Origin of the sequence: Sulfuritalea sp., from assembly GCF_031426875.1 — a bacterium.
GTDB lineage: Bacteria > Pseudomonadota > Gammaproteobacteria > Burkholderiales > Rhodocyclaceae > Sulfuritalea.
Genome location: NZ_JASJPC010000014.1, coordinates 1 through 47,794, shown reverse-complemented (window position 1 = coordinate 47,794; position 47,794 = coordinate 1). Strand labels below are relative to the sequence as shown.

Genomic DNA, 47,794 nt, shown 5'->3' with positions numbered 1-47,794 from the left:
GAGCGAGCTTGCTCGCGATAAGCCGTTGTCGCGAGCAAGCTCGCTCCTGCATCCAGCGGTTTCAACATGTCTGCGGACTAAGGCAGCAACACCGTCGAACCGGTGGTCTTGCGCGCCACCAGGTCGATCTGCGCCTGTGCCGCGTCCTTCAGCGCATAGCTCTGGTTGACTTCGATCTTGACCTTGCCGGCGGTGACGACGTCGAACAGTTCGCCGGAGATGGCCAGGAGGTCGCTGCGCTGCGCGATGTAGGTGAACAGCGTGGGCCGGGTAAAGAACAGCGAGCCGCGCTTGGCCAGCTCGCCGCTGTCGAGCAGCGGCGCCGGGCCCGAAGCCGCGCCGAACAGCACCATCATGCCCAGCGGCCGCAGGCAGTCGAGCGAGCCCATGAAGGTGTCCTTGGCGATCGAGTCATAGACGACCCTGACGCCCTTGCCCGAGGTGATGTCCTTGACCCGCTCGACGAAGTTTTCGCGCGTGTAGATGATGGTGTGGTCGCAGCCGTGGGCTTTTGCCAGCGCCGCCTTCTCGTCCGAACCGACCGTGCCGATCACCGTGGCGCCCAGCGCCTTGGCCCACTGGCAGACGATGAGGCCGACGCCGCCGGCCGCGGCGTGGATCAGGATGGTGTCGCCGGGCTCCACCCTGCAGGTGCGGCGCAGCAGGTATTGCGCGGTCATGCCCTGCAGCATCATTGCCGCGCCGGTCTTGAAGTCGATCGCGTCGGGCAGCTTGACCAGGCGGTCGGCCGGCATGTTGCGCACTTCCGCATAGGCTCCGATCGGACCACCGGCATAGGCGACGCGGTCGCCCGCTTTTAACTCGGTCACCGCGCTGCCGACGGCTTCGACCACGCCCGCGCCTTCGAGGCCGATACCGGAAGGCAGCGGCAGCGGGTAGGCGCCGGTGCGATGATAGATGTCGATGTAATTGAGGCCGACGGCGTGATGCCGCACGCGCGCCTCGTTCGGCGCCGGGTCGCCAACGGCAACTTCTTCCCAGCGCAGGACTTCGGGACCGCCGGGGGCGTGAAAGCGGATGGCATGGCTCATGGGTGTCTCCCTTGTTTGGCGAACTCGAATCGCAAGGCACGCAAGCTACCCTGCCCGCGCCGAAAATTCAACCATGGCGGCGAAGTTGCCACGGGGTTGCCACGGGGTTGCCACGGGGTTGCCACGGTGGTGCCAAGCATGGTGCCAAGGCCGGCCGCTTGCCGGCGCGTGCTTGCCAAAGCCTGCGGCCGACGACAAACTGCCGCCTTTGCCCGTGCCGCGAAAGGCTGTCCACCCGTGATTTCCCGCATCCTCGCCAATACGCCCGCATGGGTCTGGGGCCTGCTGCTGGCCCTGCTGCTGCTCGGTGTCAGCCAGGCCAGGGCGCGTCGCCCGACGCCGCCGCGACTGCTGATCCTGCCGCTGCTCATGTGCCTGCTGTCGCTCGCCGGCACCTGGTCTTCATTCGGCCCGGCGCCCGCCGTGACCCTGGCCTGGGCCGTCGCCGCAGCGGTCGTCGGCGGTCTTGCGAGCCGGTTGCCGGCGCCGCGCGGCAGCGGCTTCGATTCCGCCACCGACCGCTTCCTGCTGCCCGGAAGCTGGCTGCCGATGGCGCTGATCCTCGCCATCTTCGTCCTCCGCTATGCCCTCGGAGTGATGCTGGCGATCGACCCCGACCTGGCGCGCGAGCGGCCTTTCGCGCTGGCGGTGGCGAGCCTCTACGGCGCGCTGGCCGGCGCCTTCATGGCCCGCGCCGGGCGCGTGTGGCGCCTGCGCGGCAGGTCCGGCCAAGCTGCTGCGGCGATGCCGGCATGGGCGCCGCTCTCCGGCCTGATCGGCGTCGCCCTCGGCACCCTGGCCGCCGTCAGCCGCGCGGTGACCAGGATCGACTACCAGGGCCTGCCGGCGCTCAGCCGCCACACCGCGCGCGACGGCACGGCGCTGGCCTACCGCGCTTATCCGGCGCGCGATGCGCGGCGCGTCGCGGTGCTGATCCACGGCTCCTCGGGCGACAGCCACGCCATGCATGCGGTCGGCCTCGCGCTGGCGCGCGCCGGCATCGCCGCCTATGCGCTGGACATGCGCGGCCACGGCGCCTCGGGACGCCGCGGCGATATCGACTACGTCGGCCAGCTCGACGATGACCTGGCCGATTTCGTCGCCGGCCGGCGTGCCGCCCATCCCGGCGCGCAGTTGAGCCTGGTCGGCCACTCCTCGGGCGGCGGCTTTGCTTTGCGCATCGCCGGCGGACCGCTGGGCGCGCTGTTCGACCGCTACCTGCTGCTGGCGCCGATGCTGCACCAGCAGGCGCCGACCACGCGACCGCAGGCCGGCGACTGGGTCAGGGTTTTCGTGCCGCGCATGATCGGCCTGAGCCTGCTCGACGCGCTCGGCCTGCCGTGGTTCCAGCAACTGCCGGTGCTTGCCTTCGCCCTGCCGGCGGAGGCCGCGGCGAGGACCACGCCGACCTATTCCTACCGCCTGCAGCGCAACTTCCGCCCGCGCGAGGACTATCTGGCCGACGTGCGGGCGATCAGCCGGCCGACGCGGGTGCTGGTCGGCGGCGCCGACGAGCTTTTCATCGCCGAACGCTACGCGCCGCTGCTCGAAGCGCAGCAGCCGTTGCTGCGCGTGACGCTGCTGCCCGGCGTTTCCCACATCGGCCTGGTGGTCGATCCGCCCGCGCTGGCGGCGCTGGTCGCCGCGCTCTGATCAGGGCGCGCCAGGCCAAGAGTTGGCGTTGGCGCTACGGCGTTCAGCCGGCGGCCTTGTCGCTCAGGTGATTGGCATCGACCACCGCCAGCGCGGTCATGTTCACCAGGCGGCGCACGGTCGCGGTGGCGGTCAGGATATGCACGGGCTGCGCCGCGCCGAGCAGTACCGGGCCGACCGTGATGCCGTCGCCCGAGGTGGCCTTGATCAGGTTGAAGGAAATGTTGGCGGCATCGACATTGGGCATGATCAGCAGATTGGCCTCGCCCTTGAGACGGCAATCCGGGTACAGCTTCTCGCGGATGGCCTGCGACAGGGCCGCGTCGCCGTGCATTTCGCCATCGACTTCGAGGCCCGGCGCGCGCGCCTCGATGATGGCCCGCGCCGCGGCCATCTTCAGGGCCGAGGCCGAGCGCAGGCTGCCGAAGTTGGAATGCGAGAGCAGCGCCACCTTGGGTTCGAGGCCGAAGCGGCGCACTTCCCGGGCGGCCATCAGCGCGATCTCGGCGATCTGTTCGGCCGACGGGTCTTCATTGACGTAGGTGTCGCAGAGGAACAGCGTGTGGCGCGCCAGCAGCAGCATGTTCATCGCGGCGAAGCAGTGCGCGTCGGCGGCGAGGCCGATCACGTCATTGACATGCTTGAGGTGTTGCGCGTGACGGCCGACCACGCCGCACAGCATGGCATCGACATAGCCGCGCTTGAGCAGCATGGCGCCGATCAGCGTCGGGTCGGAGCGCAGCGCCTGCTTGGCGATGCCGGGGGTCACGCCCTGGCGGCCCATGATCTCGTGATAGCCCTGCCACAGGTCCTTGTAGCGCGGATCGGAATCCGGATTCACCACCTCGAAGTCGCGCCCCGCCACCACGCGCAGTCCGGCCTGCTCGATGCGCTTGTCGATGACTTCGGGACGGCCGATCAGTACCGGCCGCGCCAGGCCTTCGTCGAGCACCGCCTGCACCGCGCGCAGCACGCGCTCGTCCTCGCCCTCGCAGTAGATGACGCGGCGCGGCGCCTTCTTCGCGGCGGCAAACACCGGCTTCATGACGAAGCCGGAGTGATAGACGAAGCTGTTGAGCTTGTCGCGGTAGGCATCGAAATCGGCGATCGGCCGCGTCGCCACGCCCGACTCCGCCGCGGCCTTCGCCACGGCCGGGGCGATCTTGACGATCAGGCGCGGATCGAAGGGGCGCGGGATCAGGTACTCGCGGCCGAAGGCCAGGCTCTCGCCGCCATAGGCCTGGGCCACCACGTCGGAGGCCTCGGCCTGGGCCAGCTCGGCGATGGCGCGCACCGCGGCGAGCTTCATCAGCTCGGTGATGGTCGTCGCACCCGCATCCAGCGCGCCGCGGAAAATGAAGGGAAAGCACAGCACGTTGTTAACCTGGTTCGGGTAGTCCGAACGGCCCGTGGCGATGATCGCGTCATCGCGCACCGACTTGACTTCCTCCGGCGTGATTTCCGGCGTCGGATTGGCCAGCGCCAGGATCAGCGGATTGGCGGCCATCTTCGCCACCATCGCCGGCTTGACCACGCCGCCGGCCGAAAGGCCGAGGAACACGTCGGCGCCTGCCATGATGTCGGACAGCGTGCGCGCATCGGTCTGCTTGGCGTAGCGATCCTTGATCGGGTCCATCAGCTTGGTGCGGCCTTGGTACACCACGCCTTCGATGTCGGTGACCCAGATGTTCTCGACCTTGACGCCGAGATTCACCAGCAGGTCGAGGCAGGCCAGCGCCGCGGCGCCGGCGCCCGAGGTGACCAGCTTGACCTCCTCGATCTTCTTGCCGACCAGGGTCAGGCCATTGAGGATGAAGGCGCCGACCACGATCGCCGTGCCGTGCTGGTCGTCGTGGAACACCGGTATCTTCATGCGCTCGCGCAGTTTCGACTCGATGTAGAAGCACTCCGGCGCCTTGATGTCTTCGAGGTTGATGCCGCCGAAGGTCGGCTCCATGGCCGCGATCATGTCGATCAGCTTGTCGGCGTCGGGTTCCTGCAATTCGATGTCGAACACGTCGATGCCGGCGAACTTCTTGAACAGCACACCCTTGCCTTCCATCACCGGCTTGGCCGCCAGCGGGCCGATGTTGCCCAGGCCCAGCACCGCCGTGCCGTTGGTCACGACGCCAACCAGGTTGGCGCGCGAGGTGAGCCGGCTGGCCATGTTGGGATCATCGACGATGGCATTGCAGGCCGCGGCCACGCCCGGCGAATAGGCCAGGGCCAGGTCGCGCTGATTGGTGAGGCCCTTGGTCGGCACCACCGCGATCTTTCCCGGGGTGGGCCATTCGTGATACTCGAGGGCGGCGGCGGAGAGATTCTCTTGTTCGTTGGACATCGCGGCTAACCGGCTGACAGGGGAACGCGCGATTTTAGACCTCTCGGGCTGACGGCACCATTACGGAAATCCACGAGCCGGCACGAGCCGCCGGCTCCGTCTGGCGCATGGCATACCGCACTGCAGCATGCGCTGTGGCAAAATCGCCCGATCCAAATCCGGGAGTCGATCATGAAGCGCGTCGTATTCAACCAGAAGGGCGGTGTCGGCAAAAGCACCATCACCTGCAATCTCGCCGCCATTTCCGCCGCCCGCGGCGCCCGCACCCTGGTGATCGACCTCGACCCGCAGGCCAATTCGACGCAATACCTGCTCGGCGCCGCCGCCAATGAGCTGAAACTCACGGCCAACGAGTTCTTCGACCAGATGCTGAGCTTCAAGCTGCGGCCGCTGCCGACCGAGGACTTCATCGCCGCGACGCCCTTCGAGAACCTCTCCATCCTGCCCTCCGGCCCCGCGCTGGAAGAACTGCAGGCCAAGCTCGAATCGCGCTACAAGATCTACAAGCTGCGCGAGGCGCTCGACGCGCTGGAAGGCTACGACGAGATCTGGATCGACACGCCGCCGGCGCTGCACTTCTACACCCGCTCGGCGCTGATCGCCGCCGACGCCTGCCTGATCCCCTTCGACTGCGACGAATTCGCCCGCCGCGCGCTCTACAGCCTGCTCGACAACGTCAATGAAATCCGCGCCGACCACAATGCCGGCCTCGAAGTCGAAGGCATCGTCATCAACCAGTTCCAGGCCCGCGCCAGCCTGCCGCAGCAGATCATCGACGAGCTGCGCAAGGAAGGCCTGCCGGTGCTGGCCTCCTTCCTCTCGTCCTCGGTCAAGATCAAGGAATCGCACCAGCAGGCCAAGCCGATGATCCACCTCGACCGCAGCCACAAGCTGGCGCTGGAATTCGGCGCGCTGTTCGACGAACTCGAAGCGGCGAAGAAGGCGCGGGCCAAGGCGGCCTCCAAGAAACGGGCTTAAAGCGCCGTAGCGCCAGCGCCAACTCTTTAGGCTTGCCTTCGAAGAGAGATGCCGGGACTCGCCCCGGCAGGCGAGGTACTTTCTTGCTGCGCGGCAAGAAAGTACCCAAAGAAACGCGCCCCGCCTCCCCGGCCCTGCGGGCGGAGGGCTCGCCAGAGTCTCGCCCGTTCGCGCGGCGCAAGGCCAATCAATTGGCCTTGCGAAACCCCGCGCTCACCCCTCGCTGCGAAAGGCCCGCCGGGCCGGTCGCTAATCGCCTGGATACCTTCCGGCGCTCCGCGCCGGAAATAACTAGCCGGCCAAAATGCGGCCGTCGTCGGACAACGCGACCGGAATTTCCCGGCGAACCTTCCTCACTTGGCGGGTCAGAAGGGAAGGCAAACCGTTTTGCCGCTTTGGCTATCGACGCGGCGGAACTGATAGTCGGTTCAGTCTTTCAACTTCCGCCTTGGCTTCCCTCAATCCTTCTTTGTATAACCTTTTGCCCGCAGGATCGCCATCGTCTTTACCAAAAAACCAGTAACCCATTTTGAGCGGGCTGCTCGTGCTGTTTGAGAGTTGCTCGCCCTTCATCACGATAAACAAGGACCACTCTTTCACGCCGTCCTTGTCCTCCGCTTTTTCGTAGATTTCCCAGCTCATTACCATCACCTCCTGCGCAGTTGCGGACAAGGCCAAACCTTGATAAGCCCTCCGGCTATGCTGGAAGCCTATCCCCGCGATGGAGTCAATGTAACTCAAACCAAACTCAAAGTGTGTGGATTCAATTGGCCTGCTCGGAAAAACTTCGGGCATGCACAACCCAACTCAAAAGTGTGGAGCGCAGCAGCTTTTCGCAACGAACATGCGGCGCATCCGAGTGGAGAAAAAACTGACCCAGGAGAACGTGGCCGAAGCTGCCGACCTGCATCCCAACTACATCAGTTCGGTCGAGCGAGGCCAGCGCAACATTTCGATCTGCAACATCGCACGGATTGCCGACGCACTGGGGGTCAGCATGGGAGACTTGGTTGCTCGCCCTGAAGATAAAGCGTAAGCGGCGCTGGAGCCAAACGGGGCAGCATCGAATTGCATTTCGTCGCGACCTACCACGCGCGGCGGTTTTTCTTCCCCTCTGACCCGCCGAGCGAGGAAGGTTCGCCGGGGAATTCCGGTCGCGTTGTCCGACGACGGCCGCTTTTGGCCGGCTAGTTTAGCGACCGGCCCGGCGGGCCTTTCGCAGCGAGGGCAGCCCGCAGGGCCGGGGAGGCGGGGCGCGTTTCTTTGGGTACTTTCTTGCCGCGCAGCAAGAAAGTGCCTCGCCCGCCGGGGCGAGTCCCGGCAAACCTTAACGTCACTTCTGGATTCCGGCTTTCGCCGGAATGACGAGACATCAGGAGTTGGCGCTGGCGAGACGGCGCCAAAGGTGTTCTGGCGGCTTACGTAAAATGCCGCTGACGGTAACCAACAAGGAGGCAGCGATGGTGGTTCGCATTGTCAGGCTCGGCACCGCCCGCAACCAGGACGAAGGCATCCGCATCGGCACCGTGCGCCGCCCGCCGCGGGGCGTACCGAAAACCGGGTTTGCCTCGGGCAACTGGTATGACGTCTGGTATCCCAACCTGGCGCCGAGCGTCGACACCATGAAGCTCGGCCAGGAAGCCACTACGCCGGCCCAGTGGGCCGCCTTCATCAGGAAGTACCGCAGCGAAATGTCCGCGCCCGACGCCAGCCGCAGCATCGATCTGCTTGCCGCGCTGTCGCAGCAGAGCAACTTTTCGGTCGGCTGCTACTGCGCGGATGAAGCGCACTGTCATCGCTCGGTGCTGCGGGAACTCCTGGCCGAGAAAGGCGCCAGGTTCGAATAGACGACGGGGCCGCGCTGCGCCGTGGGCTTCAGCGATACTTTTCCGCGCACTCCATGACCGCCCTGTCGGTCCGCTGCCTGAGGCAGACGCGGGCGTCGAGATGCGCGCGCGACGGCCTCCGCGTGGCGGAAACAGGGGCCGGTGCGACCTCGGGCCGGTCGGGCGCGGCGGCAGGCAGCGGGCCCAGCTTGCGCGTGATCACCACCTGCGGCGGCGCGGCTGGCTCGGCCGGCTTGGCGGCAGCCGGCGCCGGTTTGACCGGGTTGGCGATGGGCGGCGGCTTCTGGTTCGACCAGCCCCAACTGGCGACCTTCCACGCCTCGCCTTCCTTCCTGAAGCTTGCCGTCAGGTAGGCCTCGGCGCGGGTCTGGTACTCGCTGATGCCGGCGCCGCGCAGCGTCGCGCTCTTGCCGTCGGGGGCGATGGATTTTTCGGTGACGGTGTAGGTCCTGGGCGCTGCCTGCGCCATGGCACGCATCAGCGCGTTGCGTTCCGCCAGCGGCTTGGCGGCAAGTTCGGCCCTGGTCGCCGCCGTGCTGTAGCCCGCCACTTCCTCGGCATTGCCGGCCAGCAAGGCGCGGTGGAGCCTGGCATAGACAGCCTCGGGGTCTTCCTGCGCGATTGCTCCCGCGCAGCTCAGGACAAACAACGCGCAAGCGTACAGTGCATGACGCAATCGCATATCGATCTCCTCCGAAAATTCCAGCCCGACGCCGCCGGCGACCTTCCGCGCTTCAGTCTTCGCGCAGCACCCGCGCCCAGGTTATGGTCACCTGCGGCAGGACGGCCGCGGTGGTGTCGCCGACCAGTTCCTGCACCGCCGGCTTGCCGTAGGCGCCAGTCACCAGCAGGTAGATGGTGACGACCTTGTCGACCGGATGCACCAGCCAGTACTCGCGCACGCCGACGCGCTCGTACAGTTCCCGCTTGACCACCTGGTCATGGCCGGCGCTGCCGGGCGACAAGACTTCGACGATCCAGTCCGGCGCACCGCGACAGCCGCGCTCGTCGAGCTTGGCCTTGTCGCAGATCACGCTGATGTCGGGCTGCACCACGGTGTCGATCTTGTCGTCCGCCTCGCCGGCGCGCGGCAGACGCACGTCGAAGGGCGCGATATAGGGCCGGCAGGGCGATCCTTCCAGCGCATCGGCGATCTGGCGGAACATCTCCCCCGCAACCTCCTGATGCCGCCGCGCCGGCGCCGGACCCATGGCATAGGCGATGCCATCGATCAGTTCATAACGGACGTCGTCCGGCCAAGCCGCGTATTCGGCATAGGTGTGGCACTCGAGATCGCGTTGTGGCAGTCCCATTGCGCTTCTCCGGCGAAGTCAGGGCTACATCTTAGCCCAAGACCCGAGGCCGTAATCGGCCGTCAGGCTAACGGCACAGGGCAATCGCATGAAGCGCCGCCTCCCTCCCCGTCAAGGGGAGGGCTGGGGAGGGGATGGGGCAAACCGCCGATAACAAGCCTACGAAACGCTCACTTTCGCCCCCATCCCCCTCCCGGCCTCCCCCTTGAAGGGGGAGGAGATGCCGTTTCCAGCGTTCATGCGATTGCCCTGGCCAGCGGCATCGACAGCAACTGAATCGAAAATCTTCCCTTGGCATCTCGCCGATCCTGCTCGGCGCGCCATGCATTGCGCCCGTATTCGTAGCCGGGATAGAGCCGGCCGAGCGTCGTCTCGCCCTTGAGCAGGCGGCGGCCGATCGCGGCCAGCGCCTGGAGTTCAGCGATGTTGCGCACTTCGACAGGAATACACAGGTCGAGCCCGGTACACCAGTCGAGGGAACGCCGCGCCAGCGAGGGGCGAACGACCAGGTCCAGGCCCTCGTCCGCAATCCGATCCTCCGCGGCCCGCAGTTTGTCGTAGTAGGCCCGGTGTTCGGCATCCGGCTCGGAGGATTTGTAGGCGACGATCCGACTGCGGGACTTTCCGACCTTCTTGCGCACCGGATTGCTGCGTATCGTGGCCAACCAGTCGCCGGGCGGCGGGGATTCGCCGGCCGCCTCCCAGGCGGAATTCTCAATGGCATTGCGGTATTTGAAACGTGGATGCGTCCACCAGATCATCACCCGCCGCCGATTGACGATGATCTGGCAGTCGTCCCACCACGACAGATCGTCAGCGGCGCACTCGTCATAGCGATGAAAGGCTAGCACGCCCTTGTCGAATGCGTTGCCGCGCTTGTTGGCGTGGTAGGTTCGCATTGCGCGCAAGCGACGCTCGAACGCCGGATTTTTCATTGCACTATCTCCACGATAGGTTCGCCGATGCTGCAGGTCCGTTGTACTGAACGAGCATCCGGATCGAATTGGTGCGACTGCATGCATGCGTTGGCAGGCGGGCAATTATCGCAGCAAGCCCGTGACTCGCCGCAGCGCCCAGCCATTGAATCCCGCATATACCGCGTAAGCCAGCATCCAGGCCAGGCCGATCGCCGGCAGCGAGAGCGGGCCGGGCAGCAGCCACAGGAGCGCGGCGAACAACGGCAGGGACAGCAGTTCGCCGACGCTCACCGCCCATCCGGCGCCGCACGCGAAGAGGCCGAAGAGAAAAATCCAGGACAGCATGCGCAAGGCGTCGCCAGCGAAAAAGGCCAAGGCGTCGACCCGGTCGACCGGCAGGCCCTCGCGGTAGAGCAGTGCCAATACCTGCGGCAACAGCAGCCACAACAGGCCCAGCGCCAGCGTTGCCGGCGCCAGCACCTGGCGCGATGCAACACGCAGCTCCGCCGCAAATCCGGCCGCATCGCGCGCCGCCGCCAGGCGCGGCAGAAAATGCGCGTTGAGCAGCCCCGCGGCGATGGCCGTGATCCATTCGCTGCTGCGCCACAGGGCCTGCACCGCGCCGGCGATTTCCCACGAGGCGGAAGCTGCGATCTCCATGCGCGCGACGGCCGTCGCCGCCGGGCTCAGGATGCCGATGGCAATTCCGGCCGCGATGAAGGGGCGCAGGCCATGACGCTGCGCCAGCGCCTCGCGCCACGAACCCTCGCCCGTCAGCAGCAGCGCCGTCGCGACGCCGCCGACCAGGATCTGGGCGGCGAGCAGGGACGCAAGTTCAGCTCCGCTCGCCGCCAGCGCCAATGCCAGCAGCGGCGCGGACAGCATCGCCGCGACGCAGGCCATCGCGCGGCCGGGTTGGCCGCGGCCGAGCAGCCATGCGGTGAGCAGGCCGGGAGCGACGGCGAGCCAGCCGACGCCCAGCGCCGGCAGCACCAGCCCGGCCTGCGGCGCGGGCAACAGGGCGAGCCGACCGGACAGCGCCAGCGCGACGCAGACCAGCAGGCAGGCGCCGGAGAGCATCAGGCCCAGACGCAGGGCCTCGCCGAAGAGTTGGCGCTGGCGACACGGCGCCACGCCCGCAACGCGGCCGGTGAGCCCGATGCCGATGCCGGCCAGCGTGACGCCAGCGACGATGTCGGCGAGGCTGCTCAGCTGCGCCCAGTGCGCGACCAGTTCGGCGCCGCCGCGCAGCGCCAGCAACTTGTCGATCAGCGCGCGGCCGGCGAGCCCGGTGAGGACGAAACCCAGCGCCGGCAGCAGCCGCGACGGGCGGCGGATTTCAGCGAGCGCCGGGGCGGGCAGGGTCATCGACACGGCTCACGCCGGGAGCCCGCGCCGGCCGTTCAGGCCAGGCGGTCCAGTGCCTGCCTCAGCGTCGCGACGGTGCGCTCGACATTGCCCAGTTTGTCGAGGCCGAACAGGCCGATGCGGAAGCTGCGGAAATCGGCCGGCTCGTCGCATTGCAGGGGGACGCCGGCCGCGGCCTGCAGCCCCAGGTCTACGAACTTTTTCGCCGACTGGATCTCGGGGTCGCTCGTGTAGCTGACCACCACGCCGGGCGCCTCGAAGCCCTTCCCGGCGACGCTGGCAAAGCCGCGCTCGACCAGCAGCGCGCGCACCTGCCGGCCGAGTTCCAATTGCTGGCTGCGGGCGAGTTCGAGGCCATGGGCTTCGGTTTCGCGCATCGCGTCGCGCACGCGGCGCAGGGCGTCGGTGGGCATCGTTGCGTGATAGGCGTGGCCGCCCTTCTCGTAGGCTTCCATGATCTGCAGCCACTTCTTCAGATCGCAGGCGAAGCTGCTGCTGCTGGTGTCGGCGATGCGCGCCAGCGCCCGCTCACCCAACATCACCAGGCCGGCGCAGGACGGGCCGCTCCAGCCCTTCTGCGGCGCGCTGATCAGGACGTCGACGCCGATCGCGCGCATATCCACCCAGAGCGCGCCGGAGGCGATGCAGTCGAGCACGAAGAGGCCATCGACCTCGCGCACGGCGTCCGCCACGGCGCGCAGATAGTCGTCGGGCAGCAGGATGCCGGAGGCGGTCTCGACATGCGGTGCGAATACCACCTCGGGGCGTTGCGCGCGGATCGCGGCGACCACTTCATCGATCGGCGCCGGCACGAAAGGCGCCTGGCTGCCCGCGCCGTTGCGGCGCGCCTTGAGCACCGAGGTGCTCTCGGCAATCCGCCCCATGTCTAGGATCTGCGACCAGCGGAAACTGAACCAGCCGTTGCGCAGCACCAGGCAGCGCCGGCCGCCGGCGAACTGGCGCGCCACGGCCTCCATGGCGAAGGTGCCGCCGCCCGGCACGATGGCCACGGCGCTCGCGCCATAGACCTGCTTGAGGCTGGCCGAGATGTCGCGCATCACGCCCTGGAAGGCCTTGGACATGTGGTTGAGGGCGCGATCGGTATAGACCACCGAATATTCGAGCAGTCCGTCGGGATCGACGTTGTTGAGCAGGGCGGGCATGGTCACTCCATTTCGGTCAATCGGCTTGCGCCTGTGGCGGCAGAAGGCGTGGGCTTCGCCGCAAGTAGTCAGTCAACAAGGAAAAGTCGCATTCCCTGTAGGAGCGAGCTTGCTCGCGATGAACCGTTGTCGCGAGCAAGCTCGCTCCTACATCCATCGGTTTCAACATGTCTGCGTACTAGAAAGTGCCGGGATAGGCGCCGCCGTCGAGCAGCCAGTTCTGCCCGGTGATGAAGCCGGCCTGGGTCGAACACAGCCAGGCGCAGGCGGCGCCGAACTCCTCGGGATTGCCGATGCGGCCGGCCGGGATCGTCGCCACACGCTCGGCCAGCACCTGCTCGTAGGAAACATTGCGCGCCTTGGCCTGGCCGCCGATCACCGTGGCGATGCGGTCGGTGTCGAAGAAACCGGGCAGCAGGTTGTTGATGGTGACGTTGTGCGCCACGGTCTTCCTCGCCAGGCCCGCGACGAAGCCGGTGAGGCCGGAGCGCGCGCCGTTGGACAGGCCCAGCACGTCGATCGGCGCCTTGACCGCGCCCGAGGTGATGTTAACGATGCGGCCGAACTTGCGCGCGATCATGCCGTCGACGGTGGCCTTGATCAGCTCGATCGGCGTCAGCATGTTGGCATCGAGCGCCGCCAGCCAGTCGTCGCGCGACCAGTTGCGGAAGTCGCCGGGCGGCGGGCCGCCGGCGTTGTTGACCAAAATATCCGGCGACGGGCAGGCGGCCAGCGCCGCGGCGCGGCCGGCCGCGGTGACGATGTCGGCAGCCACGGTGATGACCGTCGCGCCGGTCGCCGCGCGGATTTCGGCGGCGGTCTTTTCCAGCGCCTCGGCGCCGCGCGCCACCAGCGTGACATTCACGCCTTCGCGCGCCAGCGCAAAGGCGCAGCCGCGGCCCAGCCCCTTGCTCGATGCGCAGACCAGTGCGCTGCGCCCAGTTATGCCCAGATCCATGTTCAGTCCTCCAGAAAGTCGCGGACCAGCCGGTTGAAGATTTCCGGCTGCTCGATGCAGCAAAGATGCGATGCCGACGGGATGATTTCCAGGCGCGCCCCGGGTATCGCCGCGGCGATGACTTCGCTCATCGCCGGCGGCGTGCCGGGATCGTCGGCGCCGGCGATGACCAGGGTCGGCGCCGCGATGGCGCCGAGCTGCGCCGTGATGTCGAGTGTCCGGATCGCTCCGGCGCAGCCGATGTAGCCGGCCGCCGGGGTGGCGGCGATGAGCTTGCCGATGCGCGCCATGGCCTCCGGCCGCGCGGCGCGGAAACCCGGCGTAAACCAGCGGCCGAGCGTGCCCTCGACCATGGCGGCGCAGCCCTGGGCGCGCACCGTGGCGATGCGCTCGTCCCACAGCGGGCCGGCCTCGGGCGGGATGCGGCTGGTGGAACTGGCGATCACCAATTTGTCCACGCGTTGCGGCGCGGCCAGCGCCAGGTGCTGGCCGATCATGCCGCCCATCGAAAGGCCGAGGAAATGCGTACTTTCCACGTCCAGCACGTCGAGCAGGCCGACCACGTCGGCGGCGAGCTGGTCGAAGCTGTAGGTTCCCTGCGGAGCGCTGCTGTTGCCGTGGCCGCGCGTGTCGTAGCGCAGCACCGTGAAACTCGGCGCCAGCGCCGCGGCGAGCTCGTCCCACAGCGTCAGGTCGCAGGTCAGCGAGTGGGAAAGCGTGACCCATGGCCCGCTGCCCTCGATCCTGTAGTGGATGCTGATGCCGTTTACGTCAACGTCGATCATGCTGCCTCCGCAGGGCCGCCCCAAGTAGGCAGCCAGTCAATACCCGGAAGCCGCGATAGCGGCCGAACCGTTGTCACCCCCTTTCCTGGAAAGGGGGCTGGGGGGATTGTCATGTTCATGCTGCCTCCAGTTTAGCCACCGACAGCGCCAGCCATTTCATGCCGGCGGCGCCGAAGTTTACCTGCACGCGCGCATCCGTCCCGCCGCCTTCGGCATTGATGATGACGCCGAGGCCGAACTTGGCGTGCATGACGCTCTGGCCGATGCGAAAGCCGCTGCCGCCCGACGACTCGCTGCGGCGCGGCGCGGCGTTGAAAGTTGGCGCTGACGAGACGGCGAAACCACCCTTGCCGGCACGCGGCGTGAGCCACTTGACGAGTTCCTCGGGCACTTCGTCGAGGAAGCGCGAGGGCAGGTTGTAGCGCGTCTGGCCGTGCAGCATGCGGGTCTGGGCGAAGCTCAGGTAAAGCCGCTGCCGCGCGCGGGTGACGGCGACATACATCAGGCGTCGCTCCTCCTCCAGACCTTTGTCCTCGTTCATCGAGTTCTCATGCGGGAACAGGCCGTCTTCCAGACCGCTGATGAAGACCACGTTGAATTCCAGCCCCTTGGCCGAATGCACGGTCATCAGTTGCAGCGCGTCGTCGCCCTCGCCGGCCTGGTGCTCGCCGGCTTCGAGCGAGGCGTGGGCGAGGAAGGACGAGAGGTCGTTGCCGAATTCCCCGGTGATTTCGCCGTCCTGGTTCGGCTCGCCTTCCTCGGCGACGAAGCTGGCCGCGGCATTGATCAGTTCGTCGAGGTTGTCGAGGCGCTCCTGGCCTTCCTTTTCGTTCTGGTAATGGGCGCGCAGGCCGGACAGCTCGACGACGTGGTCGACCAGTTCCGGCAGCGGCAGGTGGGCGGCCTCGCGCAGCTTGACGATCAGTTGCGCGAAAGCGGCCAGCTTGACGCCGCCCGCGCCGGCGAGCTGCGGGATCGCCGCATGCAGGCTGCTGCCGGCGGCCTTGGCCGCGTCCTGCAGGTTTTCCAGGCTGCGCGCGCCGATGCCGCGGGCGGGGAAATTCACCACGCGGGCGAAGGCCGTGTCGTCCTCGGTGTTGGCGATCAGGCGCAGGTAGGCCAGCGCATGCTTGATTTCGGCGCGCTCGAAGAAGCGCAGGCCGCCATACACGCGATAAGGCAGGCCGGCGTTGAACAGCGCATGTTCGAGCGCGCGCGACTGGGCGTTGCTGCGGTAGAGCAGCGCGATCTCGGCGCGCGCATGGCCGTCGCGCTGCAGGGCCTTGACTTCCTCTGCGATCCAGCGCGCCTCGTCGCCGTCCGAATAGGATTCGTAGATGCGCACCGGCTCGCCGCTGCCGGCCTCGGTCCACAAATTTTTGCCCAGACGCGAGGGATTGTTCTTGATGATGGCATTGGCCGCGTCGAGGATGTTGCCGTGCGAGCGGTAGTTCTGCTCCAGGCGGATCAGGTTCTGCACCTTGAACTCGCGCTCGAAGTCGGCCATGTTGCCGACGTCGGCGCCGCGGAAGGCGTAGATCGACTGGTCGTCGTCGCCGACGCAGAACAAATTGGCGCCACCACCCGCCAACAATTTTAGCCAGCGGTACTGGAGCTTGTTGGTATCCTGGAATTCGTCCACGAGAATATGGCGGAAGCGCTCCTGGTAATGCCGGCGCAGCGGCTCGTTGCGCTCCAGCAGCTCGTAGGAGCGCAGCAGCAGTTCGGCGAAATCGACCACGCCCTCTCGCTGGCATTGCGCTTCGTAGGCCTCGTAGAGCGCGACGCGCTTCTTCGCCCAGTCGTCCCAGGCCTCGACCGCGGCGGCCCGCAATCCCTGCTCCTTCTGCGCGTTGATGAAGTGGCACAGCTCGCGCGGCGGGAATTTCTCGTCGTCGATGTTCAGCGACTTGAGCAGGCGCTTGACCGAGGCCTGCTGGTCGGCCGAGTCGAGGATCTGGAACAGCTGCGGCAGGCCGGCGTCGCGGTAATGGGCGCGCAACAGCCGGTTGCACAGGCCGTGGAAAGTGCCTATCCACATGCCCCTGACGTTGATCGGCAGCATCGCCGCCAGGCGCGTCTGCATTTCCTTGGCGGCCTTGTTGGTGAAGGTCACGGCCAGCACACCGGGCGGCGAAACCTGGCCGGTCGAAATTAGCCAGGCGATGCGTGTCGTCAGCACCCGCGTCTTGCCCGAACCGGCGCCGGCGAGGATCAGGGCGTGCGCCGGCGGCAGCGTGACGGCCGCCAGTTGCGGCGCGTTGAGGTTGTCGAGCAAAGGGGTCATGGCGGCCATCGGCAGGTAAGACGTCGATTATATCGACGGGCCGCGCCCGGGACGGCCAACAGTAAGCGCTAACCATCGCCCGAACCAAGGAATTTCGACCTTGCACAAGTCGATATTGCAATGCATCAAAAAACCTTGATTTAGAGTGCTTCACCCATATCAAAGCGGTAGAATCCGTCATGCTGCAATGCAACACATTGTATGCAAAGCGGGCTAGCCCGGCTCATAAGGCCGGAACAGCCGGACCGCAAAGGAGAATCGCATGAGTAGCAAACCCAAGACACCCAAGTTACTGCCCTGGCTGGCAAAAAAGGCCGGCATCAGCGATGCGCGATCCATTGCGCTGTGGCGCGAAGCCGAGCGCTGGGCCGAGCGCCGGTCAGCCCCCGGCTCGTCGGACTATTTCAGGCTGACGGTCGATCGCCTGCTGGAACTGGTGGCCGCCGAATCCCTGCGTGCCGATGCGGCATCCTTCGGCTGGCGGCCGTGGGCCCGTGCCCAGGCGCGCCTGTGGGCGCTTTCGATGCAAGTGGCGCAGGAAGGTGCGGCGCTGACGGTGCGCGGCTGGCGGCTGATCGGATCGGCCGCGCAACAGGACGCTAACGCACCACGCTCGGTTTGAGGCCGGTCGCGGCGGTCAGTCGGGCCGCAGCGACGGCCGCTTCATCGGCGCTGGCAAAACCGGCCAGCAGCACGTCGTAACGCCAACCCCCGCCCTCCGCCGCACGCGGCTTCACGCGCGCGGCAAAGCCCGCATCGCGCACCCGGTCGTAGAGTTCCAGCGCGGCCTCCTCGCCGGCCGCCGCAGCCGCCAGCACACGCCATTTGCCGTTCGAGCGCGACGCGCCGTCGCCGGCGAGGATTTCCGTTTGCCGCGCCAGTTTCCTGAAAACCTCGGGGTCGAGCGCCTTGACGGTGGCGTCCTGGCCGCGCGGCGCGTCGTAATAGGTCAGGGGCTGCGCCAGTTCCGTGGTCTGCCCGGCGCGGGTGATTTCGATGCGGCCTTCGAGCAGCGCCACCAGGTCGCCGTCCTTGTCCGCCCGGCCCCACAGGTCGGTGCCGCGGATGCCGATGGTGGCCGTGCCGACGCGGATCGCCAGTTCGCGCGGCAGCGTCTTCTTCAGCCGGGCGGTGGTGAAACGGAAGGGCCCGGTCAGGATGTCGAGTGCGCCGCGAAAAAATTTCTCGGGCCGCAGGCTGCGCGTATGAATGTCGAGTTGTGCGGCTTCGCCCAACTTGACCCGGCTGCCCTCGGCCAGCATGACGTAGGCGCGCGCGCCCGGCCCGGTGCGCAGCACATCGCCGCTCTTGAGTTCCATGCCGGCCGCCAGCGGCACGGTGATGCCGTTGCGATCCCGCCAGGCGGGCGCTTGCACCGCCTCCACGGTGGCTGCGGCCGCCGCCAGCACCGAGGCGGGAAACAGCGAAGCAAGAACGGCAACCACCGCGAAAACCCGGCTCAAAGGGGACATGCGAATCCTTTCGATCAGAGGTGGCGGGTATAATTCCGCCCTTTGCCAGCACTCAAAATAGACGCCCCGGCCATGCAGGAAAAATATCTTCCGACCGAAATCGAGCAGGCCGCGCAGGCCTACTGGAACACCTCCCAGACCTTCCGCGCCGCCGCGACCGCGGATTTGACAAACTCCCGGCCGAAGTACTACTGCCTGTCGATGTTTCCCTATCCGTCCGGCAAGCTGCACATGGGGCATGTGCGGAACTATACCATCGGCGATGTGCTCTCCCGCTACCACCGCATGAAGGGCTACAACGTGTTGCAGCCCATGGGCTGGGACGCTTTCGGCCTGCCCGCCGAGAACGCCGCGATGCAGAACAAGGTGCCGCCGGCCAAGTGGACCTGGGACAACATCGCCTACATGAAAAAGCAGCTCCAGTCGCTCGGCTTTGCGCTGGACTGGGAGCGCGAACTGGCGACCTGCGCGCCCGAGTATTACAAGTGGAACCAGTGGCTGTTCCTGCGCATGCTGGAAAAAGGCATCGCCTACAAGAAGACCCAGGTGGTGAACTGGGACCCGGTGGACCAGACCGTGCTCGCCAACGAACAGGTCATCGAAGGCCGCGGCTGGCGCACCGGCGCCGTGGTCGAGAAGCGCGAGATTCCCGGCTATTACCTGGCCATCACCCAGTACGCCGACGAGCTGCTGTCCGCACTCGACACGCTGCCGGGCTGGCCGGAGCGGGTCAAGACCATGCAGGCCAACTGGATCGGCAAGAGCACCGGCGTGCGCTTCGCCTTTCCATACGAGCTCCCCGCCACAGGCGGCACAAATCTTCCCTCCCCTTCAAGGGGAGGGATCGAGGGAGGGGATGGGGTGTCGACGGCGAACAACCCATCCCCATCCCTAGCCCTTCCCCTTGAAGGGGAAGGGCACGTTCAGAGTGCCTCCGGCACTGAAAAGGGATTGCTCTGGGTGTTCACCACCCGCGCCGATACCATCATGGGCGTGACCTTCTGCGCCGTCGCCGCCGAGCATCCGCTGGCGACCTACGCCGCGCAGACCAACCCGCAACTCGCCGCCTTCATCGACGAATGCAAACACGGCTCGGTCATGGAAGCCGACATGGCGACCATGGAAAAGAAGGGCATGCCGACCGGCATATTCGTCGACCACCCGCTGACCGGCGAGAAGGTCGAGGTCTGGGTCGGCAACTACGTCCTGATGAGCTATGGCGAAGGCGCGGTGATGGCCGTGCCTGCCCATGACGAACGCGATTTCGAGTTCGCCAAGAAGTACGGCCTGGGAATCAAACAGGTGATAGAGAACGCTGGGCTGCGTGGCGAGTTGGCCAAGGCTCTACTTGATGGCCGATTAACGGAAAAAGGAAAGCAAGAGTTAGAAGCTAGCTATACAAACACTGCTTTCACGACAAACCACTGGCAGCAGTGGTATGGCGACAAAGCAAATGGCGTGTGCGTAAACTCCGGCAAGTACGACGGGCTCGGCCTCGAAGCAGCCGTCACCGCCATCGCCGCCGACCTGAAGGCCAAGGATCTCGGCGATACCCAGGTCCAGTACCGCCTGCGCGACTGGGGCGTCTCGCGCCAGCGCTACTGGGGCTGCCCGATTCCGCTGATCCATTGCGACGCCTGCGGCACCGTGCCAGTGCCCGACGAGCAACTGCCGGTCAAGCTGCCCGAAGACTGCGTGCCCGACGGCTCGGGCAACCCGCTGGCGAAGCGCGCCGATTTCGTCGACTGCGCCTGCCCGCAGTGCGGCAAGCCGGCCAAGCGCGAAACCGACACCATGGACACCTTCGTCGATTCGAGCTGGTACTACGCGCGCTACTGCGTCGATCCGACGACGCGTGCGGCGAATTCTGCCATGGTCGATGCCGGAACCAACCACTGGATGCCCGCCGACCAGTACATCGGCGGCATCGAGCACGCGATCCTGCACCTGCTCTACTCGCGCTTCTGGACCAAGGTCATGCGCGACATTACGGTGGATGGAAAGCGCCTGGTCAACTACGACGAGCCCTTCGCCAACCTGCTGACCCAGGGCATGGTGTTGAACCATATCTTCAGCCGCCGCACCGACAAGGGCGGCATCGAGTACTTCGCGCCCGAGGAAGTCGATCTCAAGCGCGACGAAGGCGGCCATGTGATCGGCGCGACGTCGAAGGCCGACGGCCAGCCGGTGGATTACGGCGGCGTCGGCACCATGTCGAAATCCAAGCGCAACGGCGTCGACCCGCAATCGCTGATCGACGAGTTCGGCGCCGACACGGCGCGCTTCTTCATGATGTTCGCCTCGCCCCCGGAACAGACACTGGAGTGGTCGGACTCGGGCGTCGAGGGCGCCTACCGCTTCCTGCGTCGCGTCTGGGCCTTCGGTCACGCCGAGCAGCCGGCGATCGCGGCGCGCGCCGCGATGCCGGCCAAGCTGCCCGAGCCGCTCGCCGCAGTGCGCCGCGAAATCCATCTGCTGTTGAAGCAGGCCAACTACGACCTCGGCAAGTTCCAGTTCAACACCGTCGCCTCGGCGGCGATGAAAATGCTCAACAGCCTGGAGAAGATTCCTGCCGGGAACGGCCGCGATGCGGTAGTCGCCGAGTGCTTCGGCATCCTGCTGCGCATACTCTCGCCGATCACGCCGCACATCTGCCACGCGCTGTGGATCGAACTGGGTTTCGGCGCTGATATCCTCGACGCCGCCTGGCCCGAGCCTCTGGCCGAGGCCCTGGTGCAGGACGAAGAAGAACTGGTGCTGCAGGTGAATGGCAAGCATCGCGGCAACATCCGCGTCAAAGCCGGCGCCGACCGCGCGGCGATCGAAGCCGCGGCGCTGGCCGCGGAAGCCGCGCAGAAATTCATGGAAGGCAAGCCGGCGAAGAAAGTCGTCGTCGTGCCCGGCCGCCTGGTCAATATAGTGGTCTAAGGAGAAAATTATGAGCCCCCACGCTCACATCTGTTCGCTGCCCCCCACGGGGGCGCATGCCTCCCTTGGGGCGGCCCTGCGGGAGACATAGCGATGCGCGCCGCAAAACTGTCTGTCATCCTGCTGCTGATCAGCCTGCTGGCCGCCTGCGGCTTCAAGCTGCGCGGCAGCGCGGCGCTGCCCGGCCACAAGCTGCCGTTCGCGACCATCGCGCTCTCGCTCGACCCGACCTCCGAGTTCCACGCCCAGCTCAAGCGCAACATCGAAGCCTCGTCGCCGGGCACCCGCGTGGTCAACGATGTCAGGGAGGCCGAGGCCGTGCTGACCGTGCTCGGCGACACCGTGCAGAAAAACATCCTCTCGCTCAGCGCATCCGGCCGCGCCCGCGAATTCCAGCTGGTGCGCAGCTTCGCCTTCAAGGTGCATGCCAACGTCGCCACGGCCGCGGCGGCTACGCCGCCGGTCAAGTACACGGACGCGCCGCCCGTCGCCGGTCCGACCGAATACATCGCGCCGAGCACCATCACCTTGCGCCGTGAAATCACTTTCAGCGACGATCTGGTGTTGTCCAAGGAGTCGGAAGAGCAACTGCTCTGGCGCGACATCCAGAACGACCTGGTGCAGCAGTTGATGCGCCGGCTGGCGGCGGCCAAGCTGCAGCCGGTCAAGACCGAGTAAGAGCCTCATGCAGTTGCGGCCCGAACAGCTCGCGGCGCACCTCGCGCAGTTGGATAAGCCGCTGGCGCCGCTCTACCTGCTGCACGGCGACGAGCCGCTGCTGGTGATCGAGGCCGGCGACGCAATCCGCGCCGCGGCGCGCCGGCAGGGCTTCGAGGAACGCGAGGTGATCATCGTCGGCACCGGCTTCAAATGGGACGAGCTGTTCATGGCGGCCGGCAACATGTCGCTGTTCGGCGGCTCCAAGCTGGTCGACCTGCGCATCCCCTCGGGCAAGCCGGGACGCGAAGGCAGCGAGGCGCTGCAGCGCTACATTTCAACGCTGGGCCCCGGCATCGTGACCCTGATCACCCTGCCCGAACTCGACTGGCAGGCGAAGAAGGCGGCCTGGGTCACGGCGCTGTCGAATGCCGGCGTCGCCGTCGAATGCAACGCGCCGCCGCCCGCACGCCTGCCGCAGTGGATCGCCGAGCGCATGGCGCGGCAAGGGCAGAGCGCGCCGAGGCCGGCGCTCGAATTCATCGCCGCCCACGTCGAAGGCAACCTGCTCGCGGCTCACCAGGAAATCCAGAAACTCGGCCTGCTCTATCCGCCCGGCGAAATCTCGCTGGAGCAGATCGAAGGCGCCGTGATGAACGTCGCGCGCTACGACGTCTCGGACCTGCGCGACGCGCTGAAGAACCGCGACACGGTGCGTGCCGCGCGCACGCTGGAAGGCCTCAAGGGCGAGGACGCGGCGCCGCCGCTGGTGCTCTGGGCGCTGGCCACCGAAGCGCGCGCCAACTCCGCGCGGCCGGCGCTCTTGCAAGCGGCGAAAATTGACCGCATGATCAAGGGTCTCGCGCGCGGCGACGTCTGGGACGAGTTTCTTCAGCTGGCGCTGCGTTTGACCAGAAGCAGAAGCATTTAGCCACAGAGGGCACAGAGAAAAGCCCTCGTTCCGTTTCTCTCTGTGTCCTCTGTGATCTCAGTGGCTGAAAGGTTTTTCATGAACATCAAGGACTACATGCAGCAGGTCGGCCGCAACGCGCGCGCCGCTTCGCGCGCCACGGCGCGGGCCTCGACCGCCGCCAAGAACACGGCGCTCTTGGCGATGGCGGCGGCGATCCGCGAACGCCGCGCCGAGCTGCTCGCAGCCAATGCCGCCGATGTCGCCGAAGCGCGAACCAACGGCCTCGACGCGGCGATGATCGACCGCCTGACATTGACCGACAAGAGCATCGAAGCCATGGCGCAGGGACTCGAACAGGTCGCCGCCCTACCCGATCCGATCGGCGAGATCAGCGACATGAAGCGCCGTCCTTCGGGCATCCAGGTCGGCAAGATGCGCGTGCCGCTGGGCGTGGTCGGCATCATCTACGAAGCGCGGCCCAACGTCACGGCCGACGCCGCGGCGCTGTGCCTCAAATCCGGCAATGCGGCGATTTTGCGCGGCGGCAAGGAAGCCCTGCGCGCCAACCAGGCGATCGCCGCCTGCGTGCGCGCCGGACTGGCCGCCGCGGGCCTGCCCGAAACGGCGGTGCAGGTGATCGAGACCACCGACCGCGAGGCCGTCGGCCACCTCGTGGCGATGCCCGAGTATGTCGATGTGATCGTGCCGCGCGGCGGCAAGGGCCTCATCGAACGCATCTCGAAGGAGGCGCGGGTGCCGGTGATCAAGCATCTCGACGGCAACTGCCACATCTATGTCGATGACGCGGCCGACCCCGACAAGGCGCTGCGCATACTCGAAAACTCCAAGACGCAACGCCTGGGCACCTGCAATACCGCCGAATCGCTGCTGATCGCGCGTTCTGTCGCCGTATCGCTAGCGCCAACTCTTTGCGCCATGCTCACCAGCCGCGGTGTCGAGATCCGCGGCTGCGAGGAAACCCGCAAGCTGGTGCCGCAGGCCATCGCCGCGACCGAGGAGGACTGGTACGCCGAGTATCTGGCGGCGATCATCTCGGTCAAGATCGTCGCCGATGTCGGCGAGGCCATCGAGCACATCAACAAGTATTCCTCGGCCCACACCGAGGCCATCGTCACCGAGAACTACAGCAACGCGATGCGCTTCCTGCGCGAAGTGGATTCGGCCTCGGTCATGGTCAACGCCTCGACGCGCTTTGCCGACGGTTTCGAATACGGCCTCGGCGCCGAGATCGGGATTTCCACCGACAAGTTCCACGCCCGCGGCCCGGTCGGCCTCGAAGGCCTCACCTCGCAGAAGTGGATCGTGCTGGGCGACGGCCAGACGCGGGCCTGAACCGACCCGAAGGCTAGTAGTCAGTCAACAAGGAAAAGGCGCATTCCCTGCAGGAGCGAGCTTGCTCGCGATAAGCCGCTATCGCGGGCAAGCTCGCTCCTGCATCCATCGGTTTCAACATGCTGCTTACTAGGCTTCCAGCGCGGCCGGCAGGAAGGCGGTGCGGAAGGCGCCCCAGTGGCGGCCCTTGATCATGACCGGGATGCTCAGCTCGCACAGCACCTCGCCGGTATCGCGCAGGTAGGTCTGCACCAGGCAGGGTTCGCGATTCTGCGCCGAGCGCGCACCGGCAAAGTCGTCGAAGATGCGCTTGTGGCGGGTCTTCATCAGGTCGTGCTGGTAATTCCCGTTGGCCGCTTCGGAATAGCGCCGGTTGTGCGCGGGCGCATAGCCCCTGGTATCCACCACCAGGCTCATCATCAGTTCCGGCGTCTGCTCCAGCAGTTCATCGTAGATGCGTTGCAGGTCGGCTTCCACGGCGGCGTCGTAGCCGGTGCTGTAGCGCGGCGGATTGCTGCCGGCGATCGGGCGGTAGTTCTGGTCGAAGATGGGCAGGCCCTTCGCCTCGGCGGCCTCCAGATAGGCCGTGGCGCGCTGATGGCAGGTGCCGGCCGAGCTCATGATGCGGTCCATGGCGCTGCCGCCGATGGCAAAGCGCGTCGCCACCGACTGGATGCGTTCGGTGAGCTCGCGCAGTTCAGACGAGAAGCGTTCCGCCTCGCTCATCTGCTCGGAAACCTGCTCGCTGAACTGGTGGATTTCGCTGATCTGCTCGTTGGCCGTCGCATTGATGTCGCCGATGTTATGCACCGAGTCGCTGATGCTCGCCAGTTGCTCGCTCATGCGGCCGAAGTCCTCCACCATGAGCGAAAAGCTCTGCGAGGAGCGCGACACGGCATCGTTGGTGATCCGGCTGTCCTCGCGGATGCGCACGGTTTCCTGCTCGGTGACGCCGACCAGGCCGATCATCGCCGTGGTGTTTTCGGCGATCACGCTGGTCGCCGACTTGACCTTCTCCGCCAGCTTGCGCACCTCGTCGGCCACCACCGCGAAGCCGCGGCCCGATTCGCCGGCGCGCGCCGCCTCGATCGCCGCATTCAGCGCCAGCAGATTGGTCTGGTCGGAGATCTCGTTGATCATCAGGCCGATGTCGCGGATCTGCGCCGATTTCTTGCTCAGTTCATCGACCACCGTGGCGAAGGTCTGCGCGTGCCTGGCAATCTCGCTGATGCGCTGGGTGACATCCAGCAGTTCCTGGTAGGACTGGCGCGAGGCATCCAGATGCTTGGTGGTCGAGGCGCTGACCGCGTCGGCGTTTTCGGTCAGGGAGCGGATCGCATCGCTGGTGGTCGCGCTGGCGGCGAATACCGCCGTCGCCAGTTCGCGCTGCTTCGCCGCCAGGGACGAGGTCTGATGCACGCGCCGGTTCAGCTTGGCCGCCTCGACGGCAACCCGGGTGCCGGTCTGGCGTATGTCCGCGACCAGTTGGTGCGCGCCGTCGAGCAGTTTGTTGGTGTTCTGCGCAATCCTTGCGGTCGCCCCGTCCTGGGACAGGCGCCGGGCCAGATCGGGCCGCGGCGCGGCGAAGCGCTCCAGTTCCTGCTCCAGATTCTGCAACTGACGCAGCGCGAGGCGTCGCTGCAAGGCGCCGGTGATGAGCACGAAGACGGCGGAGTAGACGACGAATCCTGCCGCCAGCCAACCGCTGGTATCGACACCGCCCAGCAGCGCCGCCGCCAGCCCGATGAAACCCGCAGCCAGCACGCCCTGCCATAATTCCGCGGCACCGCCGCGACCGGCCGTGGCGGCGCGATCGCCTGCTGTTGAACTATCACTCACTTGGACTCCTCCGATTTCCCATGCTGCCGGTACCTGCCGGTACCTCGTGCCTCGGCCCGCCCACGGTCTACCGCATAGAACAGCGGTATCCGTCGATCAGTACTGTCGATGATTATAGCGGCCGCCGCTGGATAAGCGTTTGTCGCGTCGGCATCGGGGAGCGGCGAAGCGCGGCGCGCGACTCACCACTTCACGCGCACCGTGTACTCCAGCAGCGTCGTGCCGCCGGCCGGCACTGCAATGTTCCACACCGCCACGCGCGCCGATTCCTTGCTGTGCGGGTGGCTCTGCTGCAGCATCTCCCAGTCGCCGGGCAGGGGTTCCTGCACCCTGACCGTCACCGCCTCGTCCTTGGCATTGCGCAATTCGATGCGCCAGGCGGTTTCGCTGACGTTGTCGGCAATCCTGCGGTAACCGGTCTGCCTGCGCTCGGCGGTGATGTCGAAGGCTTCTCCCAGCCTGAGCTTGAGCTTCTCGTTCTTCGCCGTGTGCCCGATGCGGTCCTCGCCGACGAACTGCGCCGCACCCTTGCTGTCCCGCGCATAGACGCGCACGATGCCGGCCGGCAAGGGGCGGCCGATGGCCCCCTTGTTCTCGAATTCCAGGAATACGGCGGGCTTCAATTTCTGGCCGATCTGGCCGAATTGTTGTACCTGGCGGTCGCGGTAGTACCAGTCGTTGCCGGCCAGCAGGTATTCGCGGCGCACCGGCACGGCACTGGCAGCCAGCAGCGCGAGCTGCTTGGTCTGGTTGTCGGCGATGCGGGTCGGCCGCTCGAAGCTGTAGAGGTGGTAATCGAGCAACGCCTCCTGCGTGGCTTCCTGCGCCTTGGCGCGCGCCGCCGCGGGCGCCGCCATGGCATAGACCCTGGAGTCGGTCTGCCGCACGCGATTGACCGTGCCGGCGACGAGTTGCAACACCGCATCGTCGAAGCCGGCGCCGCTGCGATTGGTCAGCGTCACCCAGGCGTTGAGGTCGAGGCTCTTGCCGTCGGTGGACAAGTTCGCGACGTAATCGGCTTGCCACGACAGGCCGCCGGTCAGATAGGAAAGCTCGACCGTCTGTTTGCCGCCGGCGGCTTCGAGCAGCACCGAGAGCGTGGGACGATCGCGCAGGTTGGCCGGCACGGCATCGAAGGCCAGCCGCCCCGGCACGCCGGTCTCGATGCGGTCGGCGAAGCGCAATATCGCAGTTGGGTAACCCGCCTGGCCGGCGGCCAGCACCGTGGCCTTCTCGCGGCGTTCGGCATCGCTGGTCGGATGCGGGCGGATCACCGTCACCTCGCGGCCGACGTATTTTTCCAGCAGCTTCTGCGGCGTCAGCAGGTCGAAATCGAAGTTCTGTTCGACCAGGCCCAACGGCTGCCCGCTGACCGCGCGCAGCAGCGCCGTCTCGGGGCGCATCTGCGCCGCCACGTCGCGCAGCGACAGGCGCGTCAGCCCGGCCGGCAGCTCGACCCGGCGGCGCTCTTTCACCAGCGCCAGATCGTCGTGGTACACCGTGACGGCGACGGCTTCGCGCTCCGCCGCGCCGGAGCTCACCTCGCGCGGCGCTTCGGCGCCATGCGCCAGGCCCGCCGCCAGAAAGATCCCGAGTCCCAACACGCTGCGCTGCATGGCATTCTCCCCGCCGCTCGATGACGCAACGATAGCATGCTCGGGTCGACGCTATGATGGCGGCCGACACCCAATTCGAGGAGATCCCGTCATGCAAAAGATCCTTGCCATGCTGTTGCTGGCCCTTGCCCTGCCGGCGCTTGCAGCAGTCGATGTGGCCGGCGTGAAATTCGACGACACCCAGAAAGTTGGCGCTGGCGACACGGTGATCAACGGCGCCGGATTGCGCAGCCGGGTCTTCTTCAAGGTCTATGCGATCGGCCTCTACCTGCCGCAGAAGGCAGCGACCACGGCGGAGGTCCTCGCCGCCAAGGGCGCCAGGCGCATCGCCATCGTCACCCTGCGCGAGCTGAGCGCCGAAGATTTCGTCAACGCCCTGCTCGACGCCTTGAAGAAGAACCACGACGAAGCGACGCTGAAGACCCTGCAGCCGAGGATCGACCAGTTCCGCAGCGCCATGCTGACGATAGGCACCGCCCCGGAAAAATCGGTGGTGAATCTCGACTGGCTGCCCGAGAGCGGGACGCGGCTGTCCTTCAACGGCACGCCGAAGGGCGGCGACATCGCCGGCGAGGATTTCTATCGCGCGCTGCTGCGGATCTGGCTCGGCGACCAGCCGGCACAGGACGACCTCAAGGAAAAGCTGCTGGGCAAGACACCCTGAACCCGGCACCCATGGGCGCGCTGTCGCATATCAAGGTCCTCGACCTGTCGCGTGTGCTGGCCGGGCCCTGGGCCTCGCAGCTGCTCGGCGATCTCGGCGCCGAGGTGATCAAGATCGAGAAGCCCGACGCGAATGGCAAAGGCGGCGACGACACGCGCGGCTGGGGGCCGCCCTGGCTGGCCGACGGCGCGGGCCAGGCGACCACCGACGCGGCCTATTTCCTGTGCACCAACCGCAACAAGCGCTCGCTGACGGTCGACATCACCCTGCCGGCGGGACAGCAGATCGTGCGCGAGCTGGCCGCGCAGGCCGACGTGGTGCTGGAGAATTTCAAGGTCGGCGGCCTCAAGGCCTACGGCCTCGACTATGCAGGCCTCGCCGCACTGAACCCGAAACTCGTCTACTGCTCGATCACCGGCTTCGGCCAGGACGGCCCCTACGCGGCACGCGCCGGCTACGATTTCCTGATCCAGGGCATGGGCGGACTGATGAGCGTCACCGGACGCGCCGAGGGCGAGGAAGGCGCCGGACCGCAGAAGGTCGGCGTGGCGCTGACCGACATCCTGACGGGGCTGTACGCCGGCAATGCCATCCTCGCCGCCCTGCTGCATCGCGAGAAATCCGGCCAGGGGCAGCACATCGACCTTGCGCTGCTCGACGTGCAGGTGGCCTGCCTGGCCAACCAGGCGATGAACTACCTGGTCTCGGGCACGGCGCCGCGCCGCATGGGCAACAGCCATCCCAACATCGTGCCCTACCAGGACTTCCCCACGGCCGACGGCGACATGATCCTGGCCATCGGCAACGACGGCCAGTTCGCGCGCTTCTGCGACATCGCCGGCCATGCCGAATGGAGTGCCGACCCGCGCTTCGCCAGCAATGCGGAGCGCGTCAGGCATCGCGCCGAACTGATCCCACTGCTGCGCCGGACCACGGTGATGAAAACCACCGCCGACTGGATCGCCCTGCTGGAAAACGCCGCCGTGCCCTGCGGCCCGATCAACGACCTGGCCGGTGTGTTTGCCGACCCGCAGGTGCGCCATCGCGGCCTGCAGGTCGAGATGCCGCATGCCGCGGGCGGCACTGCGCCGCAGGTGGGCAACCCGATCCACTTCTCCGCCACCCCGATCGATTATCGACGCGCGCCGCCCCTGCTGGGCCAGGATACCGAGGCGATATTGCGCGAACTCGGGCGCAGCGACCATGAGATCGCCGCACTGCGGGCGGCCGCCGCAGTCTAGGAGCTGCCGGCAGCCAGGCGTCGGCAGCGACGCGGCTTGCGGTCGGGGGAGGCTCCCGCCTCAGCCGCTGTCCGAATGATTCCGATGCCATTCCAGCTCCGCGGCAGCCTGCCTGGCTTCGGTGATGTCGTCGTAGATCCCCAGCACGCCTATCGTCTCGTTCTGCGCATTCCTCAGCGGTACCCTGGATACGCGCAGCCATGTCTCCTGGCCGTCGGCGGTGGTCTGGCGCTCTTCCACGTTTAGCCTGGCGATGCCCGACTCCAGGACCACGCGGTCGGCTGCGCGATAGGCCTCCGCCTGATCCGCCCAGCGCATCTGATAGTCGTCCCTGCCGATCACATCCTGCGGGTGCGCCATTCCGGCGTCCCTGGCAAATGCCGCGTTGCAGCCGAGGTAGCACAAGCGGCGGTCCTTCCAGAACACCCTGAGCGGCGCGGTATCGATCACGGCCCGCAGCAAATTCTGCGATTCGGCAATCGCCGCATCGGCCGCCTTGCGCGCGGTGATATCACGGGCATAGCCGACCATGCCGACCACCCGCCCATCGACCAGCACCGGCGACTTGCAGGTCTCGCACCAGCGGCGCTCCCCGCCGATGTCGATCAACTCCTCGACCGGGCTGAGGCTGCTGCTGGTGAATACCGTCAGGTCTTCCGGGCGGGCCGTTTCCTCCATGGTCGAGGCCGCAATATCGAGGTCGGTCTTGCCCACCACAGCTTCCGCGGACGGCCAGCCGAAGCCCTTCACAAAGGCCTGATTCACAGTGACGTAGCGGCCCTGCTCGTCCTTCAGCCAGACCATGAACGGGAAATTTTCAAGCAGTGCGCGCTGGTAGCCTTCGCGCTTTTCGACGGCCTTGAGATGCAGCTTGATCTCGTCATTCAAGCGGCACTCTTCGCGGTAGCGTTCGCGGAACAAATCCAGCAGATAGATCGTCAATGTCGCACTCATCGCCAGGACGAACAGGTGCACGACCGTCATCATGACCGGGGTAGCTGGCCTGAGATTTCCGAGAATGCCGACCTGCTGGCCCATGCCCATGAAAATCACGGCGACGCAGCTGACGACGAGCAGCCCCAGGCAATAGCGGACACCCAGCATCCATCCGGAGAAAATCAATATGACCGGATAGGCAATCAGGATAGGCGCTCGCACGCCTTCGCCGATGAAGGTCGCATAGGTCGCAAAAATCCAGCCGCCGACGGCGAGCAGGCGCACCGCCGCAACATTGCTGCGGTAGCGCAGGGTCAATCGCGCGGCGATGGCGAGAACCATCAGACCGCCGACACCGTAGATACGCCCTCGATAATCCTGCGGCGAGGCTTGCACCAGCAGTCCGCCGTAGATCAGCGCCCCGACGAAAATCAACCAGATGGTGTGGCCCAGCGTCGAATCACCCTCGTGAAAAATCAGTTCCGGATGGTCGTCGACGGGGGCACTTGAAGGCGAGAACGAGGTGTGCGCCTCACGCATGGAGATACCTTGGTGGTTGATCCCGCGAAATTTCCTGCTGGCATTGCTTTCGATGCTACGCCCGCGTCATTGCAGGTGTCAATGCAAGCTTGCGGCGCAAAGCAGCCAGGCTTCGGGGCGGGACAAGCGCCGCCACCGGCGGCGCGATGCCGGCGAGGAAAGTCCACCGGCGGACCAGGCGCCCGGCCTCAACGCCACCGTCACATGATGGTCAACAGACCCTAGCGATCCAGGCCCGCCAGTCCGCTTTCGGCGGCAATCTTCTCGGCGCTGTCGAAGCGCTTGTCGCGCTGGTACTCGGCGGCGATCGTCTGCAGAATGGGACGCACGGTTTTTTCGTCCATGCCGGGCTTGACGCGCGGATCGTAGAGCAAGCTCAGCAGCAGATGGTCGAGGCCGGTGAGAAATGCCTGGGTGGACTTGCGGCTGAAGATCGACGGAAAGACCTTCGGCGAATCGTTGGGCAAGCCCATGGCATGGGTCAGCTCCTCGACCACGCAGGACACCAGGTCGCCGTTTCCGCGCGCCCTATCGACCGGTATCATCGCCACGGCGCGCACGATCGAACCCTTTTTGCGCTCGATGGCGAAGCTCGCCAGGCACAGGCTGTCCCGATACAGGGCCGCGCGCTGGTGCGCCGAACCGTTGCCGAAATAGCGCGGCATATCCAACTCCAGCCTGTCTTCGCTGGTCAGCACGATCAGGAAGTTGGCCGCCGTCTCGCTCCCGGCGGGCTGGATCGCCAGGCCGGTGATCTCGGCCAGATGCAGGAAATGCACGCGTATCAGCCGGCGATGCAGTTCCTCGTCGCCCACGCCATGGACAATGAAATAGCGCAAGGGCACGATCCATTTGCGCACGGGGTTCTGCCGCGTCGAGTAGGCGCTGTGCAGCGCCACTTCGACAAAGCTGTCCACCAGACGCGCCGGAGAATTCCACCTTGGTTCATCGGCGCCAGCTGCAAGTGACGCTCCGCCGAGCAGGACGACGAGCAGCATGCGGTGCCAGAGGGCAGCGATCTTCATGGCCAGGGAAAGCAGCTTGAATGTCTACACCTTACTCCCGATCGCGTGTCGTTGAAATACTACGGCCGGAGTAATCCCGCTAACGGTAAGCCGGTAGAGACGCTGGCATAAACCCTTGCGCCACGACGGTTTCGCTCCTGGACGCAGAGGATTCCGCCTTGCGGCGATGCGCTCAGGATTCGAGCACGCGCAGCTCGGCGTTGGTGTAGCGCAGGCGGCTGGCCAGCACGCTGGCAATGCCTTCCATCAACCGCAGGCCCAGCTTCTTGTGCTCTTCGGCGAACTTGTCGAAGGCGCGGCGCGACAGCACGTAGAGCTCGGTATCGGTGAAGGCCACGGCATTCGCCGAGCGCACCTCGCCGTCGAGGAAGGCCATTTCGCCGAAGAAGGCGCCGCGGCCGAAGGTGCCGAGGTGATGCGATTGCCGATCGGTCAGGGGCAGCACGATGCGCACCGCGCCGCGCCGGATCAGGAACAGCTCGTCGCCGGCATCGCCGCGCGAAAAAATGGTTTCGCCCTCCGCCACGCTGCGCTTCTCCATGCACGCTTCGAGCGCCGCCAGGGTCTGTTCCTTGCGCCCGGCGAACAGTTCGACTTCGTGCAGTTCCAGCGCGATCTCCTCGTCCTTCAGCAGCGCCGCGTCGTGGATGATGCGGTCCTCGACCCATTCCAGCGCGTCGTCGAGGGACGGAAATACCTTCACCGGACTGTCGGCGTGCAGCAGTCCGACCTGGTCGAAGTACTGCTGCAGGTCGCGCCCCGACGGCAGGTTGGGCGGGATCTGGCTGAATATCAGGAAACCGTGGCGCTCGGCCAGCATGTCCTTGACCTGTTCCAGCAGGTGGGCCGCCGTGACATCGACGGTCTGGATGCGGCGCATGTCGAGGATCAGGAAATCGCGTGTCTTGAGTTCCGGCTCCAGGCACAGGTAGAGCTGATCGGCGGTGCCGAAGAACAGGCTGCCCTGGAGTTCGACGATCGCGGCACGGGTGCCGTGCGTGGTGAGGATATCCATCTCCTCGTGGGTCCGCACGCGCTTGGAAAATGTCTCGTTGCCGAGCAGTTTGCGGCGAATCACGGAACCGCCGATCTGTTCGCGGATGAACAGCATCACGGCCAGCACGATGCCGACGCCGGAGGCGGCGATCAGGCTCACCGTCAGGGCGGTGCCGATCACCGCGACGATCACCGCGAAGTCGAGCATGGTCGAGCGCGACTTCAGGTAGTGGAGGCTGTTGCGGTCGATCATGCGCACGCCGATCACGATCAGGATGCCGGCCAGTCCCGCCACCGGCACCCAGGAGATCAAGTTCGCCAGCAGCAGGAAGGCCAGCAACGCCAGTACGCCCTCGACCACTCCCGAGAAACGGCTGGCGGCGCCACCCGAAATATTCACCAGCGTGGCGCCCATGGTGCCGGCGCCCGGTATGCCGCCGATCGCGCCCGAGGCCAGGTTGCCCAGGCCCTGGCCGATCAGCTCGCGGTTCGAATCGTGGCGCGAGCGCGTCAGCGCATCGAGCACCACGCAGGTTTTCAGCGTATCGATCGACAGCAGCACGGCCAGGGTCAGCGCCGGTATCGCCAGCATCTGCAACTGCTGCAGGCTGACGTCGGAAATCGACGTCCAACGTCCGGCGAGACCCGCGAAGAAACTGCCGCCGCCATCGCCGCTGAGTGCCCCGACCACCAGCCGGTTGCCGCTCAGGCTGAACAGCGCCGGGTCGAGCAGGGCCAGGCCGAAATAGGCGGCGACACCGGCCACCAGGCCGAGTACGGCGCCCGGCACGGCCTTGATCAGGCGCGGCGCCCCGAGCATCACGACGATGGTGACGACGCCGACCACGATGCCCTGCCAGCGCCATTGTCCGGGGGCGCCCAGCGCCGCCCAGAAGTGCAGGTCCTTCGGCGTGCCGAGCAGCTTCGGCACCTGGCTGCCGATGATGATCAGGCCGACCCCGGAAAGATAGCCGCTGACCACCGTGTAGGGCATGTACTTGATCAGCCGGCCCAGGCGCAGGACGCCGAATCCCACCTGCATCAGGCCGGCAAGCAGGCCGAGCAGGGTCAGCAGCAGCAGCGTGGTGTCGACCGGCGTGCCGCTGGCCAGGGCCTCGATGGCAAAGGCCGACACCACGGCCGCGGCCGGTGCGCAAGGCGCCGAAATCAGCCGGCTGGTGCCGCCGAAGGACGAGGCCACGATGCCGATCGCCGTCGCGCCGAGAATGCCGGCCAGCGCACCGAGCGCGGCATGGGCGCTGCCGAGCACGGAATAAATGGTCACGCCGAAAGCGATCGCCGAAGGCAAGGCCACCAGCATGGCGGCAAAGCCGCCCCAAAAATCGCCGGTCAGGTTCTCCGGCTTTGGCAGTTTCATTGACTATCCTGCTTAAGTTCGCCCATGCTGCATAAGTTGTTCGTCCGAACACGATTCTGTCATGAAGCACCGTCCGTGTCTTCTTCATATCGCCGAGTGTTGTAAGCTTCACCTCTCAACAAACCCGTCCCCGGAGGAATCACCCATGAATAAAGCGCGTACCCTGCTGGTCGCCGCGGCGACTTTGGCTCTCTCCGCAAGCGTCCACGCCCAGGAATTCGTCACCGTCCTCACCGGCGGCACCTCGGGCGTGTATTACCCGATGGGCGTCGCCCTCTCACAGGTCTACGGCAAGGCCATGCCCGGCGCCAAGACCTCGGCCCAGGTGACCAAGGCCAGTGTCGAGAACCTCAACCTGTTGCAGGCGGGGCGCGGCGAGATCGCCTTCACGCTCGGCGATTCGCTGTCGGATGCATGGAAGGGCGACCCCGAGGCGGGTTTCAAGACGCCGCTGAACAAGCTGCGCACCATCGCCGCGATCTATCCCAACTACATCCAGATCGTCGCCAATGCCGATTCCGGCATCAAGACCCTGGCCGACCTCAAAGGCAAACGCATCGCCGTCGGCGCGCCGAAATCCGGCACGGAACTCAATGCCCGCGCGATATTCAAGGGCGCCGGCTTGAGCTACAAGGACTTCGCCAAGGTCGAGTACCTGCCCTTCGGCGAGTCGGTGGAACTGATGAAGAACCGCCAGCTCGACGCCACGCTGATTTCGGCCGGCCTCGGCGTCGCCGCGATCCGCGACCTCGCCACGGCAGTCAAGATCGTCATCGTCTCGGTGCCCGCCGACGTCGTCGCCAAGATCGGCGAAGCCGCCTACCAGTCGGGCACGGTGCCGGCCAACACCTACAACGGCCAGACCGAGGCGACGCCGACGGTGACGATCCAGAACTTCCTGGTCAGCCACGAGGGCGTGTCCGCCGATGCCGCCTACAAGATGACCAAGGCGATCTTCGACCATCTGCCCGAACTGCAGGCCGCGCATGCCGCGGCCAAGGCCATCACCAGGGAAAATGCCGCCAAGGCGCCGCCGGCGCCGCTGCATGCGGGTGCCGCCAGGTACTACAAGGAAGTCGGGCTGATCAAGTAACGGAAACATCGCCGTGACCGATCGCAGCGCCGCCCCCGACCACGGCCAGGAAGAGTTCTCCGAGCATGGCGTGCAGCGCCGGCTCGGCGGCGGCTGGCTGACGGTTCTCACCGGACTGGCCCTGGCCTTTTCGACCTACCAGCTGATCGTCGCGGCCTTCCATCCGCTGTCCAGCCTGGTGATCCGCAGCCTGCACGTCGGCTTCCTGCTGTGCATCACCTTCATCCTCTACCCGGCCTTCAAGAGCGCCGGCCGGCTCTCGAAAGTTGGTGCTGGCGATACGGTGCTGGCCTTCGGCGCCCTGGCGCTGTCGACCTATCACTGGGTATTCGAAGGCGATCTGATCCAGCGCTCCGGCGACCCGAGCAACGTCGACCTGTTCGTCGGCACCGCCCTGGTCATCATGTGTTTCGAGGCTTCACGGCGCATCCTCGGCCTCGCGCTGCCCATCGTCTGCGGCCTGTTCCTGCTCTACGGCGTGTTCGGCCACCTGTTGCCGGGCGACCTCGGTCATCGCGAGTACGGCTTCGACCAGATCATCAACCAGTTGGCGCTGGGCACCGAAGGCATCTTCGGCATCCCGACCCTGGTTTCGGCGACCTACATCTTCCTTTTCATCCTGTTCGGCTCCTTCCTCGAACATGCCGGCATGATCAACCTGTTCAACTCGCTGGCGCTGGGTTTCGTCGGCCACAGCAAGGGCGGCCCGGCCAAGGTCGCGGTGATCTCCTCGGGCCTGATGGGCACCATCTCAGGTTCCGGCGTGGCCAATGTGCTGACCACCGGGCAATTCACGATTCCGCTGATGAAGAAGTTCGGCTACTCGGGCATCTTCGCCGGCGCCGTGGAAGCCACCTCGTCGATGGGCGGCCAGATCATGCCGCCGGTGATGGGCGCGGTGGCCTTCATCATGGCCGAGAACATCAACGTGCCCTATGCCGACATCGTCCAGGCGGCGGCCATCCCGGCCATCCTCTACTACGTGACGGCGTTCTGGATGGTGCATCTGGAAGCCGGGCGCAAGAACCTGGTCGGCCTGCCCAAGGAGCAATGTCCCAACCCCTGGCGTGCGATGCGCGACAACTGGTACCTGCTGCTGCCGCTGGTGGTACTGGTGTGGACCCTGTTCAACGGCTTCACGCCGATGTTCGCCGGCATGATCGGACTGGTGCTCACCGCCGTGCTGATCCTCGGCGCCGCGATCGCCGCGCGCGTCTCCAGTATCGCCTTCCGCTATGTGTTCTGGTTTGCGCTGGGACTTGCCGCCGCGGTCTTCGTCAAGAACATGGAGACCTGGGGCATCTATCCGCTGCTGGCGCTGATCGCCGCGCTGGTGGCGCAGACCTTCGCCCTCAAGGGCGGCATGAAGACCCTGCACCTGCTGAAGATGAGCCTGGTCGAAGGTGCCCAGCAGGCGCTGCCCGTGGGTGTCGCCTGCGCCATCGTCGGCGTCATCATCGGCGTGCTGACGCTGACCGGCGCAGCGTCCTCCTTCGCCGGCTTCATCCTCAGCGTCGGCGAGAAGAGCCTGTTCCTCTCGCTGGTATTGACGATGCTGGTCTGCCTGGTGCTGGGCATGGGTATTCCGACCATCCCCAACTACATCATCACCAGCTCGATCGCCGCGCCGGCGCTGCTCAAGCTCGGCGTGCCGCTGATCGTCAGCCACATGTTCGTCTTCTACTTCGGCATCATGGCCGACCTGACGCCGCCGGTGGCGCTGGCCGCCTTCGCCGCCGCCTCGATCGCCAAGGAGTCGGCGATGAAGATCGGCTTCAAGGCGGTGCAGATCGCCATCGCCGGCTTCGTCATTCCCTACATGGCGGTGTACACGCCGGCACTGATGCTGCAGGGCGACTGGACCGTGGCTGCCGTCGCCTACATCGTGTTCAAGGCGGTGGTGTCGATCATGCTGTGGGGCGCGGCGGCGATCGGCTTCCTGCAAAGCCCGCTCAACATGGGCGAACGCGCCTTCGCCGCGACGGCCGCCTTCCTGCTGGTCGCGGCGATTCCGCTGACCGACGAAATCGGCTTCGGCATGAGCGCGGCCTTCGTGATCTGGCACCTGGTCCGCAGCCGGAGACTCGTTTCGGCATGAGCCTCTGCCTCGCGGCGGGCGCAGTCGCGGCCTCGCTCGCGATCGAGAGTTTCACGCTGAGCTGGATGCACTCGATCGAGAAGATCCGCTGGGAGGAAGACTGGCGCATCGAAGGCAGCACACTGGTCATCACCGAAGCGCGCATCCGCGGCAGCGGCGCCGGCATGGAACCGCCGGCCGGTGCCTTGCTGCGCAACGGGATCTGGCATTACCGCCCCGCTTTGCCGCCGCAGGCCGTGCTGCGCCTGACCCATTCGCCCTACACCGCCGGCTACACGCTGTGCACGCCGACCGTTTGCCGGCCGTTGGCGGATCACCTGCCGGGACTCGGAGATCATGCCCTGATCGAGATCAGGCCCTGCTGAACGACGCGAGTCCCTTCGCGCCGACTTGCCATTGGAATGAGTAGCCGCTAATCTGCCTGACATTTATTCCATACGGCATTGCTGCCGGCGTACAAGGTGCAGTCGGGCAGTCGGGCAGCGCCAACAACATCAGGGACGATGATGAATGCAACGAGCTGCTACGAAACGCTGGGCGTGGTTCGCGATGCCACACCGGAGGCCATTGCTGCCGCCTACCAGCGCTGCCTGAGCGAACTGCGTGCGAGCCTGAACGGCCCGAATCCGCCGTCGCCCGAGCGCCTCGACGCCCTGCGTGCTGCCTACCAGACACTCGGCAATCCCGCGTCGCGGCAGGCCCACGATGCCGCGCTGTCCCCACCGACCCCACTGTCGCCGGCGGTCGCGGCCGATGCAGGGGAGCGCAAGTCCCATCCCTTCGCCTTTACCGGCAGCGGCGGCGAGTATTTCCGCATCTGGATCGTCAATCTGTTTCTTTCGCTGATTACCCTCGGCATCTATTCGGCATGGGCCAAGGTGCGTCGCGAGATATTTTTTCACCGCAATCTGGTGCTCGACAATTCCGCCTTCAGCTACCACGGCAATCCGATCGCCATCCTCAAGGGCCGCGCCATTGCCGTCCTGCTGCTGATCGCGCTGACGGCGGCGCAGAATGCCGGCCCGCTGGCCTACGGCCTTGCCGTTCTGGTGCTGCTTCCCGTGGCGCCGTGGCTGATTGTGCGGGCGTTTCGCTTCCGCGCCCACAACACCAGCTACCGCGGCCTGCGCTTTTCATTTCACGGCAGCTACCGGCAGGCGCTGACGGCATTTGTCGGCTATGGATTGCTCGCGGCGATAAGCTTCGGGCTGCTGTTTCCGCTGTTCTACCGCCAGCAACGGACATTTGTGCTCAACAATCTGCGTTACGGCAGCGCGCAATTTCACTGCACGGCCAGCGGCAGGCAGTTCTACGGCATTTTCCTCAAGCCGCTCGGGCTCGCGCTGATCGGCATGTTTGCCATCGGATTCCTGGCGGCGGCAGGCGGCGCCTCGCAGTTGTTGCTGCCGCTGGCCTTCGGTGTCGGCACGATGGCCCTGATGCTGTTTCTGCTGCCGTATATTCGCGTGCGGACCACCAACCTGGTGTGGAACCATGTCACTCTGGAACGGATGGGTTTTTCCAGCACGCTGGCGGTCCTCGCCTACTTCGGTCTGCTCGCCGGCAATCTGGTGCTGCTGCTGCTCACGCTCGGGCTTTACTGGCCTTGGGCGCAAGTCCGCCTCGCGCGCTACCGGGCAAGCTGCATGAGCCTGCTGAGTGCGGAACCGCTCGACAGTTTTGTCGCCGGGGAAAGCGCCAATGCCGCCGCGATAGGCGACGAAGTATCCGAGTTGATGGACATCGACATCGCCCTGTAGATGATCGCAGCGGATTATTTCGACGGCCGCAGTTCGCGGCGCCACCCCGCCAATCTTGGCTTGCGCGATGGCGCGGTGGTGGTCGAGGGTGAATTCGGCCGCCGCAGCGCCGCGCTGGATGCCGTCGAGATCTGCACCGGCACCGACCGGACCCCGAGCACGATCCGCTTCGCCGATGGCGCCATTTGCGAAATCCGCGACAGCGCGGCCTGGGCCGCCGAGCTCGCTGGCGCCGGCTTCGGGGTCGGCGCGGTAGCCAGCGCCGAACGGCACTGGCATTGGGCCCTGGCCGCCCTGGCGGGCGCCGTGCTGATCGTCGCCGCGATCTATGCCTACGCCCTGCCCTGGATTGCCGGGCTGCTGGCGCCGGCGATTCCGCAGGCGGTGACGCAATCGATTTCGGATGCCGTGCTCAAGGGACTCGACGCCAGGCTGCTGGCGCCGAGCAAAACCAGCCCGCAACGCCAGCAGGAGATCGCCGCCAGGGTGGCGGCGCTGGGTGGTGCCGGCGACAGCCTGCCGCCGCATCGCCTGCTGTTCCGCGCCAGCCCCACGCTGGGTGCCAATGCCTTTGCCCTGCCCGGCGGCGACGTGGTGGTGCTCGACGAGCTGCTGGCCCTGGCCAGACGCGACGAAGATGTGGTCGCCGTGGTGGCGCACGAGCTGGGCCACCTGCGCCACCACCACGGCATGCGCCAGTTGCTGCAGAGCGCCGTGGTCTCCTTCGTGGTCGGCGTCTATCTCGGCGACATATCCACCGTCGTCGCCGGCCTCACCACGCTCCTGCTCGAATCCCGCTATTCACGCGAGTTCGAACTCGAAGCGGATGCCTATGCCGGCCGCCTGCTGCTGTCGACGCCGGCTTCGCTCGACCCCCTGATCGACATGCTGCTGCGGCTCGACGCAGCGCATGCCAAAAGCCGCGCCGCCGATCGCGGCGGGCTGTTCGGCGTCGGCGACCTGCTCAGCAGCCATCCCGACACCGCCGGCCGGGTCAGCGCGCTGCGGGCGATGAAACGCTAACGCCGGCTGTACTTGCAGATCGCTTGTCGGGGATCGACAATAATGCGTTGATCGACATCGGGAGTGCCGCCATGAAGCCCTATTCCGCAATCTTGTCCGCACCGGGATTCGCTGTCGGCATCTGCTGCGACCAGGACGAAATCACGGGCATCGACTACCTCGAAGCACGCGCCGAACTCGCGCCGCAGACCCCGCTGGCGCAGGAAGCCGTGCGCCAGTTGCGCGCCTGGCTGAAAGACCCGTCATTCGAATTCGGCCTGCCGCTGGCGCCCGCCGGCACGCATTTCCAGCGCCGCGTCTGGGACCAGATCACCGCGATTCCGCCGGGCCGCACCATGAGCTACGGTGAAGTCGCCGCGGCCATCCGCAGCGGCCCGCGTGCGGTGGGCAACGCCTGCGGCGCCAACCCCTATCCGATCGTGGTGCCCTGCCATCGCGTGGTCGCGGCGAACCAGGGCCTCGGCGGTTTCGCGCGGCAGCGCGGCGGCTTCCTGCTCGATATCAAGCGATGGCTGCTGGACCACGAACGACAATCCCCCCGGCCCCCTTTCCGCGAAAGGGGGTGACCGGTGTTCGCTGCGCTCCGTGAGCACGATTGCCTTGCCTTGGGGCGGCCCGGCGGCAAGGCATGAAGGACGCTGATGCCGCGCTGATCGACGAATTCGTGGACGCCTTGTGGCTCGCCGACGGGCTGTCGAAGAACACGCTGGCGGCCTACCGCACCGATCTCACGCTGTTTTCCGGCTGGCTGGCCGGCACCGGCAATTCAATAGTTGGCGCTGGCGAGACGGCGATCAACGCCTATCTCGCGCATCTGCATGCCCGCCCCGGCGGCATCAAGTCGGCCAGCCAGCGGCGGCTGATGGCCACGCTGCGCCGTTGCTACCGCTGGCTGCTGGACCAGGGCCGGCTGCGCACCGATCCGCTGCTCAACATCGACAAGCCGCGGCCGATCCAGCGCTTTCCCAAGACACTTTCCGAGAAGCAGGTGGAAGACCTGCTCGACGCGCCCGACGTGGCGACCTCGCTCGGTCTGCGCGACCGCGCCATGTTCGAGCTGCTCTATGCCACCGGCCTGCGCGTGTCCGAACTGGTCGGCGTGCGCCTGTTCGAGGTCAGCCTCAACGACAACGTGGTGCGCGTGATGGGCAAGGGCTCGAAGGAACGGCTGGTGCCGCTGGGGCAGATCGCCGCCGAATGGCTGCAGCGCTACATCGCCGGCGCGCGCGGCGAACTGCTCAAACAGCATGTCTCCGACGCCGTCTTCGTCACCACGCGCGGCGGCGCCATGACGCGGCAGATGTTCTGGACCCTGGTCAAGAAATACGCCCTGAAGGTCGGCATTCCGCAGCAGCGCATCTCGCCGCATGTGCTGCGCCACGCCTTCGCCACGCATCTGCTGAACCACGGCGCCGACCTGCGCGTGGTGCAGTTGCTGCTCGGCCACGCCGACATCTCGACGACCCAGGTGTACACCCACGTCGCACGCGAGCGGCTGAAGCAATTGCATCGCGTGCATCATCCGCGCGGCTGATCTGTTTCAACCGGGACAGGCATGGCGCTGCAGCGCCTGCACCACCTCGCCCGTCGCCTTGTCCTGGACGAAGGCCGCCACCCCGAGATCGGCGCGCTTCCAGCCGGGCTCCAGCACGATTTCCTGACGCAGCGTCAGGCGCCCGTCGGCGCCCGCCGCCAGCGGTCCAAGCAGGCGCCGCACGACGTAGTCGTGGCGCAGCGTCTTGCCGGAATTCTCGCCGGCGCGGACTTCGGATTCGAGATTGTTTTCGTAAACCGCCAGCCAGGCATCGAGTCCCGGCCGTGCCATGACGATCTCGCCGCCGACGGCAAGGCCCGCCGCGCCCGTGGCGCCCAACTGCAGCGCGATGCGCGCCCCCGGACGGGCGTCGCCGACGCCGTCGAGCGGGCTGGCGCCGCTGCGCCAGTCGCGGCCGTTGCGAAGGAACTGCGGCGTGTACACCAGGCGCGAGCGCGCCAGGCCGGCCATCGTCTGCTGGCGCTCGGTGTAGCGCGGACTGGCGAAACGATCCGTCCAGCCGAGACGATCCCAGTAGTCGACATGGAAGGCCAGCGGCACCAGTCGCCCGGCGTACTCGGCGCGGTCCCTGAACTGCGACAGGCGCCGGTCGGCCGGCGGGCAACTGTCGCAGCCTTCCGAGGTGTAGAGCTCGAGCAGCACCGCGCGCTGCTCGCCGCTGTGCGCCGCGCAGGCGGCGAAGGCCGCGGGCGCAAGCAGCGCAGTGCACAGCCAGGCCAGCAGCGGCGAGAAAAGTCGTCCTCGATTCATGGTGGGCTCCCGTAAGCGCGAGACAGGCATGAGATAGCTATTGGTCGCGCGCGCCGCGGATTCCTTACGCGCGGCGGCGACTTTCGCGGGGAGCGTACAATTTGTCGCATGAGATCAGACGCCAGCTACCCGAATTCGGGCCCCGAGACCCCGGCGACCAAGTTCCTGCACAAGCACGGGGTCGCCCATTCCAACCACCTCTACGAGTACGAGGAGCATGGCGGCACCCAGGTATCGGCTCGCGAGCTGAATGTCGCCGAGCACGCCGTGGTCAAGACACTGGTCATGGAAGACGAAAATGCCAAGCCGCTGATCGTGCTGATGCACGGCGACCGCAAGGTGTCGACCAAGGAGCTGGCGCGCCAGATCGGGGTCAAGAAGATCAGCCCCTGCAAGCCCGAGGACGCCCTGCGCCATACCGGCTACATGGTCGGCGGCTGTTCGCCCTTCGGCACCAGGAAACCGCTGCCGGTGCATATGGAAAAAACCATCCTCGACCTGCCGCTGATCTACATCAACGGCGGCCGCCGCGGCTACCTGGTCGGCGTCCATCCGCACGACATCCTGCGGGTGCTGCAGCCGAAGATCGTGGAGTGCGGCCTGGCCTAGTCTTTAGGCGCGATCCGCACGGGATCGCTCGATCTGCACGCCGACGCGGCGCACGCCTTTCATGATGCCCATCTTGGCGATGCTGATCTTGACCCAGGGCGCGCCGAACTCGTTCAACAACAGGCCGATCACGTATTCGCCGAGCGTCTCCAGCAGGTTGAAGTGGCGCGTCGCCAGTTCGGCGCGGATGCGATCGATCACCGCGTCGTAGCGGATGGTCTTGTCGATATCGTCGTCCTGCGCCGCCTCGTCGGGCACGCCGAAGGTCAGGCTGATTTCCAGCGACTGCGGCGCCGCCTTCTCGCGCTCGAAAATCCCGACGTGCGCATCGACCCGCATGTCGTCGATGAAAATGAAGTCCATCACAGCTCCAGATTAGAATTCAAGCCATTCTAGGGAATCCGCAATGAACCTGCTCGTTTCTGCCGCCTTCGGCTATCTGCTCGGCTCCGTACCTTTTGCCGTGATCGTCTCGCGCGCCTTTCGCCTGGCCGATCCGCGCAGTTTCGGCTCGGGTAATCCCGGCGCCACCAATGTGCTGCGCAGCGGCAACAAGCTCGCCGCCTTGTTGACCCTGCTCGGCGACGCGGCCAAGGGCTGGCTCGCGATGTTCATCGCGGCAAGAGTTGGCGCTGACGGGGCGGCGATTGCGGCGGCAGGTCTCGCCGCCTTCCTCGGCCATGTGTTTCCCTTCACCCTCGGCTTCAAGGGCGGCAAGGGCGTGGCGACGGCGCTCGGCGTGCTGCTGGGTTTTTCCGGCGTGCTGGCCGGCATCACGGCCGGCATCTGGCTGGCGGTTGCCGCCGTCACGCGCTATTCCTCGCTGGCGGCGCTGGTGGCCGCCGCGGCCGCACCGGTTCTCACCGGGTGGCTGCTGGGCGGGATCGAGAGCACCGTGACCGTCGCGCTGATGTGCGCGGTGCTGATCTATCGTCACCGCAGCAACATCAAGAAGCTGCTCGCCGGCACCGAAGGCCGCATCGGCGGCCGCAAGTAGCGCCGGGCCGGCAACTCAGTTGCCGCCGGATTTCACCACCGCCGCCGTGCGCAGATGCGGCACGTAGGCCTTGTCCACCACGCCGATGTGCTCGACCAGCCAGGTCTTGACCAGGACCATCAGTTCATCGCTGACGTCCTGGCGGATCGAATGCTGCTTGATTTTCGCCAGGTCGACAGAGAAGGCCCGATGCGCGGCGATGTGGGCGTCCAGGTCGGGGTAGCCGTGCAGGCGCAGCAGCGCCTCTTCGACGGCGAAATGTATGTTCATGAAATTGGTCAGCTCGACGATCGCGAAATGCACGGCCGACCATTTGTCTTCCGAGGAAACCGCCAGTTCGAGACGCGCCAGGACATCGAAAAGCACCTGATGCTGCTCGTCGATTTCGTCAATTCCGGTAAGCAGGCTATCGGTCCAGCTCATTGGCGGCTCCAGGCTCGTTCGCAGCACCCGGATCATTGTAGCCGTGATTTGTGCCTGATCCGGACCATGCGTCGTCAAGATAATCGCCCGTCACTGCGCCCCTTATAATCACCGCTTGCGACAAGCCCGCGCGCAGCCATTCGATGCAGGAAACCCGCCATGGATGATCTGGACTTTTCAGCCAAACCCAGCGCCCCGGTGCGCACGCCGGCGGCCGACCCCGGGGCCAAGGGCGAGGCGGCGTCCCTCTACGACCCGAAACTGGCCCTGGCGTTTTTCCGCCTCGCCGGAACCCTGGAACAGTTTCCGGCCGGCCAGCAGATATTTGTCGAAAACGAAAAGGCCTCCGGGTTTTTCTCCAAGGGGGCCCGCATCTACCTGCTGCTCGACGGCGACGTGACCCTGACGCTGAAGGGCAAGCCGCTGGAACTGGTGCTGCCCGGCGAGATTTTCGGCGAAATGGCGGCCATCGCCGACATCCCGCGCAGCGCGACGGCAACCGCCAGGAAGAGCTGCCGGGTGTTGTCGCTCGACGAAAAGCAATTCCTCGGCTCGCTGCAGCAGATGCCCGATTTCGCGCTGATGCTGATGAGCGTGATGGCCCAGCGCCTGCGCCGCGGCCTGGCGCGACTGGCGGCGGCAAAAAAGACCGCCACCGAGGTGCTGGAACACAGGAACACGCTGGACAGGAAAATGCTGGCCGAATTGCAGCATGCGCTGGGCGACCCGACGCCCACCTCGGCCGCCGCCGGTCAGACCGTGGTCACCAAGGGCGCCGTGGGCGCCTGCATGTTCGTCGTGACCGAAGGTCGCATTGCGATTTCGGTCGACGGCACGGTGATCGAGCATGTCGGGCCGGGCGGCGCCTTCGGCGAAATGGCGCTGGTCGATCGCACCGGCCGCTCGGCCACCGCGACGGCGGAAAGCGACAGCGCCTGGCTGCTGATCGGGCGCAATGAATTCCTCGCCATGGTCAAGTCGCGGCCGGCCTTCGGCATCGCGCTGATGCGCTCAATGAGCGCGCGCGTGCTGCACATCGGGAAACTGCTCGGCGCCTGAAAGCCGCGGCAAACGTTCAGGAAATCTGGTCGAGCGGCCAGCGCGGGCGCACCGCGAAGGCGCCGCCGCGATTCGGCGCCTCGCCCTGCAGCAGACGCTGGCTGCCGGCGAAGGCGATCATCGCGCCGTTGTCGGTGCATAGCTCCAGCGCCGGATAGAACACCCGGCCGCCGATCTTCGCCATGGCTTCGTCGAGCCGCTGGCGCAGGCGCCGGTTGGCGCCGACGCCGCCGGCCACCACCAGCGCCGAAAGTTGGTGCTGGCGACACGCCGCGACGGCCTTGGCCGCCAGCACTTCGGTCACCGCTTCCTGAAATTCCGCGGCGAGATCCGCGCGGTCGGCCTCGCTCAACGCCTGCGCCCGCGCCGCGGTCAGCACCGCCGTCTTCAGCCCGGAAAAGCTGAAGGACAGATCGCCGCTGTTCAGCATCGGCCGCGGCAGCTTGTAGCGCCCGGGCTTGCCCGACTCGGCAAGCTTCGCCAGCGCCGGGCCGCCGGGATAACCCAGCCCGAGCAGCTTGGCGGTCTTGTCGAAGGCCTCGCCCGCGGCGTCGTCGAGCGATTCGCCGAGCAGCCGGTAGTCGCCGACACGCGCCACGCGCATCAGCTGCGTGTGCCCGCCGGAGACCAGCAGGGCGATGAAGGGGAAGCTCGGCGCGTCGTCGGCCAGGAGCGGCGAGAGCAGATGGCCTTCCAGGTGATGCACCGGCAGCACCGGCACAGCCAGGGCCATGGCCAGCGCCTCGGCGAAACTGGCGCCGACCAGCAGCGCGCCGGCCAGCCCCGGCCCCGCCGTGTAGGCGATCGCGTCGATGTCGCGGCGCGTGCAGGCGGCTTCGGCCAGCACGCTCTCCAGCAGCGGGATCAGGCGCCGCACGTGGTCGCGCGAGGCCAGCTCCGGTACCACGCCGCCATAAGCCTCGTGCATCGCCACCTGGGTATGCACGGCATGGCCGAGCAGGCCGCGCTCGGTGTCGTAGAGCGCGACGCCGGTTTCGTCGCAGGAGGATTCGATGCCGAGGACTTTCATCGGCGGCATTCTACCGGCAGGGCGTGCGCGTCCCGGCCGCTTCAGAACAGCGACAGCTGCGGCGTTGCGCGCGGCGGCAGTGGTGGCGGACGGAAGGCCGTGACGTCGAGCCGGACATGGAGCGTATCCAACCCCAGCCGGCGCACGGCAATCCGGAAGCGCTGGGCGATGATCTCGGCCAGCGGCCCGCTGCCGCGCTGGCGCGTGCCGAAGGTGCTGTCGTATTCGCGGCCGCCATGCAGCTGGCGCATCAGGCTATACACGTGCTCGGCGCGGCCCGGCCGGTGGCTCTCCAGCCAGGCGCGGAACAGCGGCTTCACTTCATGCGGCAGGCGCAGCAGGATGTAGCCGGCGGAAGTCGCGCCGGCCTCGCGCGCCGCCGCGAGGATGTTCTCCAGCTCGTGGTCGCTCAAGGCAGGGATCAGCGGCGCGACCATCACCGCAGTCGGAATCCTGGCCTCGGCCAGCGCCGCAATGACGGAGAGTCGGCGCTGGGGAGATGGCGCCCGCGGCTCCATCGCCCGCGCCAGGTCGCCGTCCAACGTGGTGATCGAAACCGCGGCATGCACCAGATCGCCGTGCGCCATTTCCGCCAGCAGATCGAGGTCGCGCAGGATCAGCGCCGACTTGGTGACGATGGTCAGCGGATGGCGCGTTGCCGCCAGCACTTCGAGGATGCCACGCGTCACCCGCAGGCGGCGTTCCACCGGCTGCCAAGCGTCGGTGTTGATGCCCAGCGCGACCGGCCGGCAGACGTAGCCGGGCTTGGCCAACTCGCGGCGCAGGGTTTGCGCGGCATCGGCCTTGTAGGCAAGCTTGGTCTCGAAATCCAGCCCCGGCGAGAGGCCCAGATAGGCATGCGAAGGCCGCGCGAAACAGTAGGCGCAACCATGCTCGCAGCCGCGATAAGGATTGATCGAACGGTCGTAGGGAATGTCGGGCGAGTCGTTGTAAGTGATCACCGACTTCGCCGTATCGACGATCAACTCGGTGGCCGGGGCTTCGTCTTCCTCGTTCCACCAGCCGTCCGCCGCCGCCTCGCGCTGCCAGGCGTCGAAGCGGCCATCGGGCGAGATCACCGCACCGCGGCCTTTGCGGGGAGGGCTGGCTTTCATACTGAGATTATATATGGGGTATCCACTTAGCTCCACTAAGCGGTTTTCCTTGCTTTTTTGCT

At 66.4% G+C, this 47,794-nt stretch carries 43 protein-coding genes; 21 read left to right on the top strand and 22 right to left on the bottom strand.

The window, feature by feature from the left end; genetic code table 11:
- Positions 1-77: 77 nt before the first annotated feature.
- Positions 78-1,052 (bottom strand): quinone oxidoreductase, encoded by a 975-nt coding sequence (locus RMO95_RS07080; protein WP_310449904.1) that lies wholly within the window; start codon positions 1,050-1,052, stop codon positions 78-80.
- Positions 1,053-1,289: 237 nt separating this feature from the next.
- Here RMO95_RS07080 and RMO95_RS07075 point away from each other — a divergent pair, with 237 nt between their 5' ends.
- Positions 1,290-2,705 carry a DUF6622 family protein gene (locus RMO95_RS07075; RefSeq protein ID WP_310449903.1) on the top strand — a complete coding sequence of 472 codons (1,416 nt, stop codon included), beginning with the start codon at positions 1,290-1,292 and terminating at the stop codon, positions 2,703-2,705.
- 43 nt (positions 2,706-2,748) lie between these two features.
- Here RMO95_RS07075 and RMO95_RS07070 read toward each other — a convergent pair whose 3' ends face one another.
- Complete coding sequence (locus RMO95_RS07070; RefSeq protein WP_310449902.1) at positions 2,749-5,046, bottom strand: NADP-dependent malic enzyme; 2,298 nt, start codon at positions 5,044-5,046, stop codon at positions 2,749-2,751.
- Positions 5,047-5,217: 171 nt separating this feature from the next.
- Here RMO95_RS07070 and RMO95_RS07065 point away from each other — a divergent pair, with 171 nt between their 5' ends.
- Complete coding sequence (locus RMO95_RS07065) at positions 5,218-6,024, top strand: ParA family protein (RefSeq protein ID WP_310449901.1); 807 nt, start codon at positions 5,218-5,220, stop codon at positions 6,022-6,024.
- A gap of 399 nt (positions 6,025-6,423) precedes the next feature.
- Here the strand turns inward: RMO95_RS07065 and RMO95_RS07060 are convergent, their stop codons facing one another.
- The gene (locus RMO95_RS07060) at positions 6,424-6,819 is read right to left on the bottom strand and encodes a hypothetical protein (protein WP_310449900.1); all 396 of its coding nucleotides are present in this window, start codon (positions 6,817-6,819) and stop codon (positions 6,424-6,426) included.
- On the opposite strand from RMO95_RS07060, the gene RMO95_RS07055 reads away from it, so the two are divergent.
- Together RMO95_RS07055 and RMO95_RS07050 are read left to right on the top strand one after the other, a co-directional pair.
- Positions 6,818-7,060 carry a helix-turn-helix transcriptional regulator gene (locus RMO95_RS07055; protein ID WP_310449899.1) on the top strand — a complete coding sequence of 81 codons (243 nt, stop codon included), beginning with the start codon at positions 6,818-6,820 and terminating at the stop codon, positions 7,058-7,060. The two genes, RMO95_RS07060 and RMO95_RS07055, sit on opposite strands and share 2 nt — an antisense overlap.
- Positions 7,061-7,484: 424 nt before the next feature.
- A complete protein-coding gene (locus tag RMO95_RS07050; RefSeq protein ID WP_310449898.1) occupies positions 7,485-7,871 on the top strand; it encodes a DUF488 domain-containing protein in 387 nt (128 codons plus the stop codon).
- 28 nt (positions 7,872-7,899) lie between these two features.
- On the opposite strand, the gene RMO95_RS07045 is transcribed toward RMO95_RS07050, so the two are convergent.
- The 8 genes from RMO95_RS07045 to RMO95_RS07010 form a co-directional block, all read right to left on the bottom strand.
- Complete coding sequence (locus RMO95_RS07045; protein WP_310449897.1) at positions 7,900-8,553, bottom strand: DUF4440 domain-containing protein; 654 nt, start codon at positions 8,551-8,553, stop codon at positions 7,900-7,902.
- 52 nt (positions 8,554-8,605) lie between these two features.
- Positions 8,606-9,184 carry a Uma2 family endonuclease gene (locus tag RMO95_RS07040; protein ID WP_310449896.1) on the bottom strand — a complete coding sequence of 193 codons (579 nt, stop codon included), beginning with the start codon at positions 9,182-9,184 and terminating at the stop codon, positions 8,606-8,608.
- 236 nt (positions 9,185-9,420) lie between these two features.
- Positions 9,421-10,119 (bottom strand): hypothetical protein, encoded by a 699-nt coding sequence (locus RMO95_RS07035; protein WP_310449895.1) that lies wholly within the window; start codon positions 10,117-10,119, stop codon positions 9,421-9,423.
- A gap of 105 nt (positions 10,120-10,224) precedes the next feature.
- The gene (locus tag RMO95_RS07030) at positions 10,225-11,469 is read right to left on the bottom strand and encodes a hypothetical protein (protein WP_310449894.1); all 1,245 of its coding nucleotides are present in this window, start codon (positions 11,467-11,469) and stop codon (positions 10,225-10,227) included.
- 35 nt (positions 11,470-11,504) lie between these two features.
- Positions 11,505-12,632, bottom strand: a complete 1,128-nt coding sequence (locus RMO95_RS07025) for an aminotransferase class V-fold PLP-dependent enzyme (RefSeq protein ID WP_310449893.1) — start codon at positions 12,630-12,632, stop codon at positions 11,505-11,507.
- A 178-nt stretch (positions 12,633-12,810) separates the two neighbouring features.
- Positions 12,811-13,590 (bottom strand): SDR family oxidoreductase, encoded by a 780-nt coding sequence (locus RMO95_RS07020; RefSeq protein ID WP_310449892.1) that lies wholly within the window; start codon positions 13,588-13,590, stop codon positions 12,811-12,813.
- A 2-nt stretch (positions 13,591-13,592) separates the two neighbouring features.
- Positions 13,593-14,375, bottom strand: a complete 783-nt coding sequence (pcaD, locus tag RMO95_RS07015; protein ID WP_310449891.1) for a 3-oxoadipate enol-lactonase — start codon at positions 14,373-14,375, stop codon at positions 13,593-13,595.
- Positions 14,376-14,490: 115 nt separating this feature from the next.
- Positions 14,491-16,662, bottom strand: coding sequence for a UvrD-helicase domain-containing protein (locus RMO95_RS07010; protein ID WP_310449890.1), 2,172 nt, complete (start codon positions 16,660-16,662; stop codon positions 14,491-14,493).
- A gap of 262 nt (positions 16,663-16,924) precedes the next feature.
- Between RMO95_RS07010 and RMO95_RS07005 the strand changes: the two genes are divergently transcribed.
- Positions 16,925-17,284: a hypothetical protein gene (locus tag RMO95_RS07005; protein WP_310449889.1), complete on the top strand. Its 360-nt coding sequence runs from the start codon at positions 16,925-16,927 to the stop codon at positions 17,282-17,284.
- On the opposite strand, the gene RMO95_RS07000 is transcribed toward RMO95_RS07005, so the two are convergent.
- On the bottom strand, positions 17,262-18,134 hold the full coding sequence (locus RMO95_RS07000) for a FecR family protein (RefSeq protein ID WP_310449888.1): 873 nt from the start codon (positions 18,132-18,134) through the stop codon (positions 17,262-17,264). The genes RMO95_RS07005 and RMO95_RS07000 overlap by 23 nt on opposite strands.
- A gap of 72 nt (positions 18,135-18,206) precedes the next feature.
- Here RMO95_RS07000 and leuS point away from each other — a divergent pair, with 72 nt between their 5' ends.
- The 4 genes from leuS to RMO95_RS06980 all read left to right on the top strand — a co-directional run bounded on the left by leuS (position 18,207) and on the right by RMO95_RS06980 (position 23,985).
- Positions 18,207-21,062, top strand: coding sequence for a leucine--tRNA ligase (leuS, locus tag RMO95_RS06995; RefSeq protein ID WP_310449905.1), 2,856 nt, complete (start codon positions 18,207-18,209; stop codon positions 21,060-21,062).
- A gap of 93 nt (positions 21,063-21,155) precedes the next feature.
- A complete protein-coding gene (lptE, locus tag RMO95_RS06990) occupies positions 21,156-21,740 on the top strand; it encodes an LPS assembly lipoprotein LptE (RefSeq protein WP_310449887.1) in 585 nt (194 codons plus the stop codon).
- A gap of 7 nt (positions 21,741-21,747) precedes the next feature.
- Positions 21,748-22,650, top strand: a complete 903-nt coding sequence (holA, locus tag RMO95_RS06985) for a DNA polymerase III subunit delta (protein ID WP_310449886.1) — start codon at positions 21,748-21,750, stop codon at positions 22,648-22,650.
- A gap of 78 nt (positions 22,651-22,728) precedes the next feature.
- On the top strand, positions 22,729-23,985 hold the full coding sequence (locus RMO95_RS06980; RefSeq protein WP_310449885.1) for a glutamate-5-semialdehyde dehydrogenase: 1,257 nt from the start codon (positions 22,729-22,731) through the stop codon (positions 23,983-23,985).
- Between the two features lie 129 nt (positions 23,986-24,114).
- Here RMO95_RS06980 and RMO95_RS06975 read toward each other — a convergent pair whose 3' ends face one another.
- Entirely contained in the window at positions 24,115-25,824 is a 1,710-nt protein-coding gene (locus RMO95_RS06975) for a methyl-accepting chemotaxis protein (protein WP_310449884.1), read from the bottom strand.
- Between the two features lie 182 nt (positions 25,825-26,006).
- Positions 26,007-27,440 carry a DUF4139 domain-containing protein gene (locus RMO95_RS06970; protein WP_310449883.1) on the bottom strand — a complete coding sequence of 478 codons (1,434 nt, stop codon included), beginning with the start codon at positions 27,438-27,440 and terminating at the stop codon, positions 26,007-26,009.
- A 91-nt stretch (positions 27,441-27,531) separates the two neighbouring features.
- On the opposite strand from RMO95_RS06970, the gene RMO95_RS06965 reads away from it, so the two are divergent.
- On the top strand, positions 27,532-28,104 hold the full coding sequence (locus RMO95_RS06965) for a chalcone isomerase family protein (RefSeq protein WP_310449882.1): 573 nt from the start codon (positions 27,532-27,534) through the stop codon (positions 28,102-28,104).
- An 11-nt stretch (positions 28,105-28,115) separates the two neighbouring features.
- Positions 28,116-29,345 carry a CaiB/BaiF CoA-transferase family protein gene (locus RMO95_RS06960; protein WP_310449881.1) on the top strand — a complete coding sequence of 410 codons (1,230 nt, stop codon included), beginning with the start codon at positions 28,116-28,118 and terminating at the stop codon, positions 29,343-29,345.
- Positions 29,346-29,405: 60 nt separating this feature from the next.
- Here the strand turns inward: RMO95_RS06960 and RMO95_RS06955 are convergent, their stop codons facing one another.
- The 3 genes from RMO95_RS06955 to RMO95_RS06945 form a co-directional block, all read right to left on the bottom strand.
- Positions 29,406-30,821 (bottom strand): PAS domain-containing protein, encoded by a 1,416-nt coding sequence (locus RMO95_RS06955; RefSeq protein WP_310449880.1) that lies wholly within the window; start codon positions 30,819-30,821, stop codon positions 29,406-29,408.
- 221 nt (positions 30,822-31,042) lie between these two features.
- A complete protein-coding gene (locus RMO95_RS06950; RefSeq protein ID WP_310449879.1) occupies positions 31,043-31,846 on the bottom strand; it encodes a DUF2927 domain-containing protein in 804 nt (267 codons plus the stop codon).
- A 172-nt stretch (positions 31,847-32,018) separates the two neighbouring features.
- Positions 32,019-34,220, bottom strand: coding sequence for an SLC26A/SulP transporter family protein (locus RMO95_RS06945; protein WP_310449878.1), 2,202 nt, complete (start codon positions 34,218-34,220; stop codon positions 32,019-32,021).
- A gap of 145 nt (positions 34,221-34,365) precedes the next feature.
- Between RMO95_RS06945 and RMO95_RS06940 the strand changes: the two genes are divergently transcribed.
- From RMO95_RS06940 to xerD, 7 genes are all read left to right on the top strand, one after another.
- Positions 34,366-35,313 carry a TAXI family TRAP transporter solute-binding subunit gene (locus tag RMO95_RS06940; protein WP_310449877.1) on the top strand — a complete coding sequence of 316 codons (948 nt, stop codon included), beginning with the start codon at positions 34,366-34,368 and terminating at the stop codon, positions 35,311-35,313.
- 13 nt (positions 35,314-35,326) lie between these two features.
- On the top strand, positions 35,327-37,411 hold the full coding sequence (locus RMO95_RS06935) for a TRAP transporter permease (protein ID WP_310449876.1): 2,085 nt from the start codon (positions 35,327-35,329) through the stop codon (positions 37,409-37,411).
- Positions 37,408-37,776, top strand: a complete 369-nt coding sequence (locus RMO95_RS06930; protein WP_310449875.1) for a DUF1850 domain-containing protein — start codon at positions 37,408-37,410, stop codon at positions 37,774-37,776. Before RMO95_RS06935 ends, RMO95_RS06930 begins: the two co-directional genes overlap by 4 nt.
- Before the next feature lie 138 nt (positions 37,777-37,914).
- Complete coding sequence (locus RMO95_RS06925; protein ID WP_310449874.1) at positions 37,915-39,171, top strand: DUF898 family protein; 1,257 nt, start codon at positions 37,915-37,917, stop codon at positions 39,169-39,171.
- Complete coding sequence (locus RMO95_RS06920) at positions 39,172-40,194, top strand: M48 family metallopeptidase (RefSeq protein ID WP_310449873.1); 1,023 nt, start codon at positions 39,172-39,174, stop codon at positions 40,192-40,194. It abuts the gene before it with no gap.
- A 71-nt stretch (positions 40,195-40,265) separates the two neighbouring features.
- Positions 40,266-40,760 (top strand): methylated-DNA--[protein]-cysteine S-methyltransferase, encoded by a 495-nt coding sequence (locus RMO95_RS06915; protein ID WP_310449872.1) that lies wholly within the window; start codon positions 40,266-40,268, stop codon positions 40,758-40,760.
- A 62-nt stretch (positions 40,761-40,822) separates the two neighbouring features.
- On the top strand, positions 40,823-41,728 hold the full coding sequence (gene xerD, locus RMO95_RS06910; protein WP_310449871.1) for a site-specific tyrosine recombinase XerD: 906 nt from the start codon (positions 40,823-40,825) through the stop codon (positions 41,726-41,728).
- 6 nt (positions 41,729-41,734) lie between these two features.
- Here xerD and RMO95_RS06905 read toward each other — a convergent pair whose 3' ends face one another.
- Positions 41,735-42,499, bottom strand: coding sequence for a DUF1223 domain-containing protein (locus RMO95_RS06905; RefSeq protein WP_310449870.1), 765 nt, complete (start codon positions 42,497-42,499; stop codon positions 41,735-41,737).
- A gap of 108 nt (positions 42,500-42,607) precedes the next feature.
- Here RMO95_RS06905 and ybaK point away from each other — a divergent pair, with 108 nt between their 5' ends.
- Positions 42,608-43,108 (top strand): Cys-tRNA(Pro) deacylase, encoded by a 501-nt coding sequence (gene ybaK, locus RMO95_RS06900; protein WP_310449869.1) that lies wholly within the window; start codon positions 42,608-42,610, stop codon positions 43,106-43,108.
- Between the two features lie 3 nt (positions 43,109-43,111).
- On the opposite strand, the gene RMO95_RS06895 is transcribed toward ybaK, so the two are convergent.
- The gene (locus tag RMO95_RS06895; RefSeq protein WP_310449868.1) at positions 43,112-43,471 is read right to left on the bottom strand and encodes a dihydroneopterin aldolase; all 360 of its coding nucleotides are present in this window, start codon (positions 43,469-43,471) and stop codon (positions 43,112-43,114) included.
- Between the two features lie 43 nt (positions 43,472-43,514).
- On the opposite strand from RMO95_RS06895, the gene plsY reads away from it, so the two are divergent.
- Entirely contained in the window at positions 43,515-44,105 is a 591-nt protein-coding gene (plsY, locus tag RMO95_RS06890; protein ID WP_310449867.1) for a glycerol-3-phosphate 1-O-acyltransferase PlsY, read from the top strand.
- Positions 44,106-44,120: 15 nt separating this feature from the next.
- Here the strand turns inward: plsY and RMO95_RS06885 are convergent, their stop codons facing one another.
- The gene (locus RMO95_RS06885; RefSeq protein WP_310449866.1) at positions 44,121-44,528 is read right to left on the bottom strand and encodes a bacteriohemerythrin; all 408 of its coding nucleotides are present in this window, start codon (positions 44,526-44,528) and stop codon (positions 44,121-44,123) included.
- 159 nt (positions 44,529-44,687) lie between these two features.
- Between RMO95_RS06885 and RMO95_RS06880 the strand changes: the two genes are divergently transcribed.
- Positions 44,688-45,587, top strand: a complete 900-nt coding sequence (locus tag RMO95_RS06880; protein WP_310449865.1) for a cyclic nucleotide-binding domain-containing protein — start codon at positions 44,688-44,690, stop codon at positions 45,585-45,587.
- 16 nt (positions 45,588-45,603) lie between these two features.
- Here RMO95_RS06880 and tsaD read toward each other — a convergent pair whose 3' ends face one another.
- The gene (gene tsaD, locus RMO95_RS06875) at positions 45,604-46,617 is read right to left on the bottom strand and encodes a tRNA (adenosine(37)-N6)-threonylcarbamoyltransferase complex transferase subunit TsaD (RefSeq protein ID WP_310449864.1); all 1,014 of its coding nucleotides are present in this window, start codon (positions 46,615-46,617) and stop codon (positions 45,604-45,606) included.
- Between the two features lie 41 nt (positions 46,618-46,658).
- Positions 46,659-47,732, bottom strand: coding sequence for a PA0069 family radical SAM protein (locus tag RMO95_RS06870; RefSeq protein WP_310449863.1), 1,074 nt, complete (start codon positions 47,730-47,732; stop codon positions 46,659-46,661).
- Positions 47,733-47,794: the final 62 nt, after the last annotated feature.

Coding starts and splice junctions, on each gene's coding strand:
- RMO95_RS06945 (WP_310449878.1), bottom strand. CDS start 34,220: ATGAAACTGCCAAAGCCGGAGAACCTGACCGGCGATTTTTGGGGCGGC.
- RMO95_RS07020 (WP_310449892.1), bottom strand. CDS start 13,590: ATGGATCTGGGCATAACTGGGCGCAGCGCACTGGTCTGCGCATCGAGC.
- RMO95_RS06970 (WP_310449883.1), bottom strand. CDS start 27,440: ATGCAGCGCAGCGTGTTGGGACTCGGGATCTTTCTGGCGGCGGGCCTG.
- RMO95_RS06870 (WP_310449863.1), bottom strand. CDS start 47,732: ATGAAAGCCAGCCCTCCCCGCAAAGGCCGCGGTGCGGTGATCTCGCCC.
- RMO95_RS07045 (WP_310449897.1), bottom strand. CDS start 8,553: ATGCGATTGCGTCATGCACTGTACGCTTGCGCGTTGTTTGTCCTGAGC.
- leuS (WP_310449905.1), top strand. CDS start 18,207: ATGCAGGAAAAATATCTTCCGACCGAAATCGAGCAGGCCGCGCAGGCC.
- RMO95_RS06925 (WP_310449874.1), top strand. CDS start 37,915: ATGATGAATGCAACGAGCTGCTACGAAACGCTGGGCGTGGTTCGCGAT.
- RMO95_RS06940 (WP_310449877.1), top strand. CDS start 34,366: ATGAATAAAGCGCGTACCCTGCTGGTCGCCGCGGCGACTTTGGCTCTC.
- RMO95_RS06965 (WP_310449882.1), top strand. CDS start 27,532: ATGCAAAAGATCCTTGCCATGCTGTTGCTGGCCCTTGCCCTGCCGGCG.
- RMO95_RS06905 (WP_310449870.1), bottom strand. CDS start 42,499: ATGAATCGAGGACGACTTTTCTCGCCGCTGCTGGCCTGGCTGTGCACT.
- RMO95_RS07035 (WP_310449895.1), bottom strand. CDS start 10,119: ATGAAAAATCCGGCGTTCGAGCGTCGCTTGCGCGCAATGCGAACCTAC.
- RMO95_RS06920 (WP_310449873.1), top strand. CDS start 39,172: ATGATCGCAGCGGATTATTTCGACGGCCGCAGTTCGCGGCGCCACCCC.
- RMO95_RS07055 (WP_310449899.1), top strand. CDS start 6,818: ATGCACAACCCAACTCAAAAGTGTGGAGCGCAGCAGCTTTTCGCAACG.
- RMO95_RS06915 (WP_310449872.1), top strand. CDS start 40,266: ATGAAGCCCTATTCCGCAATCTTGTCCGCACCGGGATTCGCTGTCGGC.
- RMO95_RS06885 (WP_310449866.1), bottom strand. CDS start 44,528: ATGAGCTGGACCGATAGCCTGCTTACCGGAATTGACGAAATCGACGAG.
- plsY (WP_310449867.1), top strand. CDS start 43,515: ATGAACCTGCTCGTTTCTGCCGCCTTCGGCTATCTGCTCGGCTCCGTA.
- ybaK (WP_310449869.1), top strand. CDS start 42,608: ATGAGATCAGACGCCAGCTACCCGAATTCGGGCCCCGAGACCCCGGCG.
- tsaD (WP_310449864.1), bottom strand. CDS start 46,617: ATGAAAGTCCTCGGCATCGAATCCTCCTGCGACGAAACCGGCGTCGCG.
- RMO95_RS07070 (WP_310449902.1), bottom strand. CDS start 5,046: ATGTCCAACGAACAAGAGAATCTCTCCGCCGCCGCCCTCGAGTATCAC.
- holA (WP_310449886.1), top strand. CDS start 21,748: ATGCAGTTGCGGCCCGAACAGCTCGCGGCGCACCTCGCGCAGTTGGAT.
- RMO95_RS06960 (WP_310449881.1), top strand. CDS start 28,116: ATGGGCGCGCTGTCGCATATCAAGGTCCTCGACCTGTCGCGTGTGCTG.
- RMO95_RS06895 (WP_310449868.1), bottom strand. CDS start 43,471: ATGGACTTCATTTTCATCGACGACATGCGGGTCGATGCGCACGTCGGG.
- RMO95_RS07005 (WP_310449889.1), top strand. CDS start 16,925: ATGAGTAGCAAACCCAAGACACCCAAGTTACTGCCCTGGCTGGCAAAA.
- RMO95_RS07030 (WP_310449894.1), bottom strand. CDS start 11,469: ATGACCCTGCCCGCCCCGGCGCTCGCTGAAATCCGCCGCCCGTCGCGG.
- RMO95_RS07060 (WP_310449900.1), bottom strand. CDS start 6,819: ATGCCCGAAGTTTTTCCGAGCAGGCCAATTGAATCCACACACTTTGAG.
- RMO95_RS07000 (WP_310449888.1), bottom strand. CDS start 18,134: ATGTCCCCTTTGAGCCGGGTTTTCGCGGTGGTTGCCGTTCTTGCTTCG.
- RMO95_RS07065 (WP_310449901.1), top strand. CDS start 5,218: ATGAAGCGCGTCGTATTCAACCAGAAGGGCGGTGTCGGCAAAAGCACC.
- RMO95_RS06980 (WP_310449885.1), top strand. CDS start 22,729: ATGAACATCAAGGACTACATGCAGCAGGTCGGCCGCAACGCGCGCGCC.
- lptE (WP_310449887.1), top strand. CDS start 21,156: ATGCGCGCCGCAAAACTGTCTGTCATCCTGCTGCTGATCAGCCTGCTG.
- xerD (WP_310449871.1), top strand. CDS start 40,823: ATGAAGGACGCTGATGCCGCGCTGATCGACGAATTCGTGGACGCCTTG.
- pcaD (WP_310449891.1), bottom strand. CDS start 14,375: ATGATCGACGTTGACGTAAACGGCATCAGCATCCACTACAGGATCGAG.
- RMO95_RS07010 (WP_310449890.1), bottom strand. CDS start 16,662: ATGACCCCTTTGCTCGACAACCTCAACGCGCCGCAACTGGCGGCCGTC.
- RMO95_RS07050 (WP_310449898.1), top strand. CDS start 7,485: ATGGTGGTTCGCATTGTCAGGCTCGGCACCGCCCGCAACCAGGACGAA.
- RMO95_RS06955 (WP_310449880.1), bottom strand. CDS start 30,821: ATGCGTGAGGCGCACACCTCGTTCTCGCCTTCAAGTGCCCCCGTCGAC.
- RMO95_RS07025 (WP_310449893.1), bottom strand. CDS start 12,632: ATGCCCGCCCTGCTCAACAACGTCGATCCCGACGGACTGCTCGAATAT.
- RMO95_RS06930 (WP_310449875.1), top strand. CDS start 37,408: ATGAGCCTCTGCCTCGCGGCGGGCGCAGTCGCGGCCTCGCTCGCGATC.
- RMO95_RS07040 (WP_310449896.1), bottom strand. CDS start 9,184: ATGGGACTGCCACAACGCGATCTCGAGTGCCACACCTATGCCGAATAC.
- RMO95_RS06950 (WP_310449879.1), bottom strand. CDS start 31,846: ATGAAGATCGCTGCCCTCTGGCACCGCATGCTGCTCGTCGTCCTGCTC.
- RMO95_RS06880 (WP_310449865.1), top strand. CDS start 44,688: ATGGATGATCTGGACTTTTCAGCCAAACCCAGCGCCCCGGTGCGCACG.
- RMO95_RS07080 (WP_310449904.1), bottom strand. CDS start 1,052: ATGAGCCATGCCATCCGCTTTCACGCCCCCGGCGGTCCCGAAGTCCTG.